The following is a 57,671-nucleotide window of genomic DNA, read 5'->3' on the forward strand; positions in this document are numbered from 1 at the left end:
CGTGCAGCCGAGCGTGAAGGTGCGCTCGCGGAAGCGGTAGAGGTCGAGGAAGGGATGCCGGCTGAACAGGCTGCGCCAGATCGCGCCCGAGCCGGTCACCACGCAGACCCCGATGCAGCCGAACACGAAGGCGCCCTGCCATTGGTATTTCGGCGCTTCCTTGAGCACCAGTTCGAGTGTCGCCAGGAAGACCGCCGCCAGCGCGACGGCGAAATAGTCGATGCGGCGGAATTCGGACGCGTCCGGCTCGCCCAGCCGCACGAAGCCGATCACCAGGCCCACGATCGCGATGCCGGGGACGAGATTGATCAGGAAGATCCAGTGCCAGCTATAGTACTCCGTGAGATAGCCGCCGATGGCGGGCCCGACCGTCGGCGCGATCACCGCCAGCGTGCCGGCCAGCGCGGTGGCGGCGATGCGGTGCTTCTCCGGCATCATCACGAAGACCGAGGTGAAGACGCCGGGGATCAGCATGCCGCCGCAGAAGCCCTGGACCACGCGCAGGACGATGAAGGGCGGCAGCGAGGTGCACAGGGCGCAGGCCATGCTCGCCAGGGTGAAGCCCAGTGTTGCGGCCGCGAACATCCAGCGCAGGGACATCGCCCGCGTGAGCCAGCCGGTCAGCGGAATGGCGATCACCTCCGCCATGAGATAGCCGGTCTGGATCCAGCTCAGTTCGTCCGACGTGACCTTGAGCGAGGCCTGGATGGTGGTGAAGGAGCTGGCGACGATCTGGATGTCCAGCACGGCCATCGCCATGCCGAGACACATGGCCGCGAAGCCGATCCAGATTTTGACGATGGGCGGCATCAGGTCTCAGGCAGGTGCGTTGCTGATGCCAGTTTGAAGCTTTTGGACCGCTGGGTCCATGACGCGCCGCCACAGAGGCGGCACGAGCGCGAGAAGGATGCTGCCGGCATAGCCGGCCGGAAGCTCCGGCGCGGCGGCGACCCATTCCAGACGCTCGAACGACGATGCGGGCCGTGCGTGGTGGCACGAATGGCGGCCCATGTTGAAGATGAGCGCGTTGGCGAGCGCGTTGCTCGAGTTCCAGCTATGCGCCGCGGTGAACGGTTCGTGGCCCCGTCCCCGGCGCTTCCGCGTCAGGCCGTAATGGGCGATGTAGTTGAACAGTTCGAGCACGACGATGCCGACCGCGCTCTGGCCTGCGAACAGTCCGGCGCTGCGCGGCCCGAGCGTTGCTGCGATTGCGAAATAGAGCGCGAGCATCGCCGCGACGTCGCGGGCGATTCGGTTGTTCCAGATCGCGCCGCCATGCAGCCGCCGCGTCTCGAACCCCCAGGCATCGGCGAACTGCGCCGCGACGGTGCGCGGCAGGAAGGCGTAGAAGCTTTCGCCGAGCCGGGCGCTGGCCGGATCGTGCTCGGTCGCGGCCCAGCGGTGATGCCCGAAGATATGCGCGACGCGGAAATGGCGATAGCTCATGCCGGTGAGCATCACGAGGCCGAGGAACCGCTCCGCGCGGTCATGGCCGTGCACGAGTTCGTGCGCCGCCAGCACGCCGAACACGCCGGTCGTCACGCCGACCGATACGGCCAGCGCCGCGAAGCCGGCGGGGCCCGCGTCCCTCGCCACGACGACCGCCCAGCCGATCACGCCGAGCTGCACCGGCACGTAGAGATTGGGCAGCACCCGAAAGAGACGCACATCCTCCGCCACGGCCGGGCCCTGGCCGCGATCCGAGACGAGCTCGGCGCCGATCAGCGCCGCCAGCAGCGCCGCGACGGTGAGGAACGGTCCCCAGGGACCGACGAGATAGTAGAAAGCCGGAATCGACGCTGCGAAGAGGAACGGTCCGACGAAGCGCAGCGCTCCCATGGCGGGCCTCAACCCGTGCCGGCCGGCAGGCCGCGCCGCGCGGCGAGCGCGGTGTCCTCCTGGCGGATGCGCCAGGCGAGCATCAGGCCGTTCAGGATCGTGAAGACAACCGCGACACCGATCTCGCCGAAGGCGAGCGGCAGCGCCGCGATCTCGCCGGCCACGACGAGATAGTTGGGATGGCGCACGAAGCGATAGGGACCCTTGCGCACCAGGGGCGCCTGCTCGATCGTGATGATCCGCGTCGTCCAATAGGGACCGAGCGTGGCGATGACCCAGACGCGCGCCAGCTGCAGCGCGACGAACAGCGCCAGCGCCCACCAGTGGATCGTCGCATCGGGCGGCAGCAGCAGGACGATGGCGGTCAGCCAGGCGGCATGCAGCACGACGATCAGCGGATAATGCGCACGGCCGGCCTCGACCGCGCCCCGCGCCAGGAGCGCGCGCGTGTTGCGCTCGGCATAGGCGATCTCGACCAGCCGCTGCACGGCGACGAGGACGAGGACGATGTAGATCGCGAGCCTCACGGCCCGCCGATCGCCAGGAAGACGGCGGTGAAGCCGGGGCCGAGCGCGGTCATCAGCGTGCGCTGCTCGCGCCATTTCATGCGTTCCAGCACGAACAGCGCCGTCACCGCCGACATATTGCCGAAGGCGCGCAGGATGGCGCGGCTGTCCACCAGATCGCCGCGCTGGATGCCGAAGGCATCCTCCAGCGCATCGAGCACCTTGGCGCCGCCCGGATGGCAGGCGAAGCGGTCGAAATCGCAGAGCGAGAGCCCGTTCGCTTCCAGATAGCCGTGCAGGATCGGCTTGAAGTCGTTGGCGACGAGGGAGGGGATGCTCTGGGAGAAAATCGCCTTCAGCCCGTCGTCCTGCACATCCCAGCCCATGATGCCGAGCGAATCCGGCCAGGTGTATTCGCCGCTCGCGCCCACCTTCGGCCCGTCGCCCTCGGTCGAGAGGATTGCGCCGGCGGCGCCGTCGCCGAACAGCGCGGTCGCCACGATGTTGCTCTTGGACGTATCGTCCTTGCGGAAGGTCAGGGCGCAGAGCTCGACCACCAGGAACAGCACCTTGCTGCCGGGATAGGCCCGGGCGAGCTCGGCGGCCCGCGAGAGGCCGACCACGCCCCCGGCGCAGCCCAGCCCGAAGATCGGCAGCCTGCGGACATTGCGCCGCAGATCGAGCCGTTCGATCACCAGCGCGTCGAGGCTCGGCGTGGCGATGCCGGTGGTGGAGGAGACCACGATGGCGTCGATGTCCTCGCGCCCCAGGCCGGCCTCGTCCAGCAGCGCGCCGGTCAGCGTCTCGAACAGGTCGACGGCGTTCTCGATGTAGAGGGCGTTGCGGTCGGTCCAGCCATGCGGCTGGCTGTACCAGTCGATCGGAACGCAGGAATAGCGCCGTTCGATGCCGGTATTCTCGAACACCGGCATCAGCCGGGTCATGTCGCGGTGCCCCTCGAACAGCGCCGCGGCGCGTACGGAGACGTCTGTCTGGTTCAAGACATAGGGCGGGACGGCACTTTTCAAAGCCAGCAAACGTGCCTGCATCGTCACTCCCGGGTCACGGATCGCGGCCCATCCGGGCGTGAGTATAGCGACTGGCGAGCGAAAGGCTACGCGAGGAGATTTTACGTCCTAACCGCGACAGGGCGGTACTATTCGGCGGCTTCCAGCGGCCGCGCGGGAATCCGCGCCGGCGCGAGTTCCAGCGGATCGCCCGCCCGTGCGCCGACATAGTAAATAAGGGGCTCGTAGACATCGAGCGCCAGCCGGACGGCATCCAGCGCCGTCTGGTCGACGGTCGCCGCGACCGCGACCTGCTTGGTGCCGTCGCGCTCCACCGCCAGGCCCAGCGGCTTGATATCGACGCCCATCACGAGGTTGCGGAACAGAAGGTCGGTGGGCATCAGGGTGGTGAATTTCTCGCAGCCGGCGCGCACGCAGAACTCGAACAGGCCGACCAGGAGGTTCTTGCGGGCGGTCTCCATCTGGGCGCGGCCGAGCCCCTTCTCGTCGACGATGGCGCGGCTGAGCTCCAGGATCCGCGCGCCGCGCTGCACGCCGCGGACCGCGCACAGATGCGGCACCGCGTCGGCGAAGACATGCGGCCCCGTCGTCGGCAGGAGGCGCGCGGCGCCGCGCACCCTGCCCCCATCCTCGGTCAGGAGCAGATAGATGGCGTCGGCGGTATCGAAGCGGTCGGTCTGCAGCCCGTCGCGCCGGCGCAGGCGTTCGATGCCCCTGTGCTCCACCAGCACGCGATGCCTGAGGCGATACATGTCGCGCAGCGGCGCTTCGTAGAGCAGCGCGTTGCGGCTGGTCACCACTTCGATCATCGGGCGCCGTCCCAGGGAGCGGCGGGGAGGCTCGCGCCCCGCCCGCGTCCCGTCATCCCCCCGGTATGAGGGGGATCAGGCGGTGATCTGCTTGGTGAAGATGGCGACCGCCACGGCCTGAGCCCGCGTCGTCGCGTTGAGCTTGATGAGCGCGTTCTGGACGTATTCGTGCACCGTCTGCTCGGCGATGGCGAGGATCTGCGAGATTTCCCAATCGGTCTTGCCGGCCGCCACCCAGGAGAGGCATTCGCGCTCGCGGCGCGTCAGCCGCGGGCTGTGCGGCGGCGGCGCGTCCTTGGCGCGCAGGCGCTCGAGCTTGGCGTGGAAATAGATCGAGCCGATATGCAGGCACATCTCTTCGAGCTTGCCCAGCTCGTAATGCTCGGCGCCCATCGAGATGGCGATGACGAACCCCTCGCGGCTGTAGATCGGCAGCGCGAAGCCGTCCTTCATGCGGAATTCGTTGGCTTCCTCGAAGATGCGGGCGCCGGTCTTGTTGCTGGCGGTCTGCGCTTCGCTCCAGCGCACCGGCTCGTTGCGCCGCATGAGCTGCGCCGCCACCGGATCGACGAAAAAATACTTCCGCGACATCCAGTGGTTCAGCCACTCCTCCGGCCAGGTCGTCGCCCACAGCCGGTCCTCGCGCTGCATGGCGGGATGGTCCCGGTTGCCCGCCATGAAATAGAGCATTCCAAACTTGCCGATCAGGCTCTGATAGGAGTCGACCAGCGTCGGGATGTCATCCTTGCGGTCGATCTCCTCGATGAAATCAAACGTCGCGTTCGTGAGAAGCATAGTTGATATCTTGCACTCGCCTCGGCCGCCGGTCCGCCGGCAGGTACCCGCTTCGAGTCAGCCTAACACAGAGCCTGTACGCTGGCGCGCCTTGAATTCCGCGATCAGCTCCGCCTGATCCGCACGCAGACCATCGACCGAATGCAGATATTCCGGCACCTCGTCCTGCAGCAGCACGGACGGGCTCTGCCCCTCATAGTTGCCGAGGTTCGGACGATGCATCCGATAGCCCGCCAGGGCCGCCAGATCCGGAGGAAATGTCCGCGCGATTTCAGGCGGATAGACCAGCCACTGGTTCTCGAAGGGTTTCAGCCATCCCAGGCTGTAGCTGATGATCATGCCGGCCCGCGGCGCCGCGGTGATGTTGGCTCCGGCGCCATGCATCGTCGAGCCGAGATAGACCAGGGCGTCGCCCGGGTTCATTTCGGCCGCGATCGCCTCGCCGCGGTCGATGATGTTCTCGTCCTGCCGGCGATGGCTGTTCGGCCAGATCAGCGTGGCGCCGTTCTCCTTCCGATAGGGCGTGAACGGCCACATGATGTTGATCAGATATTCGATCTCGCCGATCGGTCCGCGCCACATGTCCTGGTCGCGGTGCGGGACCTGCTCCCATTCGCCCGGCCAGATCTCCAGCGCCTGCGTCAGATTGAGCTGGATGCTGTCGCAGAACGGGCCGAGAAGCGTCTGCGCGATGTCCAGGATCAGAGGCTGCTGGACGAACGCCGCCGCATGGGCGGAGCGCTTGAGCAGGCCGCCGAACCTCTTGGTGTGGCTGCCGTAGAATTCGCCTTCGCAGAAGGGCGTCCTTTCGAAGCGATCCTTCAGGTCGTTGTGGATCGCCTGGACCTTGGACTTGGGCATGATGCCGGGAACGATACAGTAGCCCTGTTCCCGTATCTCTCCGATCCAGTCGGAGAGCCGGGGTTCGGCGAATGCGACGGACATGGTTCTTCCACCCGTTGGAAATTGAGGGAGAGTCTATGCGGCCTTCGCGGCGGTCGTGGCCGCGGCGTGCCCGACGGCGTCGAGCTCGAGAATGGGATGGCGCCAGCCCATCCGCATGCGCAGAAGCTGCAGCGTCGCGGGCGATATCTTGATCAAGAGCGCGCCGACCGTCTCGCCGTTGACCTCGCGCGGCAGGCCGAGCGGCTCGCATTCCCAGCCGACCGCCATGATGGTCGACAGGAAGGCCGGGACGGCCAGGCAGGTGTAGCGCGTGATGCCGTAGAGCAGCGCCAGTTCGACCATGCCGATCGCCAGGCGGCTCTGCACCATGAAGGAATCGCGGCCGCGCAGATGGGTCGCGGCGCAGAAGCGGGTGATCTCCCAGATGTCGTCGCCGACCGGAACGCCGTCGTCGCACACCATCGGGAAGACTTCGCTCAAAAGGTGCGGCTTGGTGGTCGGCAGGAGCCGCACCGAGCCCAGATGCGTCTGCTTGGTCTCGTCGAGCACGACGAGATAGGTCGCGTCGGGGGTGTCGAACTGGTCGATCTCATGCTCGCCGTCGACCGGGATGTTCCATTTCAGGTTGTCGACGAAAATCTTCTTGCGGTCGCGATGCATGGCCTCGACCGCTGGAACGTATTTGTGGCGATTGTTGGCGTTGATGACCTGGACCATGGAGCGTCTCCCTCGGGCTGAGGCCGGGAGAGTTGCACCAACGGGCGCCGCGCCGCCTTCCCCTAGTTAGGGGAGGCGTCAGTTCACGAGATCGGCGAACGCCAATTGGCTGTCGAACAGCGCGCGGACGACGAGCTGCATGCGCGTCGCGACCTCGTATTTGCGCTTGGCCTCTTCCATGTGCTGGTGGACGGTCTGGTCGCTGATGCCGAGGATCTGGCCGACGTCGCGGTCGCTCTTGCCGCGTCCGGCGAGCACGACGCAGTCGAGCTGGCGGCGCGTCAGCTTCGGCTTGGCCGTCGTCTGGATCCTGGTCTGCGCCGTCTGGGCGCGGCGCTGGACGAGGCGGCGGGCCGCCTCGAACGCGAAGCAGCCGACATAATGCGCGGCGGGCAGCGCGTGTTCGGGAACGTCGCGGCCGGTGCGGGTGCTGAACGAACAGGCGCCGGTGTGCTCGCCCGGCACATGGATGGGAACGGTGAACCCGCCGCCCAGACCAGCATCCTGGGCCGACTTCAGGATTTCCTGCTGGCGGCCGGTCAGCTTGACGATGCGCGACACTTCGGACCACACGAAAGGCGCGGCCGATTTCTCGCAGGCGACGAGCACCGGATCGTCCGAAAAATATCCCCTGCGGTCGATCTGATCGGCCCATGCCTGCGGAAAGTCGAACAGGTAAACCACGTCGCCATTGGTCTGATAGATGTTCACATGGTGGACCAGCGCGAAATAGTCGAACCCCAGCGTCTGCACGATGCCTTCCAGCAGACTGCGAAGCTCCTTCACCTCCGTGATTCGATTGGCTTCGCGAACGAACGCCTGCACGTCTTCGACCAAACTCATATACGCCTCCACCGAGCCCATAGGGCTCCGCGATGTTCCAGCATCGCCGGGATGTCCGACACGAGCCTGCCCCATGGGCTCAATATATGCAGCGCCCCTCGCGCGAGACGAGTCCTTTCGCCCGCTCGTCGCAGGGCGCCCGCCGGGCAGCATAAGTACTGTTGAATCAGAGCCTTACGGACTGGGGACAACCGGAGCGGAACGGCGATTGCCGAACGCTCAAGGAATAAGGAGAACTCGGCCCACAGCTTTTCTGCTTTCGATGTAAGCGTGTGCCGCCGCCGCCTGCGAAAGCGGGAATGTCTTGTCGATAACGACTCGCAACGATCCAACGGCAACTTCGTCCACCAAACCCTGAATCATGTCGTGCACGCGATCGGTCGCGAGTTCCGCACCGAGAAAGACGCCGGTGAGGCTCCGGTTTCCGACCATGAGCGAGCCGACATCGACACGCATCGGCTCGCGTCCCGCGGCGCCGACCATCGACACCCGGCCGCGATAGCCGAGCGACAGGAGCGATCCCTGCAGCGTCGACCCGCCGACCGGATCAACGACCAGATCGACGCCCTTGTTGTCCGTGATCGTCATCACGGCCTGCACGACGTCGGAGGTCTTGTAGTTGATGCCGTGATCGAGGCCGAGCGGCTTCAGCTTCTCGAGCCGCTCGTCGCTGGAGGCGGTGGCGAGCACGCGCGCGCCGGCGCGCTTGGCGAGCTGGATCGCCGCGACGCCGACGCCGGAGGCGCCGGCCTGCACCAGCACGGTCTCGCCGCGCTTGAGGCGGCCGAACTCGAACAGGCAGTCATGCGCCGTGCCGAACGGCACCGGGACCGCGGCGGCAAGCCTGACATCGGCACCCTTGGGAATCTTCCACGCCGTGCGCGCCGCGACCGAGCGCAGCTCGGCATGGCTGCCGTTGAAGCCGGTGGTCACCGCCTTGTCGCCGATCTGGAAATCGGTGACGTCGGCGCCGACCGCGACGACTTCGCCCGCCGCCTGGTAGCCGACGACATGCGGCACGGTCATCAGGGGACCGCCCTGGCGGTTCAGCGTGTCGCCGCCCTCGATCGACACCGCCTCGACGCGGATGACGATGCCGTTCGGCATCACCTGCGGATCGGGGACGTCTTCGTATTTCAGGACGGAGGGCGGACCGTTCTCGTAGTAGACGGCGGCTTTCATGGCGTTCTCCCGATGGCGTTTGCGCGAAGGCTAACGCGGTCCGGCCAGAGCGGCAATTCCGCGGGCAAACGCGTGTTTGGCGAAGGTGGCGGCCTTGGCTAAGTTGGTCCAATAAGCCATCGGGAAAACGCCATGTCCGCTCTCAAAGATGCCTATATCTGCGATGCCGTGCGCACGCCCATCGGGCGCTATGGCGGCGGCCTCGCCTATGTGCGCACCGACGATCTCGCGGCGCTGCCGATCAAGGCCCTGATGGCGCGCAACGGCGCGGTGGATTGGGCCAAGGTGGAAGAGGTCTATCTCGGCTGCGCCAACCAGGCGGGCGAGGACAACCGCAACGTCGCGCGCATGGCGGCGCTGCTCTCCGGTCTGCCGGAGACGGTGCCGGGGACGACGATCAACCGGCTCTGCGCCTCGGGTCTCGACGCGGTGGGCTCGGCGGCGCGCGCGGTGAAGGCGGGCGAGATTTCGCTCGCCATCGCCGGCGGCGTCGAATCGATGACGCGCGCGCCCTTCGTGATGGGCAAGGCCGAGAGCGCCTTTCCCCGCGCGGCGGAGAACCACGACACGACGATCGGCTGGCGCTTCGTCAATCCGAGGATGAAGGCGGTATACGGCACGGATTCGATGCCGGAGACCGGCGAGAATGTCGCCGAGGCTTATCGGATATCCCGCGCCGACCAGGACGCCTTCGCGCTGCGCAGCCAGCAGAAGGCCGGCCGCGCCATCGCAAGCGGATTTTTCGCGGAGGAGACCGTCGCCGTCGAAGCCAAGGACGGCAAGGGCAAGCCCATGCCGTTCACCGCCGACGAACATCCGCGCCCGCAGACCACGGCGGAGGATCTCGCCCGGCTGAAGACGCCGTTCCGTAATCCCGGCACGGTGACGGCGGGCAATGCCTCGGGCGTGAACGACGGCGCGGCGGCGATGATCATTGCTTCCGAAGACGCAGCGAAGAAGAACGGGTTGACCATCCGCGGCCGCGTGCTGGGCATGGCGACAGCGGGCGTGGCGCCGCGGGTGATGGGCGTCGGGCCGGTGCCGGCGACGGAGAAGCTGCTGGCGCGCCTCGGACTCAAGATCGGCGACTTCGACGTCATCGAGCTGAACGAGGCCTTCGCCAGCCAGTCGCTGGCGGTGCTGCGCGGGCTGGGGCTGCCCGACGACGCCGATGTCGTGAACCCGAATGGCGGCGCCATCGCGCTCGGCCATCCGCTCGGCATGAGCGGGGCGCGGCTGGCGCTGACCGCGCTGCATCAGCTAGAGAAGACCGGCGGCCGGCGCGCGCTGGCGACGCTGTGCGTCGGCGTCGGCCAGGGCGTCGCGCTGGCGATAGAGAGGGTCTGACCATGCGAAATCTTGCCTTTGCGGCGGCGTTCGTCTTCGTCACCGGCGCGGCCATGGCGGCCGACGCGCCCAAGGTGACGGCGGTACCGGTCTTTCGCGGCAACACGACGATCACCGGCCAGCCCATCGTCGTGCCGGACAAGCCGGATGTGGCGGTCTCCATCGCGACGTTCCCGCCGGGCGCGACGCTGCCGGAGCACCAGCATCCCTATCCGCACTATGTCTATGTGCTGGAAGGCGTGCTCACGGTGGTCAACACGCAGACCGACAAGACCTTCGAGGTCAAGGCGGGCGCGTTCATCGCCGAAATGCAGAGCACCTGGCACTACGGAGTCAACAAGGGCTCGGTGCCGGTCAAGCTGCTGATCATCGACCAGGTGCCGGCGGGCACCACGAGCAACGTGGTGCCGAAAGCGCAATAATTTCCTCCCCCGCTGTTGCGGGGGAGGAAAGTCTAATATCCCAATAACGTCGCGTAGCGGTCGCGGTGGTAGGACGAGCCGCCGAAGGTCGCTTCCTGGGCGCGGGCGCGCTTGAGATAAAGACCCGCGTCATGCGCGTCGGTCATGCCGATGCCGCCATGCATCTGCACCATCTCGTTGGAGACGAGGTGCACCAGATCGCCGACCTTGGCCTTGGCCAGCGAGGCAAGCTGCGCCACGTCGTTGGCGTCGCGGTCGATGGCCGACAGGGCGCCCTCGACGCAAGAGCGCGCCAGCTCCAGATCGGTGAACATCTTGGCGGCGCGGTGCTGCAGCGCCTGGAAGGTGCCGATCTTCTGGCCGAACTGCTCGCGGGTCTTGAGATAGTCGAGCGTCACCTCGAAGGACTGCATCGCCTGGCCGAGCATCTCGGCGGCAAGGCCGGCGCGGGCACGGTCGAGCGTTGTTTCCAGGATGCCGCCGCCTTGGTTCGACGTGCCGAGGACGTCGCCCTGGACGTCCTGGAACGTCAGATTGGCATAGCCGCGGCTGTCGACGGTCTTCAGCTTCTGGCGCGTCAGGCCGGACGCCTTGCCGTCGACCAGGACCAAGGTGATGCCGCCCTTGTCGCCGGGTTTTCCGCTGGTGCGCGCCGCGACGATGATCAGGTCCGCCGTGCCGCCGTCGAGCACGAAGGTCTTCTTGCCGTTCAGCATCACCTTGCCGTTGCCGCCGTCGGTGCCGGCCAGCGCGATCTTCTCCGGCGCATGATGCGGGCCTTCGTCGACGGCGAGCGTCGCGATCAGCTTTCCTTCGGCGATGGCGGGCAGGTATGTCTGCTTCTGCGCATCCGAACCGGCGAGCAGCAAGGCCGTCGTCGCGGTCAGCGCGGTCGAGATCAAGGGCGACGCCGTCAGCGTGCGGCCCGTCTCCTCCAGCACTAGGCCGAGGGTGAGATAACCCAGCCCCACGCCGCCGAATTCCTCGGGCACGAGGATGCCAGCCCAGCCCAGCTCGGCCATCTCCCGCCACGCGGCGCGGTCGAAGCCGTCTTCGTTGTCGCTGTCGCGCAGCTTGCGGAAAGCGGTGACGGGCGATTTTTCCTGCACCCAGGATTTCGCGGCGTCGCGGATGAGCGTCTGTTCTTCGTTCAGGACTGCCATGTTCGTTCTTCCCTAGCGTTCGTACCCGATTTCATTTTCCTCCCCCATTGTTATGGGGGAGGTGGCGCGAAGCGCCGGAGGGGGCCAGCCCCGAGCGAGCCCCCTCCGCTTCGCTCGCAAGTGCTCGCTCAGCACCTCCCCCATAACAATGGGGGAGGAAAAGTGCGGATCGCGTCTCACTGATGATCCAAGAGGCCAAGGATGCGCTTGGCGATGATGTTGTTCTGGATCTCCTGGCTGCCGCCATAGATCGTCGTGGCCTTGCCGCCGAGCCAGCCCCGCACCGTATCGAGCTCGCCGCGGCTGAAGCCTTCGCCGTCCCAGCCCAGCCCCTGATGGCCCATCATCTCGATCAGGAGCTCGGAGCGCTCCTGGCCGATGCGCGAGCCGGCGTTTTTCATGATAGAGGTCGTCGCCGACGGTCCCTGGTTGCCCTTGGCCTCGGCTTGGGCGCGCAGCACGGTGAGCATGAAGGCGCGGCTGTCCATCAGGTGATTGGTGATCCGGGCGCGTAGATCGGCGTCGGCGATGCGGCCGTTGTCGTTCGCGCCGGCATAGGCCTTGGCGACCTGGTCGAGCGTGCGGGTCTCGCCGCTGCGGCCGAGCCCGGCGGCGCTGCCGATATTGCCGCCCAGGCCGGCGCGCTCGAACTGCAGCAGGCGCTTGCCGATGGTCCAGCCGCCGTTGAGCGGGCCCATCAGGTTCTCCTTCGGCACCTTCACGTCGGTGAAGAAGGTCTCGCAGAAGGGCGAGTTGCCGCTGATCAGCTTGATCGGCCGCACTTCGACGCCTGGCGACTTCATGTCGATCAACAGGAACGAGATGCCCTCGTGCTTCTTCGTGTTGTCGGTGCGCACGAGGCAGAAGCACATGTCGGCATATTGCGCGCCCGAGGTCCAGATCTTCTGGCCGTTGACCAGGAAGTGATCGCCCTTGTCGACGCATTGCGTGCGCAGGGCGGCGAGGTCGGAGCCGGCGCCGGGCTCGCTATAGCCCTGGCACCACCACGTCGTGCCCTGGACGATGCCCGGGACGTATTTCTTCTTCTGCTCTTCCGAGCCGTATTCCAGCAGCGTGGGGCCGAACATCATCACGCCCATGCCGCCGATCGGATTGAAGGCGCCGATGCGGGCCAGCTCCTGGCTCACCACGCGCGCCTGCGCGGTCGAAAGCCCGCCGCCGCCATATTGCTTCGGGTAGGTGGGCGTGCCCCAGCCCTTCTCGCCCATCGCCTTCTTCCATCGGGCGAAGTCGCCGCCGCCGGCCGGGCCGCCCTCGCCCGCCATCATCGCGCCCTTGCCCTTCAGCGACGGGGGGAAATTCTCCTCGATCCATCGGCGCGCCTCGGCGCGGAACGCCTCCAGGTCGGTATCGATGTTTTCAGCCGCGCTCATGCGTAATTCCTCCGGTTTGGCGATCGCGAGAGGGCATTTCTATTCGCTGCCCGTCCTCTTGTTCATTGATGATCCATCAGGCCCAGCACGCGCTTGGAGATGACGTTCAGGTTCACTTCCGACGTGCCGCCCTCGATGGAATTGCCCTTGGCGCGCAGCATGGCGCGCATCGCGGCGATCTCTTCGGGCTTGTAGGCCTCGCCCTCCCAGCCCAGCGCCTGGGTGCCCAGCGCCTCCACCATCAGCTCGGTGCGCTCCTGGTTTATCTTGGCGGCGGCGTATTTGATGATCGAGGTCGCGGCCGAAGGACCCTTGCCCTGCTTGGACTCTTCTTCGGCGCGGCGCACGGTCAGCGCGAAGGCGCGCGCCTCCATCTTGTGCGCCGTGATGCGGCCGCGCAGGTCGGCGTCCGCGATCTTGCCGTCGTCCCTGCCGATATGGTCGAGCGCGGCATGTTCGAGATCGTAGCCGCCGCTGCCGCCGCCGAAGCCGCCCGCCGAGATGTTCTGGCGCTCGTATTGCAACAGGCGCTTGGCGATGTCCCAGCCGCCATTGAGCTTTCCGACCAGCTGGCTCTTGGGCACTTTCACGTCGGTGAAGAAGGTCTCGCAGAACGGCGACTGGCCGCTGATCAGCTTGATCGGCCTGGGCTCGACGCCCGGCGACGCCATGTCGAACAGGAGGAACGAGATGCCTTCGTGCTTTTTCGTGTTATCGGTGCGCACGAGGCAGAAGATCCAGTCCGCCTTGTCGGCATAGGAGGTCCAGATCTTCGAGCCGTTGACGAGATAGTGGTCGCCCTTGTCGACCGCCTGGGTGCGCAGGCCCGCGAGGTCGGAACCGGCGCCGGGCTCGCTATAGCCCTGGCACCAGCGGATCTCGCCCTTCACGATCTGCGGCAGGAAGCGCTTCTTCTGTTCTTCGTCGGCGTATTCGAGCAGCACCGGCCCCAGCATCCAGATGCCGAAGGACATCAGCGCGGGACGCGCTTTCAGGCGGCCGAGTTCCTGTTGCAGCACGCGGGCTTCGGCGTTCGAAAGCCCGCCGCCGCCATAGTCTTTCGGCCAGGTCGGCGCGGTCCAGCCTTTCGCCGCCATGCGGTCGAGCCAGAGCTTCTGCTCGGGATTCTTGAACCTGGCCTTGGCGCCGCCCCAGATGGAATCGTCGTCGCCCTCCGTCACCGACAGTTCGGCGCCGCCGCGCATCGAGGGCGGACAATTGGCCTCCAGCCAGGCGCGCGTTTCGCTTCGGAACGTCTCGAGATCGCTCATCGTCCTCACCAGTCCGGGCACGTATGTCCCGATGCGGGCGGCCCGGTGCGCTTGGACTCTAGCGGGCCGGCCCGGCGCCTTCCATACCGGCGCTTCTAAAAATAGGCGCTACCATGGGGCGCCGCCGCGGGTCCATGGTGACGCAGCGACAGGTTTGCCGTGCGGCGGCGGTTAGGGCGCCAGGACGGGCGGCGTGAAGCCCTGCGGAACCACGACGACGCGCCAGGCATGCGCGTCCTTGAGCCAGTCCTGCGCGGCCGTCTGCACGTCGGCGGCCGTCACGCTCTGAAGATCGGGAACGGTGGAGCGGATGACGTCGAGCAGGCGCGGATTCACCTGGGAACCGCCGAGCAGCGAGAGCCAGTATTCGTTGGTCTGCTGCTGGCGCTGGATATCCTCGATGCGCGGGCCGCGGCCGCGGTTCAGCTCGTCCTCGCCGACCGGCTTGTCGCGCAGATCGGACGCGACCGCGTCGGCCGCGGCATAGAAATTCGCCAGCTTGTCCGGCGGAAGCTGCGCCAGCGCGTAGAAATAGCCATAGGTCTTGGACTCCATCGCGGAGACCGTCGCGGCGCCGGGCGTGTAGGTGATGCCTTCGCGGGTGCGCAGATCGTCGAGCAGGCGCTGCGAGAAGATCTCCGACAACACGCGCAAGGTGCGCTGCAGCTTCATGTCGGGCAGGAAGCCCTGCGTCGGCCAGGCGATCATGGCGATCGCCTGGTTGGGCGCGCCGTGATGCGCCAGCACGACGGGCTGCGCCGCCGGACCGGGAAAACGCTCGTCGCCCATCGCCGGACCGTCCGGCGCCGGGCGCGGCGGCAGCGCGCCGAAGGTCGTCGCCACCGCATGGATCGCGGCATCGACCGTGGTGTCGCCGACGACGGTCACGTCGATCGGGCCGGACTGCAGCGCGTCGGCCAGCAGGGCCTTGGTCTGGCCCAGCGTCGTGGCGGAGACCGCGGCCGCATCCGGCTGGCTCCAGCGCGGATCGCCGTCATGGATCAGCCCGGCGAAGGCGTGGCCGAGCACGCCGTTGGGCGACGCCTGCTGCTCCACGAGGCTGGTCGCGTAGGCGGCGCGGGCCTGGTCGAAGGCCTGCGGCGACCACGCGGGATCGGTGACATAGGCGGCGAGCACCTGCATCTCCGCGTCGAGATCGGCGGCGCGCGCCTGCCCGGTCAGGAGAAAGGCATCGTCGGCGGCGCCGAGCGTGGCGCCCCACATCTTGTCGGCCATGCGCTTCTGCAGATCGTCGATGCTGTATTTGCGCAAGCCTCCCTGCACGAAGGAGCCGCTGAGCGCCCAGGCCGGCGCGATGCGGTCGCGCGGCAGGCCCAGCCGGCCCTTGCCCAGCCGAACGCTCATCAGGATCTCGCCGACATGAAACTTGGTCGGCTTGACGGTGAGCAGCACGCCATTGTCGAAGCGGACATAGGTGACGCCGAACTCGTCCACCGTGCGCGTCGCGGCGACGGTGCCGGGCTTGCCGAAATCGCCATAGGGCCAGGGCGGCAGGGCCGCCTGGGCGCGCGCCGCGAACGGCGCGGAATCGGCCTTGGCGATCGTGGCCTTCACGCCGGCCTCGCCGCCGGGCAGGGGCGCGGCGGCGCTGGCGAAATAGAGCGGCCCGTCGCCGCCGAAGACGAATTTCAGCGCCTCGTTGACCTTGGCGAGCGTCAGGTCCCGCACCACCTCTTCGTAAAGTTCGAGGTCGGAGGACGGCGCGGTGAACACGGTGCGTTCGTCGACGGCGCGCAGCAGCGCGTTGATGATCTGGGGCGACGGCGTGGTGTCGGCGGCGGCGGCATTGCCCTGGAAGAAGGTGCGGAACTGGGCGACGATCTGGTCGACCTCGTCCTGGCGCACGCCGTTCTGCACCGCCTCGCGCCACGCGGTTTCGGCGGCGCTGAGCCCGTCATCCGGCTGGCCGCTGCGATAGCTCACCACGATATTGGTGGTGTCGGCGATGGTGGCGGTGTGGTCGTGGCTGGCCGAGGCGTTGACGAAGGGCGGATTGGCGCCGTGCGACAGCACGGCCAGGCGCTGGTTCAAGACGCCGAGCGCGATGAAGCGGACGACGTCGCGCGCCTCGTTCGCCTTGTTGTCCGGCGAGCCGTCATAGGGCCGCAGCCAGCTGAAGATGAGATAGGGCTGCGAGCCCGCCTCGGCGAACAGCCGGACCGGATCGGGATGGTGCAGCGGCGGGGCGTATTGCACGGCGGTGCGCGGCGCCGCCTTCGCCGTCCAGTCCGCGAACAGGGCCTTGATCTTGGCTTCCACCTCGCCGGGATCGACGTCCCCGACGATCAACAGCGTGGCGCGCTCCGGCCGGTACCAGGCTTCGTAGAACCCGCGCACCAGCTTGTCGGTCGCATGCGCGACGATGCTCTCCTTGCCGATCGGCATCAGGGCCGCGGCCGCGCGGTCGCCATAAAGGAACGCCCAGTCGGATTTCTGCAGGTGCTGGATCGGCACGTCGCGCAGATGCGCCTCGGCCAGCACGACGTTGCGCTCGGTGTCGAGCGCGGCCTGGGAGAGGGTGAGGTTGCTGGCGATCTCGCGCATCAGCGTCAGCGCGGTATCGACCGACGCCGCGTCGTTCTTGGGCATGTCGAAGGCGTAGACGGTCTGCGTCGCGGCGGTGAAGGCGTTGGTGTCGGCGCCGAAGGTGAGGCCCAGGCTCTGCAGCTTCTTGACCATGTCGCCGTCCGGGACATGGGCCGAGCCGCGGAACGCCATATGCTCCAGCATATGGGCGATGCCCTGTTCGTTGTCGCGCTCCATCAGCGAGCCGGCGCCGATGCGGAAGCGCAGCGACACCGCGCCCGTGGGCGTGGCGTTGCGCTTGATCGCATAGCGCATGCCGTTGGGCAGCGTGCCGAAGCGGACCGAGGCGTCGGCCGGCAGATCGCTGGCGGTCTGCGGCCAGGGCTGCGACGGCGGCGTCGCATAGGCGGCAGGGCTTGCGAGGATGAGAAAGGCGAGAAGTGCGCGGAGCATCCAGCGCGAAGGAAAGGTCATGCGTGTCCTTGGGGGCACTGCCACAGACGTTGGCGGAGGGGAGGATTGTCAGCGCCGCCGCCGCCGGGTCAAGCCCGGGAGGGTTAATTCAGCGAAGGAATAGCGCGTTGGAATCGGCTTTTTCTTGTAGATTTATACGTTGTCTTGTCCGCGCAGGCGGGCATCCCGGCGACCGGGTCCGACTGGCCTGGAATGGATTTCGCCAAAGCCGGCCGCGCCTTAGCGCGGCAGTTCCGACGCGCCCATGAGGAATTCGTCCACCGCGCGGGCGCATTGGCGGCCCTCGCGGATCGCCCAGACCACCAGCGACTGGCCGCGCCGCATGTCGCCGCAGGCGAACACCTTCTGCACGCTGGTCTTGTAGTCGAGCGTGTTGGCCTTGACGTTCCTGCGCGCGTCGAGCGCCACGCCGGATTGCTCTACCAGCCCGTTATGGCGCGGGCAGACGAAGCCCATCGCGAGCAGGACGAGATCGGCCGCGAGCTCGAAGCCGCTATCCGCGATCTCCTTCATCTGGGTGCGGCCGTCGGCGCCCTTGACCCATTCGACGCGGACGCATTCCAGCGCCACGATGCGGCCGTCCTCGCCTCGCGCGCGCTTGGCCAGCACCGACCAGTCGCGCAGCGCGCCTTCCTCATGGCTCGACGAGGTCCGCAGCTTGAGCGGCCAGTCGGGCCAGGTGAGCGCCTTGTTCTCCTTCTCCGGCGGCCGGGGCATGATCTCGAGCTGGACGATCGAGGCGGCGCCCTGGCGGTTGGAGGTGCCGATGCAGTCCGAACCGGTGTCGCCGCCGCCCATCACGATGACGTGCTTGCCCTTGGCGCTGATCGTCCCCGCCGGCGCCGCCTTCTTCTCCGGGTCGCCGGCGACGCGCTTGTTCTGCTGGGTGAGGAAATCCATCGCGAAATGGATGCCGTCGAGCGCGCGGCCCTCGATCTCCAGGTCGCGCGGCAGCTCGGCGCCGCCGGCCATGACCACCGCGTCGTAATCCTGGTGCAGCATCGCCACCGACATGCCGGCGCCGACCTCGACGCCCGGGCGGAAGGTGACGCCTTCGGCCTCCATCTGGCGCAGGCGCCGGTCGACGGGATGCTTCTCCATCTTGAAATCGGGAATGCCGTAGCGCAGCAGCCCGCCGATGCGGTCGGACTTCTCGAACACCGTCACGCCATGGCCGGCGCGCGCGAGCTGCTGGGCGCAGGCGAGGCCCGACGGTCCCGAGCCGACAACGGCGACGTTCTTGCCGGTCTTGGCGCCCGGCGGCTGCGGCTGGATCCAGCCTTCCTCCCAGCCGCGATCGACGATCTGGCATTCGATGGTTTTGATGGTGACCGGATTGTCGTCGATGTTCAGCGTGCAGGAGGCTTCGCACGGCGCCGGGCAGACCCGGCCGGTGAATTCGGGGAAGTTGTTGGTCGAGTGCAGGTTGTCGAGCGCCGCCCGCCACTGGTCGCGATAGACCAGGTTGTTCCAGTCGGGGATCTGGTTGTTGACCGGGCAACCGTTGTGACAATAGGGGATGCCGCAATCCATGCAGCGCGACGCCTGCTTGACGACCTCCGGGTAAGCCAGCGGCTTGACGAATTCGCGATAATTGTGCGTGCGCTCGGCCGGCTTCTCATAGCCGCGCTCGTGCCGTTCGACGGTGAGGAATCCGGTGGGGTTCGCCATGGCTATTCCGCCGCCACGGCGCGCAGCGACGCCTTTTCGCGGTTGAGATCGGCCAGCGCCTTGGCGTAGTCGGTCGGCAGCACCTTCACGAAGCGCGGCAGCGCCGCGTCCCAATTGTCGAGGATATGCTGCGCCCGCGCGCTGCCGGTGTGGAGCAGGTGGCGCTCGATCAGGATGCGCAGGCGCTCCGCGTCGAAGCGCAACGGATCGCCCATGCCGGAATCGGCGGCGCTGACCGAGCGCTGGCGCGGCGAACCTTCCTCATCGCCGCCGCTCGCGGGCGCGATCTTTTCGAGTTTCACCATCGCCGTGTTGCAGCGTTCGGCGAACGTGCTCTCGTCGTCGTAGACATAGGCGATGCCGCCCGACATGCCGGCGGCGAAATTGCGCCCCGTCGCGCCGAGCACGGCGACGACGCCGCCGGTCATGTATTCGCAGCCGTGATCGCCGGTGCCTTCGACCACCGCCACGGCGCCGGAATTGCGCACCGCGAAGCGCTCGCCCGCCACGCCCTCGAAATAGGCCTCGCCCGCGATGGCGCCATAGAGCACGGTGTTGCCGACGATGATGTTCTGCGTCGGCTCGCGCCGCGTCGGCTTGGGCTGGCGCACCACGACGCGGCCGCCGCTGAGCCCCTTGCCGACATAGTCGTTGCCGTCGCCGGTGAGCTCCAGGCTCACGCCGCGCGAGAGAAACGCGCCGAAGCTTTGCCCCGCCGTGCCGGTGAAGCGCACGACGATGGTGTCTTCGGGGAGGCCCGCATGGCCGTGGCGGCGCGCCACCTGGCCCGACAGCATCGCGCCCACCGTGCGGTCGAGATTGCGGATGGTGCGCTCCAGCCGCACCGGCTGGCCGCTTTCGATGGCGGGCTTGGCCGCGGCGATCAGGTCGCGGTCGAGCACGGTCTTGAGGTTATGGTTCTGCTGCTCCACCTGATAGATCGCGATGCCGGGCTTCGGGACAGGCTGATAGAGCAGCCGCGACAGGTCGATGCCCTTGGCCTTCCAGTGCTCCACCGCCTTGACCATGTCGAGCTTATCGGTGCGGCCGATCATCTCGCGCAGGGTGCGGAAGCCGAGCCTGGCCATGATCTCGCGCAGCTCTTCGGCGACGAAGAAGAAGAAGTTGATCACATGCTCCGGCTGGCCGGTGAAGCGCTTGCGCAGCACCGGGTCCTGTGTGGCGACGCCGACCGGACAGGTGTTGAGATGGCATTTGCGCATCATGATGCAGCCCGCCGCGATCAGCGGCGCCGTGGCGAAGCCGAACTCGTCGGCGCCGAGCAGCGCGCCGATGGCGACGTCGCGCCCGGTGCGAAGTCCGCCGTCGACCTGCACCGCGATGCGGCCGCGCAGGCCGTTCAGCACCAGGGTCTGCTGGGTCTCCGCAAGGCCGATCTCCCAGGGCGAACCGGCATGGGTCAGCGAGGTGAGCGGCGAGGCGCCGGTGCCGCCCTCATAGCCGGAGATCGTCACATGGTCGGCGCGGCATTTGGCGACGCCGGCCGCGACGGTGCCGACGCCGACTTCCGATACCAGCTTGACCGAGATGCGGGCTTCTTCGTTGACGCTCTTCAGGTCGCGGATGAGCTGCGCCAGGTCCTCGATCGAATAGATGTCGTGATGCGGCGGCGGCGAGATCAGCCCGACGCCCGGCGTGGCATGGCGCACCTTGGCGATGTTCTTGTCGACCTTGTGGCCGGGAAGCTGGCCGCCCTCGCCGGGCTTGGCGCCCTGCGCCATCTTGATCTGGATGTCGTCGGCGTTGACGAGATATTCGGTGGTGACGCCGAAGCGGCCCGAGGCGACCTGCTTGATCTTCGAGCGCATCGAATCGCCGTTGGGCAAGGGCTTGTAGCGGTCGGATTCCTCGCCGCCCTCGCCCGTGTTCGAGCGCCCGCCGATTCTGTTCATGGCAATTGCAAGAGTCGTATGCGCCTCGCGGGAGATCGAGCCGAAGCTCATCGCGCCGGTCGAGAAGCGCTTGACGATCTCGGCCGCGGGCTCGACCTCCGACAGCGGGATCGCCTTGTCGGCGTATTTGAACTGCATCAGGCCGCGGATGGTCAGCAGCCGCTCGCTCTGCTCGTTGATGCTCGCGGCGAAGGCCTTGAAATCCTCCACGACATTGCCGCGCACCGCGTGCTGCAGCTTCGACACCGATTCCGGCGTCCAGGCATGGTCCTCGCCGCGCAGGCGGAAGGCATAATCGCCGCCGACGTCCAGCATGCCGCGGTAGATCGGATTGTCGCCAAAGGCGTCGCGATGGCGGCGCACGCAGTCCGCCGCGATCTCCTTGATCCCGATGCCTTCGATGGTCGTCGCCGTGCGGGTGAAATATTTCTCCACGAAGTCGGAGGAGAGCCCCACCGCGTCGAAGATCTGCGCCCCGCAATAGGACTGGTAGGTCGAGATGCCCATCTTGGACATCACCTTCAATATGCCCTTGCCGATCGCCTTGATGTAGTTCTTCTGCACCTCATAGGGCGTGAGCGACAGGCCGCGCTGCACCCGGATCTGCTCCAGCGTCTCGAAGGCGAGATAGGGATTGATCGCCTCGGCGCCGTAGCCGGCGAGCGCGCAGAAGTGATGGACCTCGCGGGCTTCTCCCGTCTCCAGGACGAGGCCGGTCTGCATGCGCAGGCCCAGCCGCACCAGATGATGATGCACGGCCGCCACCGCGAGCAGCGCCGGCACGGCAATGCGCTCCGCCGACACGGCGCGGTCCGACAGGATCAGGATGTTGGAATCGAGCAGGACGGCGTTGACCGCCTCATTGCAGATGCGCTCCACCGCGCGTTCGAGCCCGGCGGCGCCTTCGGCGACGTCCCAGGTCGTGTCGATGGTCGCGGTGCGGAAGGCGCCGTCCAGCAGCGTCTCGATGCTGCGGACCTTTTCGAGATCGGCATTGGTCAGCACCGGCTGGTGCACTTCCAGCCGCTTATGCGTTCCCGCCTGGCGGCCATAGAGGTTCGGCCGCGGCCCGATCATCGACACCAGGCTCATCACCAATTCCTCGCGGATCGGATCGATCGGCGGATTGGTGACCTGGGCGAAATTCTGCTTGAAGTAATTGTAGAGCAGCTTGGGCTTCCTGGAGAGCACGGCCAGCGGCGTGTCGGTGCCCATCGAGCCGACGGGGTCCTCGCCCGCAAGCGCCATCGGTTCGAGGAAGAACTGGATGTCTTCCTGCGTATACCCAAACGCCTGCTGCCGATCGAGCAGCGCCGCGGGATCGTTCGACGGCGCAGTTTGCTCTTCGGGAAGGTCGAGCTCTTCGAGCTTGAACTGGGTGCGCCGCAGCCATTCCTCATAGGGCTTGGCGTCGGCGAGGGTACGCTTGATCTCCTCGTCTTCGATGATGCGGCCCTCTTCGAGGTCGATCAGCAGCATCTTGCCGGGCTGCAGCCGCCATTTGCGCACGATCTTCTCGTCCGGCACCGGCAGCACGCCGGCTTCGGAGGCCAGGATGCAGACATCGTCGTCGGTGACGATGAAGCGCGCGGGACGAAGCCCGTTGCGGTCCAGCGTGGCGCCGATCTGGCGTCCGTCGGTGAAGGCGATGGAGGCCGGGCCGTCCCACGGTTCCATCAGCGCCGCGTGATATTCGTAGAAGGCGCGGCGGTTCGCATCCATCTGCTTGTTGCCGGCCCAGGCCTCCGGGATCAGCATCATCACCGCATGGGCGATGGGATAGCCGCCCGCGATCAGCAGCTCGAGCGCGTTGTCGAGGCTCGCCGTGTCGGACTGGCCGTGCGGGATCAGGGGCCACATCTTGTCGAGATCGGCGCCGAGCAGGTCGGATTCCATCGTGCGGCGGCGCGCGTTCATCCAGTTGACGTTGCCGCGCACCGTGTTGATCTCGCCGTTATGGGCGATGAAGCGGTAGGGATGGGCGAGCTTCCAGGACGGGAAGGTGTTGGTGGAGAACCGCTGATGCACCAGCGCCAGCGCCGACTTGGTCAGCGGGTTCTTCAGATCCACATAAAAGCGCCCGACATCGGGCGCGAGCAGCAGGCCCTTATAGACCACGGTGCGCGTCGAGAAGGACGGCATATAGAACTGCGCGATGGACGGCAGCCGGTGCTTCCTCGCCAGGTCCTGGAGCGGGTTCTGGGTCTGTTTGCGGATGGCCAGCAGCTTGCGCTCGAACGTGTCCTGGTCCTTCACCTCCGGCCCATGGGCGACGATCGCCTGGCGGATCAGCGGCATCTGCTCGATGACCGTCTTGCCGAGGCCGGTGGGATCGGTCGGCACGTCGCGCCAGCCGATCAGCCGCTGGCCCTCGTTCTTGATGAAGCGCTCGAACTGTTTGACGACGATGTCGCGCGCCTTCTGCTCGGGCGGCAGGAAGCACATCGCGACCGCGTAATGGCCGGGGCCCGGCAGGGTCACGCCCGCACCTTTGGCCCAATCGCGCAATAAAGCGTCAGGGATCTGAATGAGGCAGCCGGCGCCGTCGCCGACCAAAGGGTCCGCGCCGACCGCGCCGCGATGGTCGAGATTTATGAGGAGCTGCAGGCCTTGAGCAATGATTTCATTGGATTTTTCGCCCCTGATGTTGGCCACGAAGCCGACACCGCACGAGTCATGCTCGTTGCGGGGGTCGTAAAGACCCTGTCTCGGCGGCAGTCCCAGCATCGGCGTTCAAATCCAAACCCAAGGGCACAGAGCAATCAAACTGCTCATTCCAGGGTCCACTAGATCATAAATTGCCGGGAGGCAAAATGCGAAAATGCCGCGCTGCAGCACATAGCTGTTGACCGCGCGGCGCCTGCCTGCGGACCGCGCCGCGTCGCGGCCAGGCGTTGGCGGGCGCCGCGGCAGCCGCAGGCTTTATTCTCCGCCTGTTCGGCCATCGCGGGCATCGCGGCCGGGTGGATCGCAGAGCGGTCCGGACGGCCGGTTTCCGTTCGGCGGTGCGGCTGGTTTTCGGGGTGGACAGGGTATGGACGATGGCCTATATCCGCGCACCCTTCGTGCAAGCGAGGGGCCATGACGCGGGGTGGAGCAGCCCGGTAGCTCGTCAGGCTCATAACCTGAAGGTCACAGGTTCAAATCCTGTCCCCGCAACCAATGTGAGCCCACGATCTTAGGCCCGGCCCTTCGCCGGGCCTAAGTCGTTCTTGGGCGAACATTGCCCCCGCGAAGGCGGGGGCCCACGACGCCGATCGGTCCCCAGCTTCATCTCCGCGATCACAAGTTCAAATCGTCCGGCGCGGTCGCGCCGGACCCGACGCAGGCGGGCCTATGCCGGAATTCGCTACGGCGTCGCCTTGGCCGTGAGGCGGATCTCGACGCGCTGGTCGCCGACCACGCCCGCGTCCATGCCGTCATCGGCGATCGAGGAGCGCGCGATCAGCGCGGTGTCGACGCCATCGGCGACCAGCGCGTCGCGGACGGCGGCGAAGCGCGGCTGGCTCAGATGAGGATCGCTGCCCGACGACACGCCGGCGCCGATCGTCACCGCGGCCGGATGCGTGTGCTTGATGTCGACGGCCGCCTGATCCACGATCTTCTTCGCGTCGGTCGCAAGCTCGGTGCTGCCCTTGGGAAAATAGACGACATAGACCGACGGCACGTCGCGCGAAAAAACCGCGCATCCGCCGAGGCAGGCGAGCGCCATCACACCGATGAATCGATACCGCATATGTCCCCACTCGGTCCGGATGGACCTGATGGGATGGGAACCATCGAAGGGTGCAAGAGTTCCGCGGCCGGTCCCGGCCGGCGAAGATTCTTCGCTGCGGGGATCGCCGGGCGCTAGGACCGCGCGAGGATTTCCCGCACGCTTTGCAGCAGATCGGCCCGTTTCACCGCCTTCTGCGCGCGCGCCGTCCAGTCTTCCTTGGTCTTGGCATCGGCCGCGCCCTGGGCGCCGAGCGCCAGGTCGCGGATCGTGACCTCGCCCTTGGCGCGCTCGTCGCTGCCCTCGATGATCGCGATGGGGGCGCGGCGGCGATCGGCGTATTTTAGCTGGGCCCGCATGCCGCTTTCGCCCAGATAGAGCTCGGCCGCGATGCCGGCATTGCGCAATTCGCTGACCATCGCCTGGTAGCCGGGCAGCGCCGCCTTATCGAGCACCAGCACGACGACGGGCGCGCGGTCGGCGCCCTCCGGAACGATGCCGCGCGCTTCGAGCACGTCGGCGAGGCGCGAGACGCCGATGGAGACGCCGGTCGCCGGCACCTTGCGGCCGAGGAAGCGCTCGACCAGGCCGTCATAGCGCCCGCCGCCGCCGACCGAACCGAACTGGACCGGCCGTCCTTCGTCGTCGCGCGTCTCGAAGGTGAGCTGCGCCTCGAACACGGGGCCGGTGTAATAGGCGAGCCCGCGCACCACGCTGGGATCGATCGCGACGCGGCTATCGCCGAAGCCGGCGGCGGTGAGGATCGCATCCATCTGCGCCAATTCGGCGACGCCTTCCTCGCCGGTCCGGCTGCCGGCGACCAGCCCGGCCAGCGCGGCGCAGGACTGGGCGCGACTGGCCGCGCCCGCGCTCAGAAAGCCCAGCACCCGGTCGATGCCGGCGCGCGCCAGATCGGCGCCCGGCGTGAAATCGCCCGACTCGTCCTTGCGGCCCTTGCCGAGCAGGAGCGCCACGCCGTCCGGCCCCAGCCGGTCCAGCTTGTCCATCGCGCGCAGCACGGTGCCGCGCTGTTCTTCGCCGCTTTCGTCGTTCGGAATGCCGATGAGTTCGAGCACGCCGTTCAGGATCTTGCGGTTGTTCACCTTGACGACATGCTCGCCGTCTTTCAGCCCGATGGCGTTCAGCGAATCCGACACCAGCATGCAGAACTCCGCGTCCGCCGCCATCGAGGCGGTGCCGACCGTGTCGGCGTCGAACTGGATGAATTCCCGGAAGCGGCCCGGACCCGGCTTCTCGTTGCGGAACACCGGGCCGGTCTGGAAGCGGCGATAGGGCAGCGCGATGCGGTTGATGTTCTCGGCGACATAGCGCGCCAGCGGCGCGGTCAGGTCGTAGCGCAGCACCAGCCATGGCGCCTTCTCGTCTTCCGCGCCGTCGCGGAAGAAGAAGACGCCGTCATGCGGCCGGTCCTTGTCGGGCAGGAATTTGCCCAGCGCGTCGGCATATTCGACGATGGGCGTGCTCAGCCGCTCGAAGCCGTAGCGGGCATAGACCTCGGCCAGCCGGCCGACCAGCCATTCGCGCCGCGCCAGCTTGGGCCCGCCGATGTCCTGGAAGCCGCGCGGCAGTTCGGCGGCGGGGCGGGGGCTATCGGTCACCTTGTCTCATCCTTCCGCGGCGCGCTTGAGCACGTCCTTGAAGCCGGCGATCGCCGCCGAGCCGCCTTGATAGATGAATTCGCTGCGGTCGACGATGGTCTCGGCCGAGCCTGCGTTCCGCAGGAAATGCACCGCGCCATGGACCTTGGCCGGCCCGCACAGCGCCACGACGAAATCGCGCCGGCCCGACAGCTCGTTCTCGGTGCGCACCGAGGTGACGGTGCAGCCATGCTTGGCGTTGAGCGTCCTCAGCGTCTGCGCCGCCGTCTCGTGCGGGATCGAGAAGCGCAGGATCTGGGTGGCCTTGGCGCGGGTGCGCGCCTCGATCTGCTCGACGACGTGTTCCAGCGCGGCCAGCGTGCCCTGCGACCACAGGCGCGCCTTCAGCGCCGCGATCATGCAGCAATGCGAACGGATGACCGTGCCGCCCTCGATCTCCTTCAGATGGTTCTGCGTCATCGTCGCGCCGGTCGAGGTGAGGTCGACGATCAGATCGGCGACGCCGGCGGCGGGCGTGCCTTCCGTGGCGCCGGCCGATTCCACCAGCGTGTATTCGACGATGCCGTTCTCGGCGAAGAAGGCGCGGGTCAGCCGCGCGAATTTGGTCGCGACGCGCAGGCTGCGGCCGTGCTTCTGGTGGAACAGCATCGCCGCCTCGTCCAGATCGTTGAGCGTCGAGACGTCGATCCAGGATTGCGGCACGCCGACCACCAGCCGCGCCGCGCCGAAACCGAGATTGGGCATCAGGAGATGCGAGGCATGCTGGCCCTCGCCATATTCGCGGTAGAGGTCCTCGCCGGTCAGCCCGACATGGGCATCGCCGAGGTCGATGCGCGCCGGAATCTCGTCGGGGCGGAAATAGATGATGCTGACGCCTTCGATGCCGCTCAGCTTGGCGACATATTCGCGCCCGTCGCCGGACTTGCGCACGCCGAAGCCGCAATCGTTGAGGAAATCGATCGCCTGGTCGTGCAGGCGGCCCTTGCTCGGCAGGGCCATGACGAGAGGCCCGCTCATGGGCGCCTCGCCGCCTTCGCGACATAGGCGGCAAGCTCGGCCACCGCGACCGGCCGCTCCTCGCGCTCCTCCAGCCGCTTGATGAGGACGATGCCTTTGGCGATCTCGTCTTCGCCGACGAAGACGACATGCGGCACGCCCCGCTTCACCGCCTCGCGCACGACGTTCTTGGGACGGCGGCCGGACAGCTCCGTCTCCACCGACCAGCCGGCATCGCGCAGCGCGACGCTGACGCGGACGCATTCGCGCCGGTCGACCGCGCCGGCGGCGACGACGACGGCGTCGGGGCCGTTCGATGCGGCGGCCGCGCTCTCATTCGCGAGCAGCAGCCGGTCGACGCCGATGGCGCAGCCGACCGCGGGGATCGCCTCATGCGCCCCCAGGGCCTGCAGCAGGTTGTCGTAGCGCCCGCCGCCGCACAGATGCCCGATATCGGGATTGTCGCTGGCGTAAATCTCGAACACGAAGCCGGTGTAATATTCGAGGCCCCGATGCATGCCGACATCGAAGGTCATCGCATCGGCGCCGCCGCGATAGACCTTGAGAAGCTCCAGCCTTTCGCGGCAATCGCCGAGCACATTGTCGGCGAGCGGCACGCCGAGCGTCCGGAAGTGCTCCTCGACCTTGGCCAGCACCGCAGCGGGCTCGCCGCGGATTTCCAGCAGCGTCGCGATGCCTTCCAGCAATTCGCGCGAGATGCCTTCGAAGGTCGAAAGCGCGGTGCGGGTCACCAGCCGCTCCACGATCTCTTCCGGCGTGCGGCCGCCGACATGGCGCAGGTCGACCAGGGCGTAGATTTCGCTCAGCAGCTTCTCGGCCTTGTCGGTGCCGATGGAGGCGAGCAGCGTCGCCAGCTCGTCCGGCGCCGCGTCCGCCGGCGGCGCGACCCGCTCGGCGGCGGCCTTCATCAGCCGCTCCGTCGCGTCCTTGCGCGAGGCGATGCGGCGCAGCCGCGCCTTGGTGACCTCGTCGACGGCGAGGCCGGCGATGAAGGCGAACAGGATCGCGATGTCGCCGGTGACGATGGAGAGGCCCTTCGCCCCGCCGCGCTCGATCGCGTCCAGCGCCAGGGCCAGGATCTCGGCATCCGCCGCCACGCGGTGGTCGGCGCCGATCAGCTCGACGCCGGCCTGGTAGAACTGGCGGTAGCGGCCCTCCTCCGGCGAATCGTAGCGGAACGCCGGCCCCATATAGGCGAGCCGCGCCTCCTGGTCCGACACCCGGGTCCGCAGATAGGCGCGGCAGGTGGGAATGGTCAGCTCCGGCCTGAGGCAGATCTCGCGCCCGCCGGGATCGGAGAAGATGTACATCCGCCGGCGGATGGTCTCGCCCGAGCGGTCGAGGAAGGGCGAGGCGCGCTCCAGGATCGGCGGATCGACGATGTTGTAGCCGTAGCGCTGGAAGGTCGCCTCCAGGGACGCGCGCGCCCGGCGCAGCGCGACGGCATCGTCGCCCGCGTAGTCGCGCGTTCCCGAAAGCCGGCTTTGTATCGTCTCCATCCGCCTGCTGCCCGCATCTGCTCCCGGCCAATGCGCTCGCCGCGAGGGGCCTCTGCATATACCGGGACGGTGCCCCGTTCCAGTATGGCCTGTCCCGCGGTTTTCGGGGGCTTTGGCCCCGTAAGGAGGCCGCCGTGGCCGGCGCCGGCCGCCCCCCGACTTTCCCTCCCCCGCGTTTGCGGGGGAGGTGTCGAGCGAAGCGGTCCGTAGCGACAGCGTACGGACGAGGGGGGCCTTGCGGATAGAGCGCGCTTAGGGCCATCCGGTTGAGGCGCGGAAACCGCTGCAGGCACCGGGAAGCAGCCTCGCGCGACCCATACAAATCCGAATAGAAACTCTACGGACTTCACCAATTCCCGTTTGACCGCCGCGGGCGCATCTTCCGCTCGTCAGCAAGGACCGGACGGATCATGGCAATGACAGGAACGGTGGACGGCGGCGTGCGCAGGGTGCTGCGCGCCGAAGGGCTGGCCCTGCTGGCCGGCGCCGCGGCGCTCTATTGGCGGTGGGCGGCGACTGGAAGCAGTTCGCGATCCTGTTCCTCGCGCCCGATCTCAGCTTCGCAGGCTATCTCGCGGGTCCGCGCTTCGGCGCGGCGGCCTACAACACGCTGCATTCCACGCTGTCGGCGCGCTGGCCCTGGCGGCTTCGTTCGGCGCGCTGACGGTGCTGTTCTTCCGGGACCGTCGCGCCGCGGCGGGCGCGATCGTGGTGGGCGCGGTGTTCTCGCACTGGCTGCTCGACCTCGTGGTCCATGTCGCAGACCTGCCGCTGCTGGGCGATTCGTTCAAGGTCGGGTTCGGCCTGTGGCGGCATGTTTGGATCAGCGTCCCGCTGGAGATCGCGATCCTCATCGCCGGCGCCGCGCTCTATGCCCGCGCGGTGCCCAGCCGCGGTGTCGCCGGCGACCGATGGCTGTGGGTCTTCGTCGCGGCGATGATCGGCGTGCAGACCTTTGGCACGTTCGGGCCGGCGCCGGAGTCGGGCCTGGCCGAGGCGCATACCGCGCTCGGCGCCTATCAGGTGCTGGCCGGGATGGCCGCCCTGGTCGACTGGGCGCGGGGAACCGTGGGAACCCGGACCGCCGCTCCGGCCCCGACGCTCGCGCCCGCCCGGTAACTGCGTTAACGAAATGAGATTGACGGGCCGGGGGGCATCGCTATAACCCCGGCCCTCGATCACGCGTTCCAGTCGAAGGGAGTGCGCATGGGTACCCAGCTTCCAGCCGGCTACAGGCCGTCTGAGAATGAGCCGTTTATGAATGAGCGGCAACGGGAGTACTTCCGCCGCAAGCTTAACACCTGGAAGGACGACATCCTCCGCGAGAGCCGCGAGACCATCCAGAATCTGCAAGCCGAAACCGTGCCCCATGCCGACCTGGCCGACCGCGCCTCGACCGAGGCCGAGCGCCAGCTCGAACTGCGCACCCGCGACCGCCAGCGCAAGCTGATCGCCAAGATCGACGCCGCGCTGCGGCGCCTGGAAGACGGCTCCTACGGCTTCTGCGAAGAGACCGGCGAGCCGATTTCCTTAAAGCGCCTGGACGCGCGCCCGATCGCGACTTTGTCGCTGGAAGCCCAGGAGCGCCACGAGCGCCGCGAAAAGGTCTATCGGGACGATTAGGCTGTCCCGTTTCGTGCGCTTCCGGCCTTCGGTTTCTAACCCCAATAGATGCAGAGCTGCACGGATCGATCCGCACCTTCTGCTTTGGGCGCAATCCCGGCGCCGACGATCTGCGCCCCACGGGGAACAACGGTGATCGAGGGCGCCAGCTCGCCGCTCCACGCGCGCCGTATCTCCCGCTCGACGAAGTCGGCGCGGGATTGGGCCAGTTCGGGATTCGAGCGCACGCCTCTTCCAGGCTTCAACTCTCTCTGATCGGTTGAACCGATCAGCGCGACGCCCACGACGCGCTGGCCTGTGGCGTGCTCGGTGTCCTGAATCCTGCCGACGATCCCGTCGATCAGTCCCAGCAACTGCCGCTGGTCGCCGCCTTCGAGTTTTTCATATCCGCTGGTTTCAAACGGCCAGATCAGCCAGTCGTGCTCTTTGACGTGGCAATCGAGACGCGGCGAAGTGTTGGAGAATTTGATCAGGACGTCGGACGGCTTGCCCGGAATCACAATCGGAACTGGCGGCTTGTTGTCGGGAAAAATGTGCCCGAAGAAATCGAACCCGGCATTGGCGCCCGTGATCATCGCCACCAGCACCGCTCCGATCTTGGACGAGAGCGAAATCGCCTTGGCGATTTGCCGGAGCGGCGTCAGGCGCCTGAACCTGAACCAAAACCCGGTCCAGGCCTTCCCGATGTCCTTCCCAAGCCGTCCGAACCACCTCGTCACGACCGTTCATCCACTTCCTCGGTCTTCCGGCGGGACCCATCGACCCAGCGGTCGAGAACGTAGGAAAGCAACAGCAACAACCCCGAAAGCAAAAAGCCTCGGACGGTCGATAGAATCTGCGGGGGCGAGCGATCGGGCAGCGCAACGGTTTCGCCGCGCGTCCTGTCGGGCAGCGAATTGATCGCGTTGAGCAGGTCGTTCTGGCGCTTGTCCTGCACGTCGGGTTTCGGAAGCCTTTGCTCCAGAAGGTTCTGGAGCGCCGGATCGACCGTTACGACGGCCACTTGCCGCGGAGCGACGCCAAGCTCGTATGTTGAGACCGCCAGACCTACACCGGCGATGAGCGCCGCGCCGGCGCCGACCGCAAGCCGTAGCCGTCGCGTGGTTGACCAAATCAACCGACGCCGCAACCATTTTACCAGACGGCCGGCCTGCCCTTCGGACAGCCGGGCGAGCCGCCAAAACAGCACTGCGCTGAGAACGATCAGTCCAAGCGCCGCCAGGACCGAAAGATTCCACCAAAATTCGGAAATCACCGCCCGCCCCCGCAACCGCGGACTTCAGGCACGAACGCACCTGCAGGGATTGTTGCAAGAGGACCGTGGAGCGTAAAGCCAAAAAAATACGGCGCGTCCGAGCCGGGCGCAGCCATTCGCACGGAAATCGACAATGGCCGGGCTCTTTCGATCCCGGCCATTGTTCGGCCCCTCCACCCCATTCAGGAGTGGAATTCCAGTTGGACCCCGGATCGCGTTCACGCGCCGCCGCCATGAACGGCGTCCGGGGTGATCCGGCTTCGCCGGATCAGAACGGCATCAGGATGTCGAAGAGCTGCGAGCCGTAGCGCGGCTGCTGCACGTCGCTGACCGTGCCGCGCCCGCCATAGGATATGCGCGCCTCGGCGATCTGGCTGAGATCGACGGTGTTGGCGCTGGTGATGTCTTCCGTGCGCACGATGCCGGCGACCTGCAGGTCGCGCAGCTCGTTGTTGACCCGCACCTGCTGATGGCCGCCGATCACCAGGTTGCCGTTCGGCAGGACCTGCGTCACCAGCGCGGCGAGCGTCAGGTTGATCGCCTCCGACCGGTCGATCGAGCCCGAGCCGGCATTGGACATGTCGGAACCCATCTTGACCAGGCTCGACGGGTCGGCGCCGGTGCCGGCGGCCAGCGGCGTTTCGAGGCCGAAGAAGTTGGTCAGGTTGGCGTTGTCGGAATTGGTGCGGTCCCGCGTCGTCGAGTTCGAGAGCTTGGCGGTGTCGGCGACCGAGATGTTGACCGTGATGATGTCGCCCGGCCGGCTGGCGCGCGGATCGTGGAAGAAGCTGTGCGCGCCGTTCGACCACAGCGAATTGAGCGCGCGGGTCGGCTCGGGCGGCGGCGGCAGCGGCACGTTCGGCGTCCCGGCATGCACCGGCGAATTGGGATCGGCGACGCCCGCCATGGTCGGCGGATCGCCGATCTCCCTGATGCGGTCGACCGCGGTGCAGCCGGCGAGCGCGGCGACGCAGCCTGCGAGGCTCAGGACTTTCAGGATTGGCCGGGGCATGGGCGTATCTTTCAGCGGGGGGTGGTGGCGGCAACGATCAGGGCCGAGCTCGCGGCGCGCACCGCGCCGGGGCCGGTGACGATGCAGCTGATCTGGCGGAACGAGGCCGGGTTCTGCACGGTGATGGTGTCACCGAGGCCGCCTTCGTTCATCGCGCGGCCCGAGGCGGTGAGCGTCACGCCCGGCGCCAGGAAGGTCATGGTGACGATCGAGCCCTTGGCGACGACCACCGGATGGCGCACGTCGTCGGCGCGCACGATCTCGCCGGCGCGCAGCATGCGGCGCGCCTCCATGCCCTTCAGCGTATCCATCGCGGTGACGACGCCGGAGAACACATTGGTCGAGGGGATCGTGCCGTAGACGAGGTCGCTTTCGGAGATCGTCTCGCCGCGCGCGATGTCGCGGTTGGGGACGACGACCCGCATGCCGGGATCGGCGAAGGCCGGCCAGGCGATAAGCAGGGCCGAAACGAAGAGGGCGAGGCGGAGCATCATGGTCAGGAACCTCCCAGGCGTGCGGTTTGCTGCAGCATCTCGTCGGCCGCGGTGACGACCTTGGAGTTCATTTCATAGGCGCGCTGCGCCGTGATCAGCGAGGTGATCTCGTCGACCGCGTTGACGTTCGAGGTCTCGAGAAAGCCCTGCTGCAGCGTGCCGTAGCCGACCGAGCCCGGAACGCCGGCCTGCGGCGCGCCGGAGGACGGCGTCTCGAGGAAAAGGTTGTTGCCGATGGGCTTGAGGCCCGAATCGTTGGCGAAGCGGTTCAGCTCCAGCGTGCCGACGACCTGCGGCGCGGTCTGGCCCGGCACGGTGACCGAGACCTGGCCCTGGGCGTTGACCGCGATGGCGACGGCGTTGCTCGGGATCGCGATGCCGGGCGCTACGGTATAGCCCTGGTCGGTGACGATCTGGCCCTGCGGCGACAGGCCGAAATTGCCGGCGCGGGTATAGGCGTCCGAGCCGTCGGGCTGGGTGACGCGGAAGAAGCCGGGCCCCTGGACCGCCACGTCGTAGGGATTGGACGTGCTCTTGAGGTCGCCCTGCGTGGTGATGCGATAGACCGAGGCGGTGCGCACACCCGCGCCGAGCTGCACGCCGCTGGGCAGCAGCGTGCCGGTGTCCGACGAATTGGCGCCCGGCTCCGAGACGTTCTGGTAGAGCAGGTCCTGGAAGTCGGCCCGCTGCGCCTTGAAGCCCGTCGTGTTCATGTTCGCCAGATTGTTGGCGATGACCTCGACATTGGTCTGCTGGGCGAGCATTCCGGTCGCGGCGATGGAAAGGGCACGCATGTCTGACTCTCCTAGCTCGGCATGGCGCCAAGCTTGTCGATCGCCTGGCGCATGAGGTCTTCCTGGGTCTGGGTGAGCGTCGCGGTCGCCTGATAGGCGCGCATGACCTCGATCATGTGGCTGATCTCGATCACCGGCTCGACGTTCGAACTCTCGATCATGCCGGAATGCAGCGTAAAGGCGTCGGCCGAGGCCGGCGACTGGCCGTTCGCGGCGTAGAGGCTGGCGCCTTCCTTGACGAGGGCGCGCTCATTGGCGAATTCGACGACGCGGATCTTGCCGATGATGCCGTTCTTGCCGCTGACCGTGCCGTCCTGGGCGATGTCGATGTCGCCGTCGTCGGGCGTAATGGTGATCGCGCCGCCGTCGCCCTGCACCGGATCGCCGTTCGAGGTGACGATCTGGCCGCCGGCATCGAGCGTGAAATGGCCGTTGCGGGTATAGCGGTCGCCCTGCGCCGTCTGGACGACGAAATAGCCCCGGCCGTGGATCGCCATGTCGAAGGGCGCGTTGGTGGTGTCGAAATGGCCCTCGGTCAGGTCGCGCACCACGCCGGCATCCTGCACGAAGCTCAGCGACTGCATGCCGGTCTGGCCCTCGGCGGGCGGGACCTGCGTCACATATTCCTGGAATGTCTGCTCCTCGCGCTGATAGGCGGGGGTCGACAGGTTGGCCAGATTGTTCGCGATCACGTCCATCGAGCGATAGGACGCGACCTGATGCGACAAGCTGATGAGCAGCGAATTATCCATAGGGGGCCTTTAGAACCGTTCTGGTCCTTTGCGTGCCGAAGCCGGTGCAGCCCGCGTGCCATGCGCAAAGCCGCGGCTTTCCTGGATTTTTCGAGCAGGACCCGGCGCGCGCGACGACGAATGCCCGGCAAGAATTTCCGCTCGGGCGGTTTCGGACGGCCGATTTGAACCCATCCTTAACCACGTCTGCCTAATTTCGCGGGGCGAGAGATGCGAGGGGCCGCGCACCGTGGCGAAGAAAGACAAGCAAGCCGAGGCCGACGAGGCCGAGCAGGACGGCGAAGCCGCGGCCGACGCGCCCAAACAGGGCCTCGTCCAGAAAATCCTGGGCAACAAGTTGATCCTGTTCGGCGGCATCGGAGCGCTCGTGCTGCTTCTGGTCGGCGGCGGCGCGGCCTATTGGCTGTTCGCCGGCGAATCCAAGCCGACCGAGCTGGCCGCCGGCGCCCCCGAGCCCCTGCCCGCGACGCCGCCCAACATCGTCTATTTCGACGTTCCCGATCTCATCGTGAACATCCAGGGCACCGACGCGGCGCCGGCCTATCTGAAGCTGTCGGTCTCGCTCGAGCTCGACAATCCGGAGGAGAAGGCTGGCATCCAGGCGCTGATGCCGCGCGTCGTCGACCAGTTCCAGGGCTATCTGCGCGAGCTGCGCATGGACGACCTCAAGGGCTCGGCCGGCATCGTGCGGCTGAAGGAAGAGCTCCTGCGCCGCATCAACACCTCCGCCGCGCCCTATCGCGTGCGCGACGTGCTGCTCAAGCAAATGATCGTTCAGTAAGGCGGATGGCCATGGCCGACGAGACTCCCGACAAGACCGACGGCGTGGACGCGGCCGAGACCATACCGGCGGCGGCGCAGCCGCAGACCGGCGCCGCCGAGCGCATCCTGAACCAGGAAGAGATCGACAGCCTTCTGGGCTTCGACGTCAATTCCGACCAGCTCCAGGACAAGTCCGGCGTCCGCGCCATCATCAATTCGGCGCTCGTCTCCTATGAGCGCCTGCCGATGCTGGAAATCGTCTTCGACCGCCTGGTGCGGCTGATGACGACGAGCCTGCGCAATTTCACCTCCGACAATGTCGAGGTGAGCCTGGACAGCATCACCTCCATCCGCTTCGGCGACTATCTGAACTCGATCCCGCTGCCCGCCATCCTGGCGGTGTTCCGCGCCGAACAGCTCGACAATTACGGCCTCTTCACCGTCGATTCCAACCTCATCTACTCCATCGTCGACGTGCTCCTGGGCGGCCGCCGCGGCTCCTCGGCGATGCGCATCGAGGGCCGCCCCTACACCACCATCGAGCGCACCCTGGTGCAGCGCATGATCGAGGTCATCCTCGCCGACATGTGCGCCGCCTTCGAGCCCCTGGCGCCGGTGAGCTTCACGCTCGACCGCCTGGAGACCAACCCGCGCTTCGCCGCCATCGCGCGCCCCGCCAATGCCGCCATCCTCGTCAAGCTGCGCATCGACATGGAAGACCGCGGCGGGCGAACCGAGCTGCTGCTGCCCTATGCGACGCTGGAGCCGATCCGCAAGCTCCTCTTGCAGCAATTCATGGGCGAGAAATTCGGCCGCGACTCGATCTGGGAGAGCCATCTCGCGACCGAGCTGTGGTCCACCAATGTCGAGATCGCCGCGATCCTCGACGAGCAGACCCTGCCGCTCAACCGCGTGATGAACCTGGAGGTCGGCCAGACCATCATGCTGAACGCCACCCCCGATTCGAAGATCGAGATGCGCTGCCGCGGCGTGCCGCTGCTGAAAGGACGGATGGGCCGCGTCGGCTCCTCCGTCGCCGTGCGCATCGAGGAAGCCGTCGAGCGCACCGACGCCTCCAGAGGCCTTTAGGAGACCGCCATGTCCATCGCCATGAATTTCGGCCTGATCGTCGAGCTCGCCCTGACCGGCCTTCTCGCCGTGACGCTGGTCTATTGCATCGTGCTGGAGCGGCGTCTCGCCGCCGTGCGCCGCGGCCAGGAAGGCCTCAAATCCACCATCGGCGAGCTCAACGCCGCCATCGCCCATGCCGGCGGCTCGATGCGCGCGCTGAAGGCCGCGGCGAGCGGCGCCGCCGAGACGCTGGACGAACGCATGAGCCGCGCCCGCGCGACGATCGACGAGTTGTCGCTGCTGACGGCGTCGGGCGAGCGCATCGCCGAGCGCTTCGACCGCGCGGTGTCGACCCAGGCCCCGGCGCGGCGGCAGCCCGCGTCCGAACTACCCTCGGGCAGCATCATGAAACGTCTCGACATGCTCAGGGCGGTCAGATGAGCCTCGTTCCCCGCTATCTGCGGCTGCTGCCCGCCGTCGTCGTGCTCGGCACCGGCCTCCTCGTCGTCAAGGGCGTCGACATCGCGCGCGCGGCACAGGCCACGGTCGATCCCGACGAGCCCGACAATTCCGGCCTGGCCCCGGCCGCGGTCGGCGGCAGACCCGCGCCCGACTATGCCGACGACGACACGGCGCTGGCGAGCCCGGCGGAGGCCGATGTGCAATCGAGCCTGACGCGGCGCCGCGCCGAGCTCGACGCGCGCGAGCGGGCGCTCAACATGCGCGAGAACGTGCTCAATGCCGGCGAAGGCCGCGTCGACCAGAAGATCGCGGCGCTGAAGGATCTGCAGACGCAGATCCAGGGACTTCTCGCCCAGCGCGACGCCAAGCAGGACGCCCAGATCGCCGCGCTGGTGAAGACCTATTCGGCGATGAAGCCCAAGGACGCCGCCCGCATCTTCAATGCGCTCAGCGACGACGTGCTGCTGCCGGTCGCCAAGGGGATGAAGTCCGACGCGATGGCGCCCATCCTGGCGGCGATGACCCCCGACGCGGCGCAGAAGCTGACGGTCAAGCTGGCCGCGCTGCTGAAGCTTCCCGAAACCGCGCCGGCCGCCATCTGTCCGGCGCCCACGACGACCGCCGATGCGGCGGCGCCTACGCCGGGCGCGACCGCCGCCGCGCCGCCGCCGGCCGCACCCGTGCAAACCGCTGCGCTGACGCCGCCTCCACCCGTCGTCACCCCCGCGCCGGCCCTGCCGACGCCGCCGGCACCGCCGGCGCCCGCCGCCGCGCCGCCGCCGGCCCAGGCCGCCGCCACGCCGCCGCCCCACAAGCCGGAGCCGCATCACGTCGCGCCGGCGAAGCCCGCACCCGCCAAGCCGACAACGGCAAGCGCGCCGCCGCCGGCCAAGCCCACGACCGCCGCCGCGACTCCGACTGCGACCCCGCCGGGCGCGCCCGCGCCTGCGACGCCCGCCAAGCCGCCGTCCCAGGCGGCGAACGGACCGCCGACCGCGCTCGCCCCGCCCGCAGGCGGCTGACCTTTAGGGTTTACGGAGAGTTAAGACCGGCCCGCCACACTGATCAGGGACAAGGACCGTCCTTCCGACCATGAAGCCTGCGTTCTCCCGCGTCGTCCTCCTCCGGCTCGTCCTGTCGGCATGCGCCTTCGCGGCCGGCTTCTGGAGCCAGGCCAAGGCCGACACGGTGAACGTCAGCACGGCCGGCGGCTATGCGCGGATGCTGTTCACCTTCACGCCGAAGGCGCATGTGACCGCGGCGGTCGACGGCGGCGTGCTCACGCTCGGCTTCGACCGCAAGACCGACATCACCCCCGCGACGCTGGCGCAGAACATCTCGGGCTTCGCGAGCGGCGCCCGCCTCGATCCCGACGGGCTGACCTACCATTTCGCATTGGCCCAGCCGATGCGCATCCACCAGAGCCAGTCGGCCAACCAGGTCGCGGTCGACCTGGTGCCGGCCGGCTTCGCCGGCACGCCCCCGGATCTTCCCCCGCCGCCGCCTCCGCCGCCCAGGACGATCGACGTCTCCACCCTGCCGATGATCGCGGTGCGCTCCGGCGCCTATCGCAATTTCACCCGGCTGGTGTTCGACTGGCCGCAAGTCGTCAAATATTCGGTGTTTCCCGGCGCCGGCAAGCTCGGCATCCGGTTCGAGACGCTGGCGCGCGTCGACGTCTCGACCATCGCGCGCTTCGCGCCGCCCTGGGTGAAGAACGCCGCCTGGCGCGTCGAGAACAAGGGCACCGTCGTCGAGTTCGGCACCGACCAGGCGTCCGGCTTTCACGATTTCCGCGACGGGACCAAGATCGTCATCGACGTGCTGGCGCCCAGGACCGACGCCGACAGCTACCGCCCGCCGGGCGACGGCAAGCCGACCGTCACGGCGCTCATGCCGAACAAGCCGTCCGCGGTGTCGGCGGCGCAGGCCGCCGAGATCGCCGCGACGGCGCAGAAGCTGGCCGACGCCAACAAGCCCGCGCCGCCGCCGCAACAGACCGCCCCCCCGCCGGCCGCACCCGCCGCAACGCCGCCCGCGACGACGCCGCCAGGCGCCGCCGCCGATCCCGCTGCGCTGCCGCTTCAGGACGCCAATGGCCAGCTCACCCGCAGCGGCGCGATCCTGACCTTCGCCGGCGCCGCCAATCGCGGCTCCGCCGTGTTCATGCGCGGATTGACGGCGTGGATCGTGCTGCAGGGCGCCGCCCCGCTCGACGCGGTGAAGCTCAAGACGTCGCTGCGCAGCTTTCCCGTCGCGGTGGAAGCGGCCTCGTCGGACGGCGTCAGCGTGCTGCGGATCACCTTCGCGCAGCCCGAGCAGATCGGCGCCCATGCCGACGGATCGGACCTGAAAGTCACCGTCGCGCCCGAGGTCGGCGAACAACCCATCGCCATCGGCTTTTCCCGCAACCAGGACGACGCGACGCATTCCTCGCTGAGCACGCTTTTGCCCGGCGCACGGCATCCGGTGATGTTGACCGATCCCATCGCCGGCGACCGGCTCGTGCTGGTGCCCGCCGCGGCGGGCCGCGCCATGCTGGCGTCGCACGACTATGTCGAGTTCGGCGTGCTCAAGACCGCATCGGGCCTCGTGCTGACGCCCTATATCGACGATCTCTCCGTCACCATCGACCGCACGCGGGTGACGATCACCCATCGCGGCGGCCTGGTGCTGACGCCGCCGACCATGCCGGTCGCCGATTCGCCGGCCGCGGTCGCGGCGCGGGGCGGCAGCCCCTCCTTCCTCGATTTCCCAGTCTGGGCGAAATTCACCGGCGGCAGCTTCCTCAACACCGAGCGGCGGATGCGCGCCGCGACTGCGCGGCTGAAGCCGGAGGACGCGCAGCATGCGCGGCTGACTCTGGCGCGGTTCTATCTCGCCAACGGCTTTTCCGCCGAGGCGCTCGGCCTGATCAACCTGATGCAGGCGCAGGATCCGGCGCTGCAAAGCGATCGCCAGCTCCAGACCATGCGCGGCGCGGCGAATTACGCGATGGGGCGCTATCGCGACGCGCATAACGACTTGTCGGCCGCCGCCTTCGATGCCGACCGCCACGCCGCCTATTGGCGCGGCCTGATCGAGGCGGCGCAGGAAGATTGGAACAATGCCCGCGCCGATCTCGACCGCGCCGAGCCGGTCCTGAACCAATACCCGCCGGACGGCCAGGCGCGGCTGCGCATCGCGAAGGCCGAGGCCGCGCTCGGCCAGGGCCATCTCGAAGTCGCCGACGCGGCCATCGCGCGGCTGCCCAACGGGATCGCGCCCGACCTGCAGATCGAGGCCAATGTCGTGCGCGCCCGCCTGCTCGCGGCGGAGAATCGCGGCCACGAAGCGGCCGTCCTGTTCGACGCGATCGAGAAGAGCGGAAACGCGCATGCCGCCGCCGAGTCGCTCTATTACCGCACCGACGCCGCGCTGAAGGCCGGCGTGATGACCGGCGACGCGGCCATCGCCGCGCTGGAAAGGCTGCGCTTCCGCTGGCGCGGCGATCTCTTGGAAATGAAGGTGCTGCGCAAGCTGGCCTCGATGTATTTCGCCAAGCAGCGCTGGCGCGACGGATTGCGCACGCTGCGCATCGCGGCGGTCGCCTTTCCCAATGACGACATCTCGCGCAAAGCGCAGGACGACATGCGCGCCGCCTTCGCCGATCTCTTCATCCGCGGCCGGGCGGACAAGATCGCGCCCATCGAGGCGCTCGCCATCTTCTACGATTTCGTCGACCTGACGCCGATCGGGCCGGACGGCGACGAGATGATCCGGCGCATGTCGGACCGGCTGGTGGCGCAGGACCTGCTGGGGCCGGCCGCCGATCTCTTGAGCTATCAGATCGACAAGCGCCTCGACGGCGTCGCCCGCGCCCAGGTCGCGACGCGGCTGGCGATGATCTATCTGATGGACCAGAAGCCGATGAAGGCGCTCGACGCCATCCGCACGACGCAGATCAGCACCCTGCCCGACGATGTCGGCCATCAGCGCCTGCTCCTAGAGGCGCGCGCCTTCGCGGCGCTCAAGCAATGGAACAACGCGCTCGACCTGATCGCGGTCGATCCGGCCTCGGACACGGCGCGGCTGCGCGCCGACATCTATTGGGAGAGCGGCAATTGGGCGGTCGCCGGCCAGAAGGCCGAGGAGCTGCTCGGCCAGCGCTGGAGCGATGCGGGGCCGCTCAGCCCGGCCGAGCGCGAAGAGGCGATGCGCGCCGCGGTCGCCTATTCGCTGGCGAATGACGAGGCCAGCCTCGACCGGCTGCGCGACCATTTCGGCCCGAAGATGAAGGCCAGTCCGGACGGCAACGCTTTCGCGGTGATCGCCCAGCGCATCGACGAGCACGGCGTCGCCTTCCGCGACCGCGCCGCGCAAATCGCCTCGATCGACACCCTCCAGGCCTTCATGGCCGACTTCAAGAAAAAGTACGATTGAAGCTCTTTTTTCCTCCCCCGCTGTTGCGGGGGAGGTGCCGAGCGAGCACTTGCGAGCGAGGCGGAGGGGGCCTTGCGGACAGCATCCGCCCAGTCGCCCCCTCCACCGCTTCGCGGTCCCCCTCCCCCACAACAGCGGGGGAGGAAATCATCTGCTCTTCACCGTCTTGACCGGCGCCGCCGTCACCTCGCCGATCCACCGGATCGCTCGCGCCGCGATCTTCTCCCATCCCGGCTCGCCCACCAGCCAGTGGCTATGGCCTTCGACCTCTTCGAAGATCGCGCGGCCCTTGTAGCGCTCGGCGATGCGCCGGACGGTCGACGGCGGGTTGATGCGGTCGTGGCTGCCCGCGAAGCAGAGGATCGGACAGGTCACGCTCTCGGCATGCACCAGCGCGGCGCGCTTGGCATCGAACGCCCAATGCATGATCTCGAACGTGGCCAGCCCCGATTCCGGCACGAAGCGCGCGAACACCTTGTGGCGCTCCGCCGGCGGCAGACGGTCGAGCGAATTGGCGGCCGCGATGCCGTAGTCCGGCTTCAGCGGCGCGTTCCAGAAATCGCCCGCGAACAACATGGTCTGCGCCGAGGCGATCTCGAAGAAGGTCGAGGGCAGCACGCCCCAGGGCGGCGACGGCGCCAGCAGGACGAGCGCCCGCGCCAGCCCCTTCGCCGCCAGCATCTGCGCCAGCAGACCGCCGAGCGAATGGCCGAGCAGCACCGGCGGCGCCTCCAGCCCTTCGACGAATTTCGCCAGGTCGTTCGCGTAGTCGACAAGGCTCGTGGTGCCGAGCGCGCGGTTGGCCGGGGCGCCGTGCTCGTGGAAGCGCAGCGGCGGCGCGTGGACGCGATAGCCCGCCGCCTCGAACGGCTTGCGGAATTTCTCGAACGCCCAGGGCCCGCAAAAGGCGCCGTGGATCATCACGATGTCGGCGTTCCGGACGCTCACGCTTCCGGGCCGGCGACGTCGCGAAAGGCGGCGATCACCCTGGCGTAGGTGTCGCGCTTGAAGGGAACGATGAGCCGCGGCAGCGCCTCGGGCGCCAGCCATTTCCAGGCGGCGAATTCCGGCTCCGGCGTCTTGACGTCGATATCGCTGTCCTCGCCCAGGAACCGCATGGCGAGCCATTTCTGGCGCTGGCCGCGATAGCGCCCGCGCAGCGCCACGCCGAGCAGATGCGGCGGCAGGTCGTAGCACAGCCAGTCGTCCATCGCCGCGAGCAGCCTGGCCTTGTCGGTGCCGATCTCTTCCTTCAGTTCGCGCAGGCCCGCCTGTTCGGGCGTCTCCCCGTCGTCGATGCCGCCCTGCGGCATCTGCCAGCCCTCGACCGTCTGGTCGATGCGGCGGCCGACGAACACCAGCCCCTCGCGATTGATCAGCATGATGCCGACGCAAGGGCGGTAGGGCAGATCGTCATGCGAGAGAATGACACGCGCCATCGCAGAGCTTCGCTATTTCTTCGGGACGACTATGGCGGAAGCGGGCACCAGAACAAAGCCCCGGCCGGAAAGGCCCTGGGCCCATTGCGCCACGCGCTCGACGGTGACGGGATAAAGGAACCCGGCGCCGGACGCGGTGCCGTGGACACGCGCGGCGTTCTCCAGCTCGGAGAGCTCGCGGTCGATCTCCATCGCGGTCTGGATCTTGTCGATGGTGGCGGTCGCCTGGGTGAAGGACGTGCCGGCGCGCGCGGCGACGTCGGGCGCCGAGGAATGGCTCGCCGCGCCGTTGTCGTAGAACAGAAGCCCGCGCCGCGCGAGATAGGTCATCACCGGTTCGAGCGAATCCGGATCGGAGAGGAATCGCCCGCCCAGAAGATTGGTCACGCCGGTATAGCCGGTGAAGCGCGTCAGGGCCCAGACCAGGCGTTCGGTGTTGGCATCCTCGGCGGCGCCGGAGCGCAGCGTGTGCGCGCCGGGATCGCTGTCGGGAAAGTCGAACGGCTCCATCGGGACTTCGAGCAGGACTTCATGGCCCTCGCGCCGCGCCTCGGCGACCCAGCGCTGCACGTCGCTGGCATAAGGCGCGAAGGCGAGCGTCACCTGCGGCGGCAGGCTGGCGAGCGCGGCCGCCGTCTGCTTGGCGCTCATGCCCAGGCCGCTGATGACGATGGCGATGCGCGGCTTGCCGTTGTCGAAGGCCGGCGCCGCATAGGCGCGCATCGGCGGCGTGCCGTCGGCGGCGATCTTGGGCAAGGGACCGTTCTCGGTGCCTTCGATCAGCGCCGGATCGGCGACCAGGGCGCGCCCTGCATAGATCGGCTGCGTGACGGTGGCCGGAACGACCGCGGGCGGGACGGCGGTCTCGCCCGCGCCGGCGGCCGGCGCCGCGACGGGCTCGGGCACGGCGGGATGGGCCAGCACCGCGGCCACTTTGGCCGGCGTCTGGGGCAGGCGCACGCGCACGACCGGATCGCCGGCGCGCGGATCGCCGAACAGCACCACCGCGATGCCGAACAGGATGAGGGCCGCGAACACGGCGAAATAGGCGATGACGAGCGGGCGCGCCCCGCGCGAGGCGTCCGCGTCGTCGCCGGTCGTGCCGCTCGCCGCCATGGATCAGAGACTAACGCAATGCACGGTTACGATGACGTTAACGATCTTCTCTCAGGCATGGTCGGGCGACTTGCTTTCGACCGCCAGCGTCTTGTGCAGATAGGCTAGCCCCATCGCGAGCTGGAAATCGTCATAGGCGCGGCCCGCCGCCGGCTCGATCGACTTGCCCGGCGGCCTGGCGGGCGGCCCTTCGGCCAGGAGATGGTGCGGCAGCTCGGCCTCGCGCTGGTAGTCCGGCGCGTCGGGGCCGCCGGAGACGACGATGTCCGGCACGATGCCGGTCGCCTGGATCGAGCGGCCGGCCGGCGTGTAATAGCGCGCCGTGGTCATGTGCAGCGCCCCGCCCGCGCCGTTGTCGAGCGGGATGATCGACTGCACCGAGCCCTTGCCGAAGCTGAGCGTGCCCAAGACGGCGGCGCGGCGATGGTCCTGCAGCGCGCCGGCGACGATCTCCGACGCCGAAGCCGTGCCGCCGTTGATGAGGAGCACGACGGGCTTGCCGCCCGCGATGTCGCCGTAATGGGCGTCGTAGCGTTCGATGGCGCCGGCGCCGCGGCCGCGCACCGAGACGATCTCGCCGGCATTGAGGAAATCGTCCGAGACGTCGATCGCGGCCTGCAGCACGCCGCCGCCATTGTTGCGCAGGTCGATCACGAAGCCCTTGAGCGAGGGGCCGATCGCGCGCTTCAGCGTCGCGACCGCGATGCGCAGGTCGGGATCGGTGCGGTCGCTGAAGGCGAGGATCTTGATGTAGCCGACATCGCCCTCGCGGCGGAAGGTCAGCCGCTCCACCTCGATCGACTCGCGCGTCAGCTTGACGTCGAACGGCGCCGCCGCGCCGCGCCCGACCGAGAGCGCCACCTGGGTACCGATGGCGCCGCGCATGCGCGAGGACACGTCCTCCAGCGTATGGCCCTTCATCGCCACGCCGTCGATGGCGACGAGCACGTCGTCCTTGCGCAGGCCGGCGCGCGAGGCCGGCGTATCGTCGATCGGCTCGACCACCTGCGCCGCGCCGTTCTTGACGGTGACGACGAGGCCGATGCCGCCATAGGCGCCCGCCGCCTTGGTCTGGATCGCCTCATAGGCGTCGCGGTCGAAATAGCTCGAATGGGCGTCGAGATTGCTCAGCATGCCGCCGATGGCGTTTTCGACCAGCTTGCGGTCCGCCGGCTTGGACAGGTAGTTGTCGCGCACCGCCTGGAACGCCTCGCCGAAGCGCAGGATCTGGTTCTGCGCCGACGCGTGCGGCCCGATGGCGCCATAGGCGAAATGCGACGCCGCGACGGCGAGGCCGAAACCGCCCGCCACCCCCAGCGCCAGCAGGAAAAGCCTTTTCATCGTCCCCCCAAAACCACCTTTCGATGGCCGGCCTTTCAATTCGCCGCGGCGGTGCTGGCGGGAATGGCCGCCACCTTGCCGTGCAGAAGCTGCAGCGCGTAGTTGAGCTGGAAGTCGTAGGGCTTGCCGTCGGCGCCCGTCTTGGGCGCATTGGCCGGCGGACGGATCACCGTCTGGTTCGGCTTCTTCGGCAGCGGCTCGCCCGCCAGATGGCCGGGCAGGTCCGCCTCGCTCGGACGGGCGATCTTCGGCACATCGTCCTCGTCGCCGGCGGCGACCGCCACGTCGGGGATGATGCCCTGGGCCTGGATCGAATGGCCGGACGGCGTGTAATAGCGCGCCGTGGTGAGACGCAGCGCGCCGCCGCCTTCGGTGAGCGGGATGATGGTCTGCACCGAGCCCTTGCCGAACGAGGTCATGCCCAGGATCGTCGCGCGGTGATGGTCCTGCAGCGCGCCGGCCACGATCTCCGACGCCGAGGCCGTGCCGGCATTGATCAGCACGATGACCGGCTTGCCGTCGGTGATGTCGCCGGGATGGGCGTCGTAGCGCTGCGTGTCGTCGGGATGGCGGCCGCGCGTCGAGACCACTTCGCCCGCGGTCAGCAGGTCGTCGGACACCTGCACCGCCTGGTCGAGCAGGCCGCCGGGATTGTTGCGCAGGTCGAGGACATAGCCCTTGAGGCCCGGGCCGACCTGGCGCTTGAGATCGCGCACCGCGGTCTCGAGCCCGCTCGCCGTGTTCTCGTTGAAGCCGGGCATGCGGATATAGCCGATGTCGCCCTCGCGGTGCCAGCGCACCTCGTCCACCGCGACGACGGCGCGCGTCAGCGTCACGTCGAACGGCTTCTTGGGCGCGTTCTTGTCGGTGGTGCGCAGGATGGTGAGGGTGATCTTGCTCCCCGCCGGGCCGCGCATCTTGTCGATGGCGTCGTTGAGGTTGAGGCCCTGGACCGAGGCGCCGTTGATCGCGGCGATATAGTCGCCCGCCTTCAGGCCGGCCTTGGCGCCTGGCGTATTGTCGATCGGCGAGACGATCTTGACGAGGCCGTTCTCCATCGTGACCTCGATGCCGATGCCGCCGAACGAGCCCTTGGTCTGGATCTGCATGTCGGCGAAGGCTTTCGCATCCATGTAGCTCGAATGCGGATCGAGGTTGGAGACCATGCCTTCGATGGCGGCGTTGATCAGCTCGCTGTCCTCGACCGGCCGGACGTAATTGGCGCGCACCCGCTCGAACGCGTCGGAGAACAGATCGAGCTGGCGATAGGCGCTCATGTCGTTGGCGCCGTGGGCGGCGGGCAGGATGCCCAGCGCGGCGACGAAGCCGATGGCGATGCCGGCGCCGACGAATGCGATCTTGTTCATGTTCTTCTTGCCTTCCTTAGATCGGATCCCAAAAGGGACGCGGGGCTGGATGCCCGCCCGTTCTGACGCAGTTCGAAGTAAAGCTCGCCATCTTGGCCCATTTTGGGCATGACGCCCACCGGCTCACCCGCCAGCACCTGATCGCCCGGCTTGACCACGATGCGATCGAGCCCCGCGAGCACCAGATCGTAGCCAGTGGTGACTTCCAGGATCAAGACTTGGCCGTTCTTATGGTAAGGACCCGCGAAAAGCACCTCGCAATCGGCCGGTGCGACCACCTGCGCCCCGGGTGCGGCCGTGAACGTCACCCCCGGAGCCTTGGCAGAACCGTCCGCCCGCAACATTGTTCCCACGACGGGCTGGAGCAGAGAGCCGCGGCCGCCCGGACCGCCCGCATTCTGGGCGGTTACCACCACGACGGATTGCTGCGCCGGCTCGGCGCGCAGCGCCGCGACCTTGACCAACAGCACCTCCAGATTGGCGGCTTCACCCGCGATCGCCTGCAATTTCGTGCGAAGCCCGGCATAGGTTACGTCGGCCGTGGCGGCCTGCGCGCTTTTGATCGCGAGGAGTTGATCGAGTTCCACCCGGGCATGGCGCAGCTCGGTCGCGTTGCTCAGGGCCTCGGCCCGCCTTTGCACCAGCGCGGCCCGCGTCTGCTTCAAGGTCTCGATCCGCCGCGCGAGCGCGGCCGCCTTGCCGTAGACGTCGGGCAGCGAGGCGCCGATCAGCATCGCGCCGCGCGCAGCCCCCAGCGCGTCGTCGGGCCGCATCGCCAGTGCCGGCGGCGTGTCGTGCTGCAGCCTTTCGATCACGGCCAGCAACCGCGCGACCTCGACGCGGTCGTGCACGAAGCCGGCGGAGAGTTTCCTGTCCTCGGCCGCGAGCCGCACGATCTGGGCGTCGAGCACGATTTTCTCGCGTTCGAGGCTCTGCACGCGCGCCGCCGTGACGATCAGCTTATGGCGCAGGGCCTCGGCCTCGGCCTTCAACCGATCGCGGCGGGCCTTCGCCGCATCGGCTTCCGGCTTGCCCTTGGCGAGATCGCCCTTGAGCTGGCGGTACTGGTCGACGGTGGAGGGAAGCTTGCCAAGGACCTTCGCCGGCAGCGCATGGGAAAGGTCGGGCAACGCCTCGACCGTCGGCGCGACGACCGGCGCGGGCACGCGAGCGGGCGCGACATGTTCGGTGCCGGGCTTGGCGCGCGGATGAAGATGCGGCGGATGCGGCGGTTTCTTCGCCGCCGTCAGGAACAGCATGCAAGCGAGCGCCATGCTTAGCGCACGCCTCACCTCCCCCTTGCGGGGAAGTCGAAAAATCGCGAGCGAAGCGAAGCGGTTTTTCGGGTGGGGGGGAAGTTGGGCGCCCAGCAACACCCCCACCCGAAATTCGCTTCGCGAATTTCGACCTTCCCGCAAGGGGGAGGTGAATATGGGATGCTCCATCAGGCGGCGCTCTCCGCCGTCTGCCGTTCGATCAGCGAATGGCCCGTCATCTGCGGCGACATCGGCAGCCCCATCAGATCGAGCAGGGTCGGCGCGACGTCGGCGAGCCGGCCATTGGCGAGCTTCGTGCCGGGCGGTGCGTTCACCGCCAGGATCGGCACGTCGAGCGTGGTGTGCGCGGTGTGCGGCTCATGCGTCACCGGGTCCTTCATCATCTCGATATTGCCGTGATCGGCGGTCACCAGCAGCACGCCGCCGGCCTTCTCCACCGCCGCGCGCAGCCGGCCGAGGCATTCGTCGATCTCGTCGACCGCGCGGATCGCCGCCGACATGATGCCGGTGTGGCCGACCATGTCGGGATTGGCGAAATTGACGACGATGAGATCGTATTTGCCGCTTGCGATCGCTTCCTCGAGCTTGTCGATCACCTCCGGCGCGCTCATCTCCGGCTTCAGGTCGTAGGTCGCGACCTTGGGGCTGGGCACCAGGATGCGGTCCTCGCCCGGGAAAACCGTTTCGCGGCCGCCGTTCAGGAAGAAGGTGACATGGGCGTATTTCTCCGTCTCGGCGATCCGCAATTGCTTCAGGCCGCGGTCCGAGACGATCTCCCCCAGCGTGCCGATGATGTTTTCGGCGGGGAAAAGCTGGGTCATCAGCGTGTTGAGGTCGTCGGAATATTCCGTCATGCCGGCGGCGGCCGAGAACCGGACGACGCGGCGGCGCGCGAACCCCGCGAAGCCCGCATCGAGCAGCGCCAACGAAATCTCCCGCGCCCGGTCGGCGCGGAAATTCGCGAAGATCAGCGAATCGCCATCCGCCATGCCGGCATAGTCGCCGATCGCGCAAGGCAGGACGAACTCGTCGGTGACGCCCTCTTTGTACGACTCCTCGACGGCGCTATAGGCATCGGGGAATTTCGGTCCCTTCGCATCGACCATCGCGTCATAGGCCTTGATCACGCGGTCCCAGCGCTTGTCGCGGTCCATCGCGTAATAGCGGCCGGACACCGTCGCAAGGCGCACGCCGGCGAGACCGGCGACGGCATCGGCGAAGGTCTTGAGGAATCCCAGCGCGCTCTTGGGCGGCACGTCGCGCCCGTCGAGGAAGGCATGCACGAAGACCGGCACGCCGGCGCCCGACAGCACGCGCACCAGCGCCGCGATGTGGCCCTGATGGCTGTGCACGCCGCCGGGCGACAGCAGGCCCATCACATGGATCGCGCCCTCGCTCGCCTTGGTCCTGGCGATGACGTCGAGCAGCGCGGGGCGCTGCGCGAAGCTGCCGTCCTCGATGGCGAGGTCGATGCGCGGCAGGTCCTGGCTCACGACCCGGCCGGCGCCGATGTTCATGTGACCGACTTCCGAATTGCCCATCTGGCCGGCCGGCAGGCCGACGGCATGGCCCGAGGTCGCCAGCAGCGCATGCGGGCTGTCCGCCAGCATGCGGGTGTAGTTCGGCGTCTTGGCTTCCGCGATGGCGTTGTCGGTCGGATCGGGCCGCCAGCCCCAGCCGTCGAGGATGCACAGCACCGCGGGACGCGGGCGGGACTTGGGAAGAGCGGCGGATGACATGCGGGTCCGGGTGTAAGCGTGTGAATCGAAAATAGAAACGGCCCGCCGCCCTGTCCATGCGCGCGATTGCGGGGCTCGGCCGGCCGCGACACAAAACTTGATCGCGCCGAGACCTTGAACGCCGGACTTTAAGAAACATTTCTGGCATGGCGGCGCTTCGAGCCGCCTGCGGTGGGCTATCCTTCCGTATTTCCAATAAGAGTCAGGCCCTTAGCGTAAGATTCGGCGATTGGAACGATCTTTTTGCGATCGAATGGCCCGGAAATTCCTGCCGGGCGGCGTGAGCTGCCTACCCGCGTCATAATCAAGGCATTGATATTAAAGAGATATTTTATCGGAAACCCGCGGCACGAAGCTGGCAAGGAGCGACGCGGAATAGTGTCAGAGAGCAGAACAAGCTCATGCGCCGCGCACTCTATATACGACTGGCCTGCCTCATTCTGGGGGCCGCCCTGGCCGCCGCGCCCGCGCCGGTGCTCGCCTTCAGCCGGGTCAAGGACCTGGTCGAGGTCGAAGGCATCCGCGACAACATGCTGGTCGGCTACGGTCTGGTGGTCGGCCTCAACGGCTCCGGCGACAGCCTCAAGAACGCGCCCTTCACCCAGCAGAGCCTGCAGACCATGCTGGAGCGCATGGGCGTCAACACCCGCGGCACCACGATGCAGACCAAGAACGTCGCCGCCGTGATGGTGACGGCGAACCTGCCCCCCTTCGCGGCCCAGGGCACCCGCATCGACGTGTCGGTCAGCGCCCTCGGCGACGCCAAGAGCCTGCAGGGCGGCACCTTGCTCGTCACCAGCCTGTTCGGCGCCGACGGGCAGATCTACGCGCTGGGCCAGGGCCCGGTCGCGATCGGCGGCTTCACCGCCAGCGGCGACGCCGCCAGCGTCACCCGCGGCGTGCCGACGGCGGGCCGCATCTCCAACGGCGCCATCGTCGAGCGCGAGATCACCTTCAACCTCGGCGCCCAGCACTCCCTGCGCCTGTCGCTGCGCAATCCCGACCTGACGACCGCCACGCGCATCGCGAGCGCGGTCAACGCCTATATGGGCGGCGGCGTCGCGGAAGCGACCGACCCGTCGACCGTGCGCGTGACCGTGCCGGACGGCTATCCGCACGGCGTGATGGGCGTCCTGACCGACCTCGAACAGGTCAAGGTCGATCCCGACGAGGCCGCGCGCGTGGTGATCGACGAGCAGTCCGGCGTGATCGTGATGGGCGCCGATGTGCGCATCTCCACCGTCGCCATCGCCCAGGGCAACCTCACCATCCGCGTCACCGAGACGCCGCAGGTGAGCCAGCCCGAGCCGTTCTCCAACACCGGCACCACCACGACCGTGCCACGCACCCAGATCAACATCGACGACAGCAAGGGCAACCGGATGGCGGTGCTGCACGAGGGTGTCTCGCTGCAGAGCCTCGTCGACGGGCTGAACGCGCTGGGCGTCGGGCCGCGCGACATCATCTCCATCCTGCAGGCAATCAAGGCGGCCGGCGCGCTCCAGGCCGACATCCAGGTGATCGGATGACCGGCGGCCTCGACACCAGCGCGGCGCTGACCTCGCTGCAGCCGGGCATCCCCACCGCACCGCGCGCCGCCGATCCGGCCGCGGCGAAGAAGGCGGCCGAGCAGTTCGAAAGCGTGTTCATCACCCAATTCGTCGGCGAGATGTTCAACGGCATCTCCACCGACGGCCCGTTCGGCGGCGGCCAGGGCGAGTCGATGTTCCGCTCCCTGCTGATGGACGAGTACGGCAAGCAGATGGCGGCACAGGGCGGTTTCGGCCTGTCCGACGCGATCCAGCGCGAATTGCTGAAGACCCAGGAGACCTCGCATTGAACCCGGACAGCGACAAGATCGAGCGGCTGGTCAAACTCGCCGAGCGTCTGATCGAGGCGATCGAGGCCGATATCGCGGCGCTGAAGGACGGCAAGCCGCAGGCGATGCGCACAACGGATCCGGAAATCCAGCGCCTGTCGGCGCTCTACAGCCGCGAGGCGCACGGCTTTTCGCCGAATACGGTCAAGGCCGCGCCGGCGCCGCTTCGCGGCCGCTTCACCGAGGTAACGGCGAAATTCCGCGAGACGCTGCAGCTCCATGCCCGCATGCTGACGCGCGTGCGCAATGCCAGCGAAGGCATGATCAAGGCGATCGCCGCCGAAGTCGACCGCCGCGCCGCCCCGACCCGCACCTACAACCCGCGAGCCGCCGCCTATGGCAAGCCGGCGCAGGCGATGGTCTACAACAGCGTCGTTTAAGCTGCCCGCGAAGGCGGGCATGACAGGGCCGGCTTGCAGTATTCGATCGGAAATTATGCCGTAAGCCCGGGTATCGATGCCGCGCTCGACCCGCCCAGCATGTTCAGCGCGAGCGTGTAGCTCGACAGCTGGGATGTCATGTAGGCCGGCGCGGTGCCGGAGGTGTTGCCCGGTGCAGCGGCCGGCGCGGGCGGCGCATTCGTCGTCTGATAGGCGCTCTGGATCTTCGACAGCACGCCGAGCAGCGCCGAGCGCGCCAGGTCGGCGCCGGTCTTGGTCGACAGGTCGAAGCTGGTGCCGAGGCCCAGGCCGAAAGCCTGCGTATTCGAGGTCGAGGCCGGAGACGGCGTGCCGGACGACCCTTTCGCCGCCGGCGCGCTTAGCGTGCCGGCCGCGATGCCGAGGCGCGCCAGCGCGTCGAACTGTGCCGGGCCGGAGACAAGCGTGACGGTCTGGCCGGGATTGGCCTCGATCTTCAGGCCTTCCGCGCCGCCGGTATAGTTGACCGAGGCCTTGCCATAGGTCTGGAGCTGGATATTGATCTTGGTGGCGAGCGACTGGAGCGTCTCGCCCTTGTCGATGGTCACGGTGGCGGTACGCGCCCCCACGCCTTGTATCTGGATTTTGAACGTATCGCCGGCGCGCAGCGTCGTCTGCGCCGTCAGATCGACCGACTGGTTCGGATTGACGGTGCCGCGCGGCAAGCCGAGCGCGTCCAGTACGCTCGACCCGCTCGGGTCGATCGCGATGCCGGCACCGGACGAAATGCCGTCGAGGCCGGCATATTGCTTGGTCCAGGTGATCGCGCCCGTCGCCGACAGCGCGGTCGCGAAGCTGTTGCTGACATTGGCGATGTTGCGGTTCTGCCCCGCGAAAGTGCCGGTGGTCGAACCGGTCAAATAGATCGTGCCGTCGCCGCCGACCGTCACCGCGCCGCCCTTCTCCTGCCCGGCCGTGCCGACATAGGAGACGAAATTCGCCGCCGCGGTCGTGCCCTGATCGGTCAGGGCGAAGACGAAGGCGTCGCTGCCGCCCGAGGAGGCGTTGGCGACCGTCGCGGCGCCGCTCGCGGTCAGGTTCGCGTTCTGTGTCGTGCCCGAGACATAAACCTGGTTGCCGGAGACGGTGAGGCCGCCGATGGCGCCGCCATTCTGAAGATCACCAAGATCCTGCGTCCAGGTCGGCGGCACGGTGATGTCGCCGCCGGCATACTTCGCCACCACGGCATGGCCGTTCTGCACGCTGGCGACATACAGGCTGCCGTCGCTGCCCGTCGCCGTCGCGGCGACCGTATCGGCGGCCGAGGTGCCGAACTGGCTTTCGGAAATCAATTTGCCCTTGGAATCGAACTTGGCCAGATAGGCGTCGCCGCCGCCCAATGCGGTCTGCCCGCTGCCGATCACGCCGCCTTGCATCGTGACCGCCTTGCCGCCGACATTGGCGGTATAGCCGCCGACCGCGCCGCCGATATAGACGTTGCCGCCGGCGTCAACGCTGACGGTGTTCGCCTGATTGTTGATCAGGGTCTGGATTTGCGTAATCCAGGTCTGGTTGCCGTTGGCGTCGTATTTCGCGACGAAGGAATCGGTGTTGCCGTTCGCGACCGAGGTCGGCGAGAGATCGGCGGTGGTCGAGCCGGTGACGACAACGCCACCCGTCGGATTGAGCGCCAGCGAAGTGCCGGTCGCCGTGCCGGCGCTGCCGAGCAGGCGGGTCCACAACACATTGCCGGCGGAGTCGTATTTGGTGAGATAGGCGTCCTGGTCGCCCTGGTTGACCTGGTTGCCGAAATCACCGGTGGCGTTGCCGAGCACATAGACGTTGCCGCTCGAATCCACGACAGTTGACGCTGCGGTCGTCGTGCCGCTGGTCGGCGCGGCAGTGACGCTGACTGTGCTGGTCGGCGCGGTGCTATCGAGATCGGAGAGCTTGATCAGGCGCCCCTGCTGATCCGCGGCCTGCGAGGATGTGGTTGTGGTCCCGCCGGTCGTCGTGGCCGTGGTCGTCGCGGTGGCTTGGCCGGACGAGCCGGCAAGATAGAGCGACGGCGCCGCATCGGCCGATGAGAGGCTCACGGTCTCGACGCCGCCTGGCGACACTTGAAGGCCGTACGTCGCCTTGGTCGGATCGAGCACGGTTCCGGCGGTCAGGACCTTCTGGAAGCGCGTGGCGAATCCGCCGGCGGAAAGCTGCTGGTTCACGTAAGAGACCACGTTGTCGAGCGTCAGCGGTCCTTGGACCTGCGACAGGTCGATCGCGACATTGGTCGTCGTGCTGCCCTTTTTGATGGCGATGGTGAAACTGTCGGACGGCGACAAGCCCGGCAGGGCGTTGCCGAGATTGGCGTTGTTGACCAGCGTCTTGGTCTGATAGTCGAACGACCCGAATGGCACGACGACGGTCGACGTCACCGAAGCCGACGGCGCCGCCGCCTGCAGCGAGAAATTGTTGAAGGTCGATTTCGAGATGAAATCCTCGACCTGCTTGAGGCCGGCCTGGAAGCGTGTGTTCAGTCCCGCGAGCTGGCCCGAGGTCATGCCGTCGCGCTGGCCCATCTTGGCGATATAGGCGAGCGTATTGACCGCGGTGTAGAGCGAGAAGAGTTTCTGGTTGTCCTGCTCGGTCTTCTGGTCGGCCTTGGTCGAGGCGCTCAGAGGCACATTGCTGGTGTCGAGGAAGTTCGTCGTCGCGAGAACCTTGGCGTCCATCGCGTTCTGGTCCGGCTGGGAAGCTTCCCAGGGCGGTGCATCGTTGGCGGTCGCGTTGTTGCTTCTGGCGGCGCTGGAAGCCGTCATACCGGATGCCTGCGCGGTGGGCGTCGCCACGGAGTTCATCAGCTTCGCCTGATAGAAGCTGAGCAGCACATTGGGATCGAGACCGACCGACACGCGAAAAGCCTTTGCGACCAACGGAGAAGTGTCGCTTTGGGTGGGTTAAAAGCGTGCTAAGAGCGGCCCGGACGTGCTTAATCGGGCCTTAACGGCCGATGCGCGAGAGTTCACGCCATGCACGCCCCCCTGCCCGCCGATCCGTACGAAAACGGTCTCCACCTATCCGGCCAAGGCCGCCACGGCGAGGCCATCGAACAGTTCGAACGTGCCCTGGCAGCAAGACCGGACGATTCCCGCGTGCTGTTCGCGCTCGGCAATACGGCGCGAGCGCTGGGACTGGCCAAGCCAGCCGAGGAATTCTTCCGCCGCGTGCTGGCACAGGAGCCGGCGCGTCTCGAGGCGCTTGTCTGCTTGGCCAATCTGTTGCGGGCGCAAGGGCAGTTGGCCGCCGCCGAGGCCCTGCTGGCGCCGGCGCTGGCACGGACACCCGAGGCGCCGGAGCTGTGGCTGACGCTGGGCTCGGCCTATCGCGAAATGGGCGACTTCACGCGAGCTTCTGAGCACTATCGCGAGGCCCTGGCGCTCAGGCCGGATTACGCGCCGGCGCTCGTCAACCTGGCGGATATCTTGACCGACGACGGCGATGTCGACGCCGCGCTGGCGCTTTACGGGCGGGCCATCGCGCGCGAGCCGGACAACGCACAGGCCCGGCTGAACCGCGCCATCCTTCACCTGCTCAGGGGCAATGTGAAAGAGGGCTGGCGCGACTACGCCGCGCGGCTGAAAATACCGGGCAAGGCGCCGGTGCCGGATCACAAACTGACGCGCTGGAGCGGCGGCGGACTGAAGCGTACGCGGCTTCTGGTGACCGCCGAACAGGGCGTCGGCGACCAGATCATGTTCGCGAGCATGATCCCCGACCTTGCCGAGCGCGCGGCGCGTGACGGCGGCGCGATCCTGCTCGAATGCGAGCCGCGGCTGGCCGATCTGTTCGCACGATCCTTTCCGGGCGTGACGGTGCATGCCTGGGACGTGGAGACGCGCGGCGGGATCACGCGGTCGCGCTATGGCTGGCTGAAGCAGGCCGGCGGCGCGAACGCCTTCATCGAGATGGGGAGCATCGCCAAAGTGCTGCGCGGCAGCACCGAGGATTTTCCAAAGGACAATGCGTTCCTGAGGCCCGATCCGCTGACGCTGGCCCAGTTCGGCGGCATTCTCGCGAGCGTCGGTCCGGGGCCGCATATCGGGGTGTGCTGGCGGAGCGGCAATGTCGCGGGCCACCGCGCGCTGCAATATGCGCCACGCGAGGCCTGGGCGGGGTTCATCGCGAAACTGCCGGGAACGGTGGTCAGCGTGCAATACGACGCCGGCACCGACGAGATCGAGGCCCTGGCGGACATGAGCGGACGGCCGATTGTCGTGCTGGAAGGTCTTGACCAGAAGAACGACCTCGATCGGACCTCGGCCTTGCTGGCGTCGCTCGACGCCGTCGTTTCGGCGCCGACCGCGGTATCGTGGCTGGCGGCGGGCACCGGCGTGGACACGTATAAGATTCTCTACGACACGAGCTGGACCGCGCTCGGCCAGCCGCGCGAACCCTTTGCACCGGCTTGCGAACTGATGATGCCGGCGTCGCGCGGCGACTGGACCAGTGCGTTCGAACGCACTTTGGAGCGGATCAACGCGACGCTGTAGACAGGCGCGTCCTGCGGCTGGCTTCGAGCGCCTGCGCCAGGTCGGTCGCAATGCGCGCCGCGCCGCTGCCGTCGATGGTCATCAGTCCCGCCGCGCGCATCTCGCGCAGCTTGCCGGAATCGCCGAGCATCTTCGACACATGCCGTGCGACGGCATCGTCTTTGACGTCGGCTGCGACGCCGAGAGAGACACCCATGCCGGCGTGCTCGAAGGCGGAGGCCGAGGCGGCATGGTCTTCGGTCAGGCAGAGATAAAGCGCCGGCACGCCGGCGGCCGCGAGTTCATAAGCCGTCACGCCGAAGGCGGCGAGCGCAAGATCGGCGCCGGCGAATTCGGTCGCGAGGTCGTCGGCGCCCTCGATCGTCTCGAAATTGCGGTTGAGTCCCACGATCTGGCGCGCAATTGCCGCGCGGTCGACCATGCCGGGGCCGATGACGAAGCGGGCGCGGAACGCGGGATCGAGCTTGGCGAGCGCGCGGGCGCTGCGCAGCGTCAGCCCGAGCGGGTCGCTGCCGCCCATGGTGACGAGCAGCACTGGCCGGCCGGAGACCTTTCGCAGCGGCATCGCGGTCTGGCTGGAGCCCAGCAACGACCATTCCCAGCCGACGCGCGGGTTGCAATGCGAGCCGCTCCAATCCAGCGCCGCGGCCTGTGGCACGGGCGGATAATACGCCAGATCGCAGGCGAGCCGGCGGTCCGAACCGTCATCAACCAGCGCGGTCAACGCGACGCGCGAGGCCAGCGCTGTGACTTCCGCGCGATCCGGTCCGTCGCGGCAATCGAGCAGCAGGAGATCGGGTGCGTGCTTGTCCACAAGGGAGTCGAGCGTTTCTCCGGTCGTCACGGCGAAGCCGGCGCGTCGGACCGGTTCACACGCATCCTCCGTACCGTTCAGCGCGAATATGGCGCCGACGCCTTCGCGGTCGCGCAGCGCGCGCGCCAGCGCCACCATGCGCTTGACATGGCCATAGCCGAACTTGCCGCCGCCGTCGCAGCGGATGAGCGCGAGGCCGCCCTGCGCCGCGATCCGCTTCTGCTGGACATGCGCGTTGATGCGGCGAAGCGAAGGCTCGCGCTCGAGCAGCAATAGAATATCGGCGAGAGAGGCCTCGCCCGCCTTGGCCGCCAGGCGGGCATGTACAGCTTCGATGAATGCGAGATCGTCGGGCGTGTCGATCGTGAGCCGGCCGCCTTCGCGGGCGAGTTCTGGATAGGCGGGCGCGCGGGCAATGGGCACGAAATCGGGACGCAGCTTGAAATAGCCCGTGACATGCTCGCGCGCG

Annotated in this window: 49 protein-coding genes and 1 tRNA gene (2 of these 50 only partly in view); 15 read left to right on the forward strand and 35 right to left on the reverse strand. The window is 67.6% G+C overall.

Annotated features, from left to right (window positions below; translation table 11 throughout):
* The 10 genes from WDN01_15685 to WDN01_15730 form a co-directional block, all read right to left on the reverse strand.
* Positions 1–810: the 5' portion of a DHA2 family efflux MFS transporter permease subunit gene (locus tag WDN01_15685; GenBank protein ID MEJ0027466.1), read on the reverse strand. It extends 726 nt beyond the left edge of the window; the window shows 810 of its 1,536 coding nt (coding positions 1–810); its start codon is at positions 808–810; its stop codon lies off the left edge, out of view.
* Between the two features lie 6 nt (positions 811–816).
* Positions 817–1,839 (reverse strand): alkane 1-monooxygenase, encoded by a 1,023-nt coding sequence (locus tag WDN01_15690; protein ID MEJ0027467.1) that lies wholly within the window; start codon positions 1,837–1,839, stop codon positions 817–819.
* A gap of 8 nt (positions 1,840–1,847) precedes the next feature.
* A complete protein-coding gene (locus WDN01_15695; GenBank protein MEJ0027468.1) occupies positions 1,848–2,366 on the reverse strand; it encodes an isoprenylcysteine carboxylmethyltransferase family protein in 519 nt (172 codons plus the stop codon).
* Positions 2,363–3,394, reverse strand: a complete 1,032-nt coding sequence (locus WDN01_15700) for a hypothetical protein (GenBank protein MEJ0027469.1) — start codon at positions 3,392–3,394, stop codon at positions 2,363–2,365. The genes WDN01_15695 and WDN01_15700 overlap by 4 nt, the downstream gene beginning before the upstream one ends.
* Positions 3,395–3,501: 107 nt before the next feature.
* Positions 3,502–4,182: an acyl-homoserine-lactone synthase gene (locus tag WDN01_15705; GenBank protein MEJ0027470.1), complete on the reverse strand. Its 681-nt coding sequence runs from the start codon at positions 4,180–4,182 to the stop codon at positions 3,502–3,504.
* A 75-nt stretch (positions 4,183–4,257) separates the two neighbouring features.
* Positions 4,258–4,977, reverse strand: a complete 720-nt coding sequence (locus WDN01_15710; GenBank protein MEJ0027471.1) for a LuxR family transcriptional regulator — start codon at positions 4,975–4,977, stop codon at positions 4,258–4,260.
* A gap of 57 nt (positions 4,978–5,034) precedes the next feature.
* On the reverse strand, positions 5,035–5,922 hold the full coding sequence (locus WDN01_15715; GenBank protein MEJ0027472.1) for a phytanoyl-CoA dioxygenase family protein: 888 nt from the start codon (positions 5,920–5,922) through the stop codon (positions 5,035–5,037).
* Between the two features lie 33 nt (positions 5,923–5,955).
* Complete coding sequence (locus tag WDN01_15720) at positions 5,956–6,600, reverse strand: acyl-homoserine-lactone synthase (protein MEJ0027473.1); 645 nt, start codon at positions 6,598–6,600, stop codon at positions 5,956–5,958.
* Between the two features lie 78 nt (positions 6,601–6,678).
* A complete protein-coding gene (locus WDN01_15725) occupies positions 6,679–7,443 on the reverse strand; it encodes a LuxR family transcriptional regulator (protein MEJ0027474.1) in 765 nt (254 codons plus the stop codon).
* A 219-nt stretch (positions 7,444–7,662) separates the two neighbouring features.
* A complete protein-coding gene (locus WDN01_15730) occupies positions 7,663–8,625 on the reverse strand; it encodes a zinc-binding alcohol dehydrogenase family protein (protein MEJ0027475.1) in 963 nt (320 codons plus the stop codon).
* A 132-nt stretch (positions 8,626–8,757) separates the two neighbouring features.
* On the opposite strand from WDN01_15730, the gene pcaF reads away from it, so the two are divergent.
* Both pcaF and WDN01_15740 read left to right on the forward strand, forming a co-directional pair.
* Positions 8,758–9,972, forward strand: coding sequence for a 3-oxoadipyl-CoA thiolase (pcaF, locus tag WDN01_15735; protein MEJ0027476.1), 1,215 nt, complete (start codon positions 8,758–8,760; stop codon positions 9,970–9,972).
* A gap of 2 nt (positions 9,973–9,974) precedes the next feature.
* Complete coding sequence (locus tag WDN01_15740; protein ID MEJ0027477.1) at positions 9,975–10,394, forward strand: cupin domain-containing protein; 420 nt, start codon at positions 9,975–9,977, stop codon at positions 10,392–10,394.
* 32 nt (positions 10,395–10,426) lie between these two features.
* Here WDN01_15740 and WDN01_15745 read toward each other — a convergent pair whose 3' ends face one another.
* The 6 genes from WDN01_15745 to gltB all read right to left on the reverse strand — a co-directional run bounded on the left by WDN01_15745 (position 10,427) and on the right by gltB (position 23,554).
* A complete protein-coding gene (locus WDN01_15745) occupies positions 10,427–11,557 on the reverse strand; it encodes an acyl-CoA dehydrogenase family protein (GenBank protein ID MEJ0027478.1) in 1,131 nt (376 codons plus the stop codon).
* Positions 11,558–11,733: 176 nt separating this feature from the next.
* Positions 11,734–12,951, reverse strand: coding sequence for an acyl-CoA dehydrogenase family protein (locus WDN01_15750; protein ID MEJ0027479.1), 1,218 nt, complete (start codon positions 12,949–12,951; stop codon positions 11,734–11,736).
* 62 nt (positions 12,952–13,013) lie between these two features.
* Positions 13,014–14,222: an acyl-CoA dehydrogenase family protein gene (locus WDN01_15755; protein MEJ0027480.1), complete on the reverse strand. Its 1,209-nt coding sequence runs from the start codon at positions 14,220–14,222 to the stop codon at positions 13,014–13,016.
* A gap of 171 nt (positions 14,223–14,393) precedes the next feature.
* A complete protein-coding gene (locus WDN01_15760) occupies positions 14,394–17,243 on the reverse strand; it encodes an insulinase family protein (protein ID MEJ0027481.1) in 2,850 nt (949 codons plus the stop codon).
* A gap of 219 nt (positions 17,244–17,462) precedes the next feature.
* The gene (locus WDN01_15765) at positions 17,463–18,914 is read right to left on the reverse strand and encodes a glutamate synthase subunit beta (GenBank protein ID MEJ0027482.1); all 1,452 of its coding nucleotides are present in this window, start codon (positions 18,912–18,914) and stop codon (positions 17,463–17,465) included.
* Between the two features lie 2 nt (positions 18,915–18,916).
* Entirely contained in the window at positions 18,917–23,554 is a 4,638-nt protein-coding gene (gene gltB, locus WDN01_15770; GenBank protein MEJ0027483.1) for a glutamate synthase large subunit, read from the reverse strand.
* 358 nt (positions 23,555–23,912) lie between these two features.
* Here gltB and WDN01_15775 point away from each other — a divergent pair.
* Positions 23,913–23,989: transfer RNA gene (locus WDN01_15775), tRNA-Met, on the forward strand.
* Positions 23,990–24,176: 187 nt separating this feature from the next.
* On the opposite strand, the gene WDN01_15780 is transcribed toward WDN01_15775, so the two are convergent.
* The 4 genes from WDN01_15780 to WDN01_15795 form a co-directional block, all read right to left on the reverse strand.
* Complete coding sequence (locus WDN01_15780; GenBank protein ID MEJ0027484.1) at positions 24,177–24,563, reverse strand: hypothetical protein; 387 nt, start codon at positions 24,561–24,563, stop codon at positions 24,177–24,179.
* Positions 24,564–24,676: 113 nt separating this feature from the next.
* Positions 24,677–26,161, reverse strand: coding sequence for a histidine--tRNA ligase (hisS, locus tag WDN01_15785; GenBank protein ID MEJ0027485.1), 1,485 nt, complete (start codon positions 26,159–26,161; stop codon positions 24,677–24,679).
* A gap of 6 nt (positions 26,162–26,167) precedes the next feature.
* A complete protein-coding gene (hisG, locus tag WDN01_15790; protein ID MEJ0027486.1) occupies positions 26,168–27,178 on the reverse strand; it encodes an ATP phosphoribosyltransferase in 1,011 nt (336 codons plus the stop codon).
* Complete coding sequence (locus WDN01_15795; GenBank protein MEJ0027487.1) at positions 27,175–28,677, reverse strand: ATP phosphoribosyltransferase regulatory subunit; 1,503 nt, start codon at positions 28,675–28,677, stop codon at positions 27,175–27,177. Before WDN01_15795 ends, hisG begins: the two co-directional genes overlap by 4 nt.
* A gap of 505 nt (positions 28,678–29,182) precedes the next feature.
* Here WDN01_15795 and WDN01_15800 point away from each other — a divergent pair.
* The 3 genes from WDN01_15800 (at position 29,183) to dksA (ending at position 30,300) form a co-directional block, all read left to right on the forward strand.
* Positions 29,183–29,341: a DUF4260 family protein gene (locus WDN01_15800; protein ID MEJ0027488.1), complete on the forward strand. Its 159-nt coding sequence runs from the start codon at positions 29,183–29,185 to the stop codon at positions 29,339–29,341.
* A gap of 2 nt (positions 29,342–29,343) precedes the next feature.
* Positions 29,344–29,796, forward strand: coding sequence for a hypothetical protein (locus WDN01_15805; protein MEJ0027489.1), 453 nt, complete (start codon positions 29,344–29,346; stop codon positions 29,794–29,796).
* A gap of 138 nt (positions 29,797–29,934) precedes the next feature.
* Positions 29,935–30,300 (forward strand): RNA polymerase-binding protein DksA, encoded by a 366-nt coding sequence (dksA, locus tag WDN01_15810; protein MEJ0027490.1) that lies wholly within the window; start codon positions 29,935–29,937, stop codon positions 30,298–30,300.
* A 35-nt stretch (positions 30,301–30,335) separates the two neighbouring features.
* On the opposite strand, the gene WDN01_15815 is transcribed toward dksA, so the two are convergent.
* From WDN01_15815 to flgF, 6 genes are all read right to left on the reverse strand, one after another.
* Positions 30,336–31,019 carry a hypothetical protein gene (locus WDN01_15815; GenBank protein MEJ0027491.1) on the reverse strand — a complete coding sequence of 228 codons (684 nt, stop codon included), beginning with the start codon at positions 31,017–31,019 and terminating at the stop codon, positions 30,336–30,338.
* Complete coding sequence (locus WDN01_15820; protein ID MEJ0027492.1) at positions 31,016–31,555, reverse strand: hypothetical protein; 540 nt, start codon at positions 31,553–31,555, stop codon at positions 31,016–31,018. Before WDN01_15820 ends, WDN01_15815 begins: the two co-directional genes overlap by 4 nt.
* Positions 31,556–31,823: 268 nt before the next feature.
* Complete coding sequence (gene flgH / locus WDN01_15825; GenBank protein ID MEJ0027493.1) at positions 31,824–32,567, reverse strand: flagellar basal body L-ring protein FlgH; 744 nt, start codon at positions 32,565–32,567, stop codon at positions 31,824–31,826.
* 11 nt (positions 32,568–32,578) lie between these two features.
* Positions 32,579–33,061 (reverse strand): flagellar basal body P-ring formation chaperone FlgA, encoded by a 483-nt coding sequence (gene flgA / locus WDN01_15830; GenBank protein ID MEJ0027494.1) that lies wholly within the window; start codon positions 33,059–33,061, stop codon positions 32,579–32,581.
* A gap of 2 nt (positions 33,062–33,063) precedes the next feature.
* On the reverse strand, positions 33,064–33,855 hold the full coding sequence (flgG, locus tag WDN01_15835; GenBank protein MEJ0027495.1) for a flagellar basal-body rod protein FlgG: 792 nt from the start codon (positions 33,853–33,855) through the stop codon (positions 33,064–33,066).
* A gap of 11 nt (positions 33,856–33,866) precedes the next feature.
* Positions 33,867–34,607 (reverse strand): flagellar basal-body rod protein FlgF, encoded by a 741-nt coding sequence (gene flgF / locus WDN01_15840; protein MEJ0027496.1) that lies wholly within the window; start codon positions 34,605–34,607, stop codon positions 33,867–33,869.
* A gap of 229 nt (positions 34,608–34,836) precedes the next feature.
* On the opposite strand from flgF, the gene WDN01_15845 reads away from it, so the two are divergent.
* From WDN01_15845 to WDN01_15865, 5 genes are all read left to right on the forward strand, one after another.
* Entirely contained in the window at positions 34,837–35,388 is a 552-nt protein-coding gene (locus WDN01_15845; GenBank protein MEJ0027497.1) for a flagellar basal body-associated FliL family protein, read from the forward strand.
* 11 nt (positions 35,389–35,399) lie between these two features.
* Positions 35,400–36,458: a flagellar motor switch protein FliM gene (gene fliM, locus WDN01_15850; GenBank protein ID MEJ0027498.1), complete on the forward strand. Its 1,059-nt coding sequence runs from the start codon at positions 35,400–35,402 to the stop codon at positions 36,456–36,458.
* A gap of 9 nt (positions 36,459–36,467) precedes the next feature.
* Positions 36,468–36,881, forward strand: a complete 414-nt coding sequence (locus WDN01_15855) for a DUF6468 domain-containing protein (protein MEJ0027499.1) — start codon at positions 36,468–36,470, stop codon at positions 36,879–36,881.
* Entirely contained in the window at positions 36,878–37,924 is a 1,047-nt protein-coding gene (locus WDN01_15860; GenBank protein ID MEJ0027500.1) for a hypothetical protein, read from the forward strand. The genes WDN01_15855 and WDN01_15860 overlap by 4 nt, the downstream gene beginning before the upstream one ends.
* A gap of 70 nt (positions 37,925–37,994) precedes the next feature.
* Positions 37,995–41,324, forward strand: a complete 3,330-nt coding sequence (locus tag WDN01_15865; protein MEJ0027501.1) for a hypothetical protein — start codon at positions 37,995–37,997, stop codon at positions 41,322–41,324.
* A 147-nt stretch (positions 41,325–41,471) separates the two neighbouring features.
* Here the strand turns inward: WDN01_15865 and WDN01_15870 are convergent, their stop codons facing one another.
* The 7 genes from WDN01_15870 to gpmI all read right to left on the reverse strand — a co-directional run bounded on the left by WDN01_15870 (position 41,472) and on the right by gpmI (position 49,603).
* Positions 41,472–42,272 carry an alpha/beta hydrolase gene (locus WDN01_15870; protein ID MEJ0027502.1) on the reverse strand — a complete coding sequence of 267 codons (801 nt, stop codon included), beginning with the start codon at positions 42,270–42,272 and terminating at the stop codon, positions 41,472–41,474.
* The gene (locus WDN01_15875; GenBank protein MEJ0027503.1) at positions 42,269–42,763 is read right to left on the reverse strand and encodes an RNA pyrophosphohydrolase; all 495 of its coding nucleotides are present in this window, start codon (positions 42,761–42,763) and stop codon (positions 42,269–42,271) included. Before WDN01_15875 ends, WDN01_15870 begins: the two co-directional genes overlap by 4 nt.
* 12 nt (positions 42,764–42,775) lie before the next feature.
* Complete coding sequence (locus WDN01_15880; protein ID MEJ0027504.1) at positions 42,776–43,879, reverse strand: divergent polysaccharide deacetylase family protein; 1,104 nt, start codon at positions 43,877–43,879, stop codon at positions 42,776–42,778.
* Between the two features lie 51 nt (positions 43,880–43,930).
* Entirely contained in the window at positions 43,931–45,220 is a 1,290-nt protein-coding gene (locus WDN01_15885) for a S41 family peptidase (GenBank protein ID MEJ0027505.1), read from the reverse strand.
* Between the two features lie 35 nt (positions 45,221–45,255).
* Entirely contained in the window at positions 45,256–46,587 is a 1,332-nt protein-coding gene (locus tag WDN01_15890) for a S41 family peptidase (protein MEJ0027506.1), read from the reverse strand.
* On the reverse strand, positions 46,584–47,846 hold the full coding sequence (locus WDN01_15895) for a peptidoglycan DD-metalloendopeptidase family protein (protein ID MEJ0027507.1): 1,263 nt from the start codon (positions 47,844–47,846) through the stop codon (positions 46,584–46,586). The genes WDN01_15890 and WDN01_15895 overlap by 4 nt, the downstream gene beginning before the upstream one ends.
* A 185-nt stretch (positions 47,847–48,031) precedes the next feature.
* On the reverse strand, positions 48,032–49,603 hold the full coding sequence (gpmI, locus tag WDN01_15900) for a 2,3-bisphosphoglycerate-independent phosphoglycerate mutase (GenBank protein MEJ0027508.1): 1,572 nt from the start codon (positions 49,601–49,603) through the stop codon (positions 48,032–48,034).
* 401 nt (positions 49,604–50,004) lie between these two features.
* Here gpmI and WDN01_15905 point away from each other — a divergent pair, with 401 nt between their 5' ends.
* From WDN01_15905 to WDN01_15915, 3 genes are read left to right on the forward strand one after another with little or no spacing between them, the layout of a single operon-like run.
* A complete protein-coding gene (locus tag WDN01_15905) occupies positions 50,005–51,132 on the forward strand; it encodes a flagellar basal body P-ring protein FlgI (GenBank protein MEJ0027509.1) in 1,128 nt (375 codons plus the stop codon).
* Complete coding sequence (locus WDN01_15910) at positions 51,129–51,443, forward strand: rod-binding protein (GenBank protein MEJ0027510.1); 315 nt, start codon at positions 51,129–51,131, stop codon at positions 51,441–51,443. The genes WDN01_15905 and WDN01_15910 overlap by 4 nt, the downstream gene beginning before the upstream one ends.
* Positions 51,440–51,862 (forward strand): hypothetical protein, encoded by a 423-nt coding sequence (locus WDN01_15915; GenBank protein ID MEJ0027511.1) that lies wholly within the window; start codon positions 51,440–51,442, stop codon positions 51,860–51,862. The genes WDN01_15910 and WDN01_15915 overlap by 4 nt, the downstream gene beginning before the upstream one ends.
* Before the next feature lie 53 nt (positions 51,863–51,915).
* Here WDN01_15915 and WDN01_15920 read toward each other — a convergent pair whose 3' ends face one another.
* Positions 51,916–54,750, reverse strand: a complete 2,835-nt coding sequence (locus WDN01_15920; GenBank protein ID MEJ0027512.1) for a hypothetical protein — start codon at positions 54,748–54,750, stop codon at positions 51,916–51,918.
* 117 nt (positions 54,751–54,867) lie between these two features.
* Here WDN01_15920 and WDN01_15925 point away from each other — a divergent pair, with 117 nt between their 5' ends.
* A complete protein-coding gene (locus WDN01_15925; protein MEJ0027513.1) occupies positions 54,868–56,388 on the forward strand; it encodes a tetratricopeptide repeat protein in 1,521 nt (506 codons plus the stop codon).
* Here WDN01_15925 and WDN01_15930 read toward each other — a convergent pair.
* Positions 56,372–57,671, reverse strand: the 3' portion of a protein-coding gene (locus WDN01_15930) for an NTP transferase domain-containing protein (protein ID MEJ0027514.1). 482 nt of this gene lie beyond the right edge of the window; the window shows 1,300 of its 1,782 coding nt (coding positions 483–1,782); its start codon lies beyond the right edge, outside the window — the gene reads right to left on this strand; it ends in the stop codon at positions 56,372–56,374. The two genes, WDN01_15925 and WDN01_15930, sit on opposite strands and share 17 nt — an antisense overlap.

This window comes from Rhizomicrobium sp., from assembly GCA_037200985.1.
Taxonomy (GTDB): domain Bacteria; phylum Pseudomonadota; class Alphaproteobacteria; order Micropepsales; family Micropepsaceae; genus Rhizomicrobium.

What these genes read in the sequence shown, in the direction of transcription:
- WDN01_15690 (MEJ0027467.1), bottom strand. Translation starts at nt 1,839, where the DNA reads ATGGGAGCGCTGCGCTTCGTCGGACCGTTCCTCTTCGCAGCGTCGATT.
- WDN01_15700 (MEJ0027469.1), bottom strand. Translation starts at nt 3,394, where the DNA reads ATGCAGGCACGTTTGCTGGCTTTGAAAAGTGCCGTCCCGCCCTATGTC.
- WDN01_15705 (MEJ0027470.1), bottom strand. Translation starts at nt 4,182, where the DNA reads ATGATCGAAGTGGTGACCAGCCGCAACGCGCTGCTCTACGAAGCGCCG.
- WDN01_15710 (MEJ0027471.1), bottom strand. Translation starts at nt 4,977, where the DNA reads ATGCTTCTCACGAACGCGACGTTTGATTTCATCGAGGAGATCGACCGC.
- WDN01_15715 (MEJ0027472.1), bottom strand. Translation starts at nt 5,922, where the DNA reads ATGTCCGTCGCATTCGCCGAACCCCGGCTCTCCGACTGGATCGGAGAG.
- WDN01_15720 (MEJ0027473.1), bottom strand. Translation starts at nt 6,600, where the DNA reads ATGGTCCAGGTCATCAACGCCAACAATCGCCACAAATACGTTCCAGCG.
- WDN01_15725 (MEJ0027474.1), bottom strand. Translation starts at nt 7,443, where the DNA reads ATGAGTTTGGTCGAAGACGTGCAGGCGTTCGTTCGCGAAGCCAATCGA.
- WDN01_15730 (MEJ0027475.1), bottom strand. Translation starts at nt 8,625, where the DNA reads ATGAAAGCCGCCGTCTACTACGAGAACGGTCCGCCCTCCGTCCTGAAA.
- pcaF (MEJ0027476.1), top strand. Translation starts at nt 8,758, where the DNA reads ATGTCCGCTCTCAAAGATGCCTATATCTGCGATGCCGTGCGCACGCCC.
- WDN01_15740 (MEJ0027477.1), top strand. Translation starts at nt 9,975, where the DNA reads ATGCGAAATCTTGCCTTTGCGGCGGCGTTCGTCTTCGTCACCGGCGCG.
- WDN01_15745 (MEJ0027478.1), bottom strand. Translation starts at nt 11,557, where the DNA reads ATGGCAGTCCTGAACGAAGAACAGACGCTCATCCGCGACGCCGCGAAA.
- WDN01_15750 (MEJ0027479.1), bottom strand. Translation starts at nt 12,951, where the DNA reads ATGAGCGCGGCTGAAAACATCGATACCGACCTGGAGGCGTTCCGCGCC.
- WDN01_15755 (MEJ0027480.1), bottom strand. Translation starts at nt 14,222, where the DNA reads ATGAGCGATCTCGAGACGTTCCGAAGCGAAACGCGCGCCTGGCTGGAG.
- WDN01_15760 (MEJ0027481.1), bottom strand. Translation starts at nt 17,243, where the DNA reads ATGACCTTTCCTTCGCGCTGGATGCTCCGCGCACTTCTCGCCTTTCTC.
- WDN01_15765 (MEJ0027482.1), bottom strand. Translation starts at nt 18,914, where the DNA reads ATGGCGAACCCCACCGGATTCCTCACCGTCGAACGGCACGAGCGCGGC.
- gltB (MEJ0027483.1), bottom strand. Translation starts at nt 23,554, where the DNA reads ATGCTGGGACTGCCGCCGAGACAGGGTCTTTACGACCCCCGCAACGAG.
- WDN01_15780 (MEJ0027484.1), bottom strand. Translation starts at nt 24,563, where the DNA reads ATGCGGTATCGATTCATCGGTGTGATGGCGCTCGCCTGCCTCGGCGGA.
- hisG (MEJ0027486.1), bottom strand. Translation starts at nt 27,178, where the DNA reads ATGAGCGGGCCTCTCGTCATGGCCCTGCCGAGCAAGGGCCGCCTGCAC.
- WDN01_15795 (MEJ0027487.1), bottom strand. Translation starts at nt 28,677, where the DNA reads ATGGAGACGATACAAAGCCGGCTTTCGGGAACGCGCGACTACGCGGGC.
- dksA (MEJ0027490.1), top strand. Translation starts at nt 29,935, where the DNA reads ATGAATGAGCGGCAACGGGAGTACTTCCGCCGCAAGCTTAACACCTGG.
- flgH (MEJ0027493.1), bottom strand. Translation starts at nt 32,567, where the DNA reads ATGCCCCGGCCAATCCTGAAAGTCCTGAGCCTCGCAGGCTGCGTCGCC.
- flgA (MEJ0027494.1), bottom strand. Translation starts at nt 33,061, where the DNA reads ATGATGCTCCGCCTCGCCCTCTTCGTTTCGGCCCTGCTTATCGCCTGG.
- flgG (MEJ0027495.1), bottom strand. Translation starts at nt 33,855, where the DNA reads ATGCGTGCCCTTTCCATCGCCGCGACCGGAATGCTCGCCCAGCAGACC.
- flgF (MEJ0027496.1), bottom strand. Translation starts at nt 34,607, where the DNA reads ATGGATAATTCGCTGCTCATCAGCTTGTCGCATCAGGTCGCGTCCTAT.
- fliM (MEJ0027498.1), top strand. Translation starts at nt 35,400, where the DNA reads ATGGCCGACGAGACTCCCGACAAGACCGACGGCGTGGACGCGGCCGAG.
- WDN01_15855 (MEJ0027499.1), top strand. Translation starts at nt 36,468, where the DNA reads ATGTCCATCGCCATGAATTTCGGCCTGATCGTCGAGCTCGCCCTGACC.
- WDN01_15860 (MEJ0027500.1), top strand. Translation starts at nt 36,878, where the DNA reads ATGAGCCTCGTTCCCCGCTATCTGCGGCTGCTGCCCGCCGTCGTCGTG.
- WDN01_15865 (MEJ0027501.1), top strand. Translation starts at nt 37,995, where the DNA reads ATGAAGCCTGCGTTCTCCCGCGTCGTCCTCCTCCGGCTCGTCCTGTCG.
- WDN01_15875 (MEJ0027503.1), bottom strand. Translation starts at nt 42,763, where the DNA reads ATGGCGCGTGTCATTCTCTCGCATGACGATCTGCCCTACCGCCCTTGC.
- WDN01_15880 (MEJ0027504.1), bottom strand. Translation starts at nt 43,879, where the DNA reads ATGGCGGCGAGCGGCACGACCGGCGACGACGCGGACGCCTCGCGCGGG.
- WDN01_15885 (MEJ0027505.1), bottom strand. Translation starts at nt 45,220, where the DNA reads ATGAAAAGGCTTTTCCTGCTGGCGCTGGGGGTGGCGGGCGGTTTCGGC.
- WDN01_15890 (MEJ0027506.1), bottom strand. Translation starts at nt 46,587, where the DNA reads ATGAACAAGATCGCATTCGTCGGCGCCGGCATCGCCATCGGCTTCGTC.
- WDN01_15895 (MEJ0027507.1), bottom strand. Translation starts at nt 47,846, where the DNA reads ATGCTGTTCCTGACGGCGGCGAAGAAACCGCCGCATCCGCCGCATCTT.
- gpmI (MEJ0027508.1), bottom strand. Translation starts at nt 49,603, where the DNA reads ATGTCATCCGCCGCTCTTCCCAAGTCCCGCCCGCGTCCCGCGGTGCTG.
- WDN01_15905 (MEJ0027509.1), top strand. Translation starts at nt 50,005, where the DNA reads ATGCGCCGCGCACTCTATATACGACTGGCCTGCCTCATTCTGGGGGCC.
- WDN01_15910 (MEJ0027510.1), top strand. Translation starts at nt 51,129, where the DNA reads ATGACCGGCGGCCTCGACACCAGCGCGGCGCTGACCTCGCTGCAGCCG.
- WDN01_15925 (MEJ0027513.1), top strand. Translation starts at nt 54,868, where the DNA reads ATGCACGCCCCCCTGCCCGCCGATCCGTACGAAAACGGTCTCCACCTA.